Origin of the sequence: Arthrobacter sp. MYb224, from assembly GCF_002975455.1 — a bacterium.
Taxonomy (GTDB): Bacteria; Actinomycetota; Actinomycetes; order Actinomycetales; family Micrococcaceae; genus Glutamicibacter.
The window spans coordinates 459644-516836 of sequence record NZ_PCPU01000003.1; the positions used below are offsets into that span (position 1 = coordinate 459644).

The 57193-nt window shown below is 59.6% G+C and carries 55 protein-coding genes, 1 tRNA gene and 1 riboswitch (2 of these 57 cut by a window edge); of the genes, 21 read left to right on the forward strand and 35 right to left on the reverse strand.

Annotated elements, in window-relative coordinates:
- Positions 1–1228: the 3' portion of an aminodeoxychorismate synthase component I gene (gene pabB / locus CQ017_RS08155; protein WP_258133546.1), read on the forward strand. The gene continues 785 nt to the left of window position 1, outside the view; 1228 of the gene's 2013 nt are visible here — the last part of the coding sequence; its start codon lies beyond the left edge, outside the window; it ends in the stop codon at positions 1226–1228.
- Between the two features lie 10 nt (positions 1229–1238).
- Here the strand turns inward: pabB and cls are convergent, their stop codons facing one another.
- A complete protein-coding gene (gene cls, locus CQ017_RS08160) occupies positions 1239–2735 on the reverse strand; it encodes a cardiolipin synthase (protein ID WP_105553275.1) in 1497 nt (498 codons plus the stop codon).
- A gap of 160 nt (positions 2736–2895) precedes the next feature.
- On the opposite strand from cls, the gene CQ017_RS08165 reads away from it, so the two are divergent.
- The gene (locus CQ017_RS08165) at positions 2896–3771 is read left to right on the forward strand and encodes an aminodeoxychorismate lyase (protein WP_105553276.1); all 876 of its coding nucleotides are present in this window, start codon (positions 2896–2898) and stop codon (positions 3769–3771) included.
- On the opposite strand, the gene CQ017_RS08170 is transcribed toward CQ017_RS08165, so the two are convergent.
- Positions 3768–6104, reverse strand: coding sequence for an ATP-binding cassette domain-containing protein (locus tag CQ017_RS08170; RefSeq protein ID WP_105553365.1), 2337 nt, complete (start codon positions 6102–6104; stop codon positions 3768–3770). The two genes, CQ017_RS08165 and CQ017_RS08170, sit on opposite strands and share 4 nt — an antisense overlap.
- 1 nt (position 6105) lies before the next feature.
- Positions 6106–6723 carry an ECF transporter S component gene (locus tag CQ017_RS08175; protein ID WP_096283298.1) on the reverse strand — a complete coding sequence of 206 codons (618 nt, stop codon included), beginning with the start codon at positions 6721–6723 and terminating at the stop codon, positions 6106–6108.
- Between the two features lie 71 nt (positions 6724–6794).
- Positions 6795–6913: riboswitch (TPP riboswitch) on the reverse strand.
- 74 nt (positions 6914–6987) lie between these two features.
- Between CQ017_RS08175 and CQ017_RS08180 the strand changes: the two genes are divergently transcribed.
- The gene (locus tag CQ017_RS08180) at positions 6988–7239 is read left to right on the forward strand and encodes a DUF4235 domain-containing protein (protein WP_096283297.1); all 252 of its coding nucleotides are present in this window, start codon (positions 6988–6990) and stop codon (positions 7237–7239) included.
- A 63-nt stretch (positions 7240–7302) separates the two neighbouring features.
- Here CQ017_RS08180 and mnhG read toward each other — a convergent pair whose 3' ends face one another.
- Genes mnhG through CQ017_RS08210 form a run of 6 tightly spaced genes read right to left on the reverse strand, consistent with a single transcriptional unit; the run spans position 7303 to position 13652 of the window.
- Complete coding sequence (mnhG, locus tag CQ017_RS08185; RefSeq protein WP_105553277.1) at positions 7303–7716, reverse strand: monovalent cation/H(+) antiporter subunit G; 414 nt, start codon at positions 7714–7716, stop codon at positions 7303–7305.
- Positions 7716–7982 carry a monovalent cation/H+ antiporter complex subunit F gene (locus CQ017_RS08190; protein WP_096283295.1) on the reverse strand — a complete coding sequence of 89 codons (267 nt, stop codon included), beginning with the start codon at positions 7980–7982 and terminating at the stop codon, positions 7716–7718. Before CQ017_RS08190 ends, mnhG begins: the two co-directional genes overlap by 1 nt.
- The gene (locus CQ017_RS08195) at positions 7979–8611 is read right to left on the reverse strand and encodes a Na+/H+ antiporter subunit E (protein ID WP_105553278.1); all 633 of its coding nucleotides are present in this window, start codon (positions 8609–8611) and stop codon (positions 7979–7981) included. The genes CQ017_RS08190 and CQ017_RS08195 overlap by 4 nt, the downstream gene beginning before the upstream one ends.
- A 12-nt stretch (positions 8612–8623) precedes the next feature.
- Positions 8624–10228 carry a Na+/H+ antiporter subunit D gene (locus tag CQ017_RS08200; RefSeq protein WP_096283293.1) on the reverse strand — a complete coding sequence of 535 codons (1605 nt, stop codon included), beginning with the start codon at positions 10226–10228 and terminating at the stop codon, positions 8624–8626.
- Positions 10229–10230: 2 nt separating this feature from the next.
- Positions 10231–10680, reverse strand: a complete 450-nt coding sequence (locus CQ017_RS08205) for a Na(+)/H(+) antiporter subunit C (protein WP_096283292.1) — start codon at positions 10678–10680, stop codon at positions 10231–10233.
- The gene (locus tag CQ017_RS08210) at positions 10677–13652 is read right to left on the reverse strand and encodes a Na+/H+ antiporter subunit A (protein WP_105553279.1); all 2976 of its coding nucleotides are present in this window, start codon (positions 13650–13652) and stop codon (positions 10677–10679) included. The genes CQ017_RS08205 and CQ017_RS08210 overlap by 4 nt, the downstream gene beginning before the upstream one ends.
- 210 nt (positions 13653–13862) lie before the next feature.
- Here CQ017_RS08210 and CQ017_RS08215 point away from each other — a divergent pair, with 210 nt between their 5' ends.
- Complete coding sequence (locus tag CQ017_RS08215) at positions 13863–15191, forward strand: MFS transporter (RefSeq protein ID WP_096283536.1); 1329 nt, start codon at positions 13863–13865, stop codon at positions 15189–15191.
- Between the two features lie 66 nt (positions 15192–15257).
- A complete protein-coding gene (locus tag CQ017_RS08220; RefSeq protein ID WP_105553280.1) occupies positions 15258–15983 on the forward strand; it encodes a VIT family protein in 726 nt (241 codons plus the stop codon).
- A gap of 100 nt (positions 15984–16083) precedes the next feature.
- Here the strand turns inward: CQ017_RS08220 and dcd are convergent, their stop codons facing one another.
- A complete protein-coding gene (gene dcd, locus CQ017_RS08225) occupies positions 16084–16665 on the reverse strand; it encodes a dCTP deaminase (protein ID WP_096283289.1) in 582 nt (193 codons plus the stop codon).
- Between the two features lie 101 nt (positions 16666–16766).
- Entirely contained in the window at positions 16767–17261 is a 495-nt protein-coding gene (locus CQ017_RS08230; protein WP_096283288.1) for a hypothetical protein, read from the reverse strand.
- 242 nt (positions 17262–17503) lie between these two features.
- On the opposite strand from CQ017_RS08230, the gene CQ017_RS08235 reads away from it, so the two are divergent.
- Positions 17504–18367 carry a D-alanyl-D-alanine carboxypeptidase family protein gene (locus CQ017_RS08235; protein WP_096283287.1) on the forward strand — a complete coding sequence of 288 codons (864 nt, stop codon included), beginning with the start codon at positions 17504–17506 and terminating at the stop codon, positions 18365–18367.
- 75 nt (positions 18368–18442) lie between these two features.
- On the opposite strand, the gene CQ017_RS08240 is transcribed toward CQ017_RS08235, so the two are convergent.
- On the reverse strand, positions 18443–20149 hold the full coding sequence (locus tag CQ017_RS08240) for a fumarate hydratase (protein WP_105553281.1): 1707 nt from the start codon (positions 20147–20149) through the stop codon (positions 18443–18445).
- A 111-nt stretch (positions 20150–20260) separates the two neighbouring features.
- Between CQ017_RS08240 and CQ017_RS08245 the strand changes: the two genes are divergently transcribed.
- The 8 genes from CQ017_RS08245 to CQ017_RS08280 all read left to right on the forward strand — a co-directional run bounded on the left by CQ017_RS08245 (position 20261) and on the right by CQ017_RS08280 (position 27221).
- Positions 20261–20746 (forward strand): SseB family protein, encoded by a 486-nt coding sequence (locus tag CQ017_RS08245; RefSeq protein WP_181148207.1) that lies wholly within the window; start codon positions 20261–20263, stop codon positions 20744–20746.
- A gap of 104 nt (positions 20747–20850) precedes the next feature.
- Positions 20851–20921: transfer RNA gene (locus CQ017_RS08250), tRNA-Gly, on the forward strand.
- An 84-nt stretch (positions 20922–21005) separates the two neighbouring features.
- Positions 21006–21935: an AEC family transporter gene (locus CQ017_RS08255; RefSeq protein WP_105553283.1), complete on the forward strand. Its 930-nt coding sequence runs from the start codon at positions 21006–21008 to the stop codon at positions 21933–21935.
- 158 nt (positions 21936–22093) lie between these two features.
- Positions 22094–22900, forward strand: a complete 807-nt coding sequence (locus CQ017_RS08260) for an amino acid ABC transporter substrate-binding protein (RefSeq protein ID WP_105553284.1) — start codon at positions 22094–22096, stop codon at positions 22898–22900.
- Between the two features lie 89 nt (positions 22901–22989).
- The gene (locus CQ017_RS08265) at positions 22990–23652 is read left to right on the forward strand and encodes an amino acid ABC transporter permease (RefSeq protein WP_105553285.1); all 663 of its coding nucleotides are present in this window, start codon (positions 22990–22992) and stop codon (positions 23650–23652) included.
- Entirely contained in the window at positions 23642–24412 is a 771-nt protein-coding gene (locus tag CQ017_RS08270) for an amino acid ABC transporter ATP-binding protein (RefSeq protein ID WP_105553286.1), read from the forward strand. The genes CQ017_RS08265 and CQ017_RS08270 overlap by 11 nt, the downstream gene beginning before the upstream one ends.
- A 63-nt stretch (positions 24413–24475) precedes the next feature.
- Positions 24476–26179: a helicase HerA-like domain-containing protein gene (locus tag CQ017_RS08275; protein WP_105553287.1), complete on the forward strand. Its 1704-nt coding sequence runs from the start codon at positions 24476–24478 to the stop codon at positions 26177–26179.
- A gap of 40 nt (positions 26180–26219) precedes the next feature.
- Positions 26220–27221, forward strand: a complete 1002-nt coding sequence (locus CQ017_RS08280) for a hypothetical protein (protein WP_105650086.1) — start codon at positions 26220–26222, stop codon at positions 27219–27221.
- Positions 27222–27228: 7 nt separating this feature from the next.
- Here CQ017_RS08280 and CQ017_RS08285 read toward each other — a convergent pair whose 3' ends face one another.
- From CQ017_RS08285 to CQ017_RS08335, 11 genes are all read right to left on the reverse strand, one after another.
- Positions 27229–28494, reverse strand: coding sequence for an MFS transporter (locus CQ017_RS08285; RefSeq protein ID WP_374954987.1), 1266 nt, complete (start codon positions 28492–28494; stop codon positions 27229–27231).
- Positions 28495–28656: 162 nt separating this feature from the next.
- Positions 28657–30573, reverse strand: a complete 1917-nt coding sequence (locus tag CQ017_RS08290) for an NHL domain-containing thioredoxin family protein (RefSeq protein ID WP_105553290.1) — start codon at positions 30571–30573, stop codon at positions 28657–28659.
- A gap of 105 nt (positions 30574–30678) precedes the next feature.
- Entirely contained in the window at positions 30679–31446 is a 768-nt protein-coding gene (locus tag CQ017_RS08295; RefSeq protein ID WP_105553291.1) for a hypothetical protein, read from the reverse strand.
- Positions 31436–33550 carry a cytochrome c oxidase assembly protein gene (locus CQ017_RS08300; RefSeq protein ID WP_105553292.1) on the reverse strand — a complete coding sequence of 705 codons (2115 nt, stop codon included), beginning with the start codon at positions 33548–33550 and terminating at the stop codon, positions 31436–31438. Before CQ017_RS08300 ends, CQ017_RS08295 begins: the two co-directional genes overlap by 11 nt.
- Before the next feature lie 105 nt (positions 33551–33655).
- Complete coding sequence (locus tag CQ017_RS08305; RefSeq protein ID WP_105553293.1) at positions 33656–34879, reverse strand: Dyp-type peroxidase; 1224 nt, start codon at positions 34877–34879, stop codon at positions 33656–33658.
- Positions 34880–35428 carry a copper chaperone PCu(A)C gene (locus tag CQ017_RS08310; protein ID WP_105553294.1) on the reverse strand — a complete coding sequence of 183 codons (549 nt, stop codon included), beginning with the start codon at positions 35426–35428 and terminating at the stop codon, positions 34880–34882.
- 158 nt (positions 35429–35586) lie between these two features.
- Positions 35587–36189 carry a copper resistance protein CopC gene (locus tag CQ017_RS08315; protein ID WP_181148206.1) on the reverse strand — a complete coding sequence of 201 codons (603 nt, stop codon included), beginning with the start codon at positions 36187–36189 and terminating at the stop codon, positions 35587–35589.
- Positions 36190–36247: 58 nt separating this feature from the next.
- Positions 36248–36838 carry a hypothetical protein gene (locus tag CQ017_RS08320; protein ID WP_105719003.1) on the reverse strand — a complete coding sequence of 197 codons (591 nt, stop codon included), beginning with the start codon at positions 36836–36838 and terminating at the stop codon, positions 36248–36250.
- Positions 36839–37023: 185 nt separating this feature from the next.
- Entirely contained in the window at positions 37024–37308 is a 285-nt protein-coding gene (locus CQ017_RS08325; RefSeq protein WP_096255549.1) for an HU family DNA-binding protein, read from the reverse strand.
- Between the two features lie 286 nt (positions 37309–37594).
- Complete coding sequence (locus CQ017_RS08330; protein WP_096255549.1) at positions 37595–37879, reverse strand: HU family DNA-binding protein; 285 nt, start codon at positions 37877–37879, stop codon at positions 37595–37597.
- A 172-nt stretch (positions 37880–38051) separates the two neighbouring features.
- Positions 38052–39047 carry an SDR family NAD(P)-dependent oxidoreductase gene (locus CQ017_RS08335; RefSeq protein ID WP_105553297.1) on the reverse strand — a complete coding sequence of 332 codons (996 nt, stop codon included), beginning with the start codon at positions 39045–39047 and terminating at the stop codon, positions 38052–38054.
- Positions 39048–39147: 100 nt separating this feature from the next.
- Here CQ017_RS08335 and CQ017_RS08340 point away from each other — a divergent pair, with 100 nt between their 5' ends.
- Entirely contained in the window at positions 39148–39759 is a 612-nt protein-coding gene (locus CQ017_RS08340; protein ID WP_105553298.1) for a DUF1992 domain-containing protein, read from the forward strand.
- A 91-nt stretch (positions 39760–39850) separates the two neighbouring features.
- On the opposite strand, the gene rpsN is transcribed toward CQ017_RS08340, so the two are convergent.
- The 9 genes from rpsN to CQ017_RS08385 form a co-directional block, all read right to left on the reverse strand.
- Positions 39851–40156 (reverse strand): 30S ribosomal protein S14, encoded by a 306-nt coding sequence (rpsN, locus tag CQ017_RS08345; protein WP_060702423.1) that lies wholly within the window; start codon positions 40154–40156, stop codon positions 39851–39853.
- Positions 40157–40159: 3 nt separating this feature from the next.
- Entirely contained in the window at positions 40160–40330 is a 171-nt protein-coding gene (rpmG, locus tag CQ017_RS08350; RefSeq protein ID WP_022874359.1) for a 50S ribosomal protein L33, read from the reverse strand.
- Between the two features lies 1 nt (position 40331).
- Entirely contained in the window at positions 40332–40568 is a 237-nt protein-coding gene (gene rpmB, locus CQ017_RS08355; RefSeq protein WP_096283268.1) for a 50S ribosomal protein L28, read from the reverse strand.
- 332 nt (positions 40569–40900) lie between these two features.
- Positions 40901–41401: a MarR family winged helix-turn-helix transcriptional regulator gene (locus CQ017_RS08360; protein WP_105553299.1), complete on the reverse strand. Its 501-nt coding sequence runs from the start codon at positions 41399–41401 to the stop codon at positions 40901–40903.
- A gap of 409 nt (positions 41402–41810) precedes the next feature.
- On the reverse strand, positions 41811–42608 hold the full coding sequence (locus CQ017_RS08365; RefSeq protein ID WP_105553366.1) for an ABC transporter permease: 798 nt from the start codon (positions 42606–42608) through the stop codon (positions 41811–41813).
- A 9-nt stretch (positions 42609–42617) separates the two neighbouring features.
- Positions 42618–43550 (reverse strand): ABC transporter permease, encoded by a 933-nt coding sequence (locus CQ017_RS08370; protein ID WP_105553300.1) that lies wholly within the window; start codon positions 43548–43550, stop codon positions 42618–42620.
- Positions 43547–44707 carry an ABC transporter ATP-binding protein gene (locus CQ017_RS08375; protein ID WP_105553301.1) on the reverse strand — a complete coding sequence of 387 codons (1161 nt, stop codon included), beginning with the start codon at positions 44705–44707 and terminating at the stop codon, positions 43547–43549. The genes CQ017_RS08370 and CQ017_RS08375 overlap by 4 nt, the downstream gene beginning before the upstream one ends.
- Positions 44708–44713: 6 nt before the next feature.
- Positions 44714–45937, reverse strand: a complete 1224-nt coding sequence (locus tag CQ017_RS08380) for a PotD/PotF family extracellular solute-binding protein (RefSeq protein ID WP_105553302.1) — start codon at positions 45935–45937, stop codon at positions 44714–44716.
- A 10-nt stretch (positions 45938–45947) separates the two neighbouring features.
- Entirely contained in the window at positions 45948–47180 is a 1233-nt protein-coding gene (locus CQ017_RS08385) for a PotD/PotF family extracellular solute-binding protein (protein WP_105553303.1), read from the reverse strand.
- 270 nt (positions 47181–47450) lie between these two features.
- On the opposite strand from CQ017_RS08385, the gene CQ017_RS08390 reads away from it, so the two are divergent.
- Together CQ017_RS08390 and CQ017_RS08395 are read left to right on the forward strand one after the other, a co-directional pair.
- On the forward strand, positions 47451–47924 hold the full coding sequence (locus CQ017_RS08390) for an Lrp/AsnC family transcriptional regulator (RefSeq protein WP_105553304.1): 474 nt from the start codon (positions 47451–47453) through the stop codon (positions 47922–47924).
- Entirely contained in the window at positions 47921–49303 is a 1383-nt protein-coding gene (locus CQ017_RS08395; RefSeq protein WP_105553305.1) for an aspartate aminotransferase family protein, read from the forward strand. The genes CQ017_RS08390 and CQ017_RS08395 overlap by 4 nt, the downstream gene beginning before the upstream one ends.
- A gap of 86 nt (positions 49304–49389) precedes the next feature.
- Here the strand turns inward: CQ017_RS08395 and CQ017_RS08400 are convergent, their stop codons facing one another.
- Complete coding sequence (locus CQ017_RS08400; RefSeq protein WP_105553306.1) at positions 49390–49806, reverse strand: hypothetical protein; 417 nt, start codon at positions 49804–49806, stop codon at positions 49390–49392.
- A gap of 93 nt (positions 49807–49899) precedes the next feature.
- On the opposite strand from CQ017_RS08400, the gene CQ017_RS08405 reads away from it, so the two are divergent.
- Together CQ017_RS08405 and CQ017_RS08410 are read left to right on the forward strand one after the other, a co-directional pair.
- Positions 49900–50565 (forward strand): metalloregulator ArsR/SmtB family transcription factor, encoded by a 666-nt coding sequence (locus CQ017_RS08405; protein WP_105553307.1) that lies wholly within the window; start codon positions 49900–49902, stop codon positions 50563–50565.
- A gap of 234 nt (positions 50566–50799) precedes the next feature.
- On the forward strand, positions 50800–52776 hold the full coding sequence (locus tag CQ017_RS08410; protein ID WP_105553308.1) for an acyl-CoA dehydrogenase family protein: 1977 nt from the start codon (positions 50800–50802) through the stop codon (positions 52774–52776).
- On the opposite strand, the gene CQ017_RS08415 is transcribed toward CQ017_RS08410, so the two are convergent.
- Positions 52773–53585 carry a shikimate 5-dehydrogenase gene (locus CQ017_RS08415; RefSeq protein WP_105553309.1) on the reverse strand — a complete coding sequence of 271 codons (813 nt, stop codon included), beginning with the start codon at positions 53583–53585 and terminating at the stop codon, positions 52773–52775. The genes CQ017_RS08410 and CQ017_RS08415 overlap by 4 nt on opposite strands.
- Before the next feature lie 52 nt (positions 53586–53637).
- Positions 53638–55260 (reverse strand): PucR family transcriptional regulator, encoded by a 1623-nt coding sequence (locus tag CQ017_RS08420; protein ID WP_105553310.1) that lies wholly within the window; start codon positions 55258–55260, stop codon positions 53638–53640.
- 124 nt (positions 55261–55384) lie between these two features.
- On the opposite strand from CQ017_RS08420, the gene CQ017_RS08425 reads away from it, so the two are divergent.
- Together CQ017_RS08425 and CQ017_RS08430 are read left to right on the forward strand one after the other, a co-directional pair.
- The gene (locus CQ017_RS08425) at positions 55385–56893 is read left to right on the forward strand and encodes a CoA-acylating methylmalonate-semialdehyde dehydrogenase (RefSeq protein ID WP_105553311.1); all 1509 of its coding nucleotides are present in this window, start codon (positions 55385–55387) and stop codon (positions 56891–56893) included.
- 45 nt (positions 56894–56938) lie between these two features.
- A protein-coding gene (locus CQ017_RS08430) for an aspartate aminotransferase family protein (RefSeq protein ID WP_105553312.1) crosses the window boundary here: on the forward strand, positions 56939–57193 show its beginning. It continues 1116 nt past the right edge of the window; only the first 255 of its 1371 coding nucleotides appear in the window; its start codon is at positions 56939–56941; the stop codon falls past the right edge of the window.

The window sequence follows — 57193 nt, forward strand, 5'->3', positions numbered from 1 at the left end:
AGCGAATCGAACCGTAGTCCATGCCGGCTCGGCCACCGTGCAGCAAGGCGGGGAGTTCTTCACCGCCCTGCACCGTTTGTGGCCCCCGCACTCGGCGCTGGCCCAGGAGTATCCGCTGCCGCAATGGGTGGGCTATCTGGGCTATGAATTGAGCCGCGAGCTCGGCGCACAAGATCGCAGCGTCCTGTTGGCCGATGGCAGCACTCGGCCCGACGCGCAGTTCTTCTGCCCCGATGCCCTCTTGGTCGTCGACCACCGGCTGGATCGCCTGATGCTCCACTGCGCCGCCGACCGCGTAGCCGCGCTTAGCGAGATCATCGCGGCGGCCGCCGTGGCCGGTACGCGCCAGGGCGCCCCATTGCCGGCCCTGGACTTCGAATGCGCAGATTCCGCCAACGGATATCGGCAGAAGGTCCGGACGGTTCAACAACAGATTTTTGAGGGAAACACCTACGAGGCCTGCCTCACCACTGTGCTGAAAGCCCAGGTCGAAGATTTCTCGCCCTTCGAAGCCTATTGCCGGATGCGCGAATCCAGCCCCGCACCTTTTGCGCACTACCTTCGCATAGCGGATCTCGAGGTCGCCAGCATCTCCCCGGAAAGATTCCTGAGCTTGGACGCCCACGGCAAACTTCGTGCCGAACCGATCAAGGGAACCCGCCCGCGCGGTAAAAGCGAGCCCGAAGATCTGGCGCTGGCCCACGATCTGGCCACGCACCCGAAAGACCGCGCCGAAAACATCATGATCGTGGATCTGCTGCGCAACGATCTGTCGCACTATGCGCTCCCCGGCACGGTAGCCGTCAAGCGCCTGTGCGCGGTGGAGACCTATGCGACGGTTCATCAAATGGTTTCCACCATTGATGCCCGGTTGCGAAGCCGCCAAGACGCGGCCCTGGCCCTGCGCGAAGCTTTTCCTCCGGGGTCGATGACCGGAGCGCCGAAGCTCTCGAGCATGGAGATCCTCGACGAATTGGAAGAGCAACGGCCCCGCGGGCTTTACTCGGGCGCCGTAGGCTACCTTGGCCACGATGGATCGGCGGATTTTTCGGTAGTCATCCGTACTCTTGTCTGCGATCGGCTGTCCACCGATGGCTGGGAATTGAGCCTCGGGCTTGGCGGTGCCATCACCGCCGATTCCGACCCGCAGGAGGAATGGGAAGAAGTGCTCACCAAATCCGTGGGTGTGCTTTCGGCGCTCGGCACAGAATTCCCGGTGCGGGACTGAGCCCCGTGGATTACTGCAGCGTAGCGGTCAGCCGGCAGACGTTGTCGATCCAGCGCTGCAAGCGTGGACGGCGGCGCCACTCGCTCAAGGTCAGCTCCGAAGATATTTCGCGGTAGTGATCTTGCACCTTGTTCACCGCGTCGACAATCTCCGGGCCGAGCATCATCACCGAAATCTCCATATTCAAGCTGAACGACCGCATATCCATATTCGAAGAGCCGACCACGGCAACATCGTTATCGGCGGTGAAACACTTCGTGTGCAGGACCTTCGGGGCCGGGTAGCGGTAGATTCTCACGCCAGCTTGCAGCAGCTGCTGATAATAGGACTGTTGCGCGTGATGCACCAGGAACTGGTCTCCTTTTTCGCAGACGAAAAGCTCGACCTCCACGCCGCGTTGCGCGGCGGTGGTGATGGCATAGAGCAGCGAATCATCGGGGACGAAATACGGGCTGGTGATTTTCAGCCGTTCGGTGGCCGAGTACATCAGGGTATTGAATAGCCGCAAGTTATTTTCGGATTCGTAGCCCGGTCCACTCGGCAATACCTGGGCGAGTGTTGCTCCGGGTTGATCTGCCTGCGACAGCGGGTGCGAGGCTTCGGTCAAATCCGACAAGACATCGGTAGTGTCATCTTCCTGCCACCAATCGGTCGCAAAGGTGACGTCCAGGCTACGCACCAATGGACCCTCGACGCGCAGCATCATCTCGACCCATTCGCGGCCTAGGGCATGGGCTGACTCGCGCTTGTAGCCCGGTTCGATCAGGTTCTGGCTGCCGGTGAACGCTACCGCACCGTCCACGACGAGGATCTTGCGGTGGTTGCGCAGATCCGGGCGTCGCCAGCGCCGGCCAATCGGGTCGATGGGCAGCATCGCGCGCCATTCGATGTCCGATTTGCGCAGCCGCTTCTTCAAATCCCGGTAGCCGGTCACGCGCAAGGTGCCTAGGTGGTCGAAGAGCAGGCGGACGTTCACCCCGCGGCGTGCGGCGGCCTCCAATGCGTCGAGGACCGGGCCAACATATTCTTCATCATCGCCCATGATGTAGAACTGGATGTGCACGTAGCGTTGCGCCTGCTCGATGGCCTGGCGCATGGATTCCAGGGATGCCTTGTAATTGGAAAGCACCTCAATTTTGTTTCCTCCGTCAAGCGGGAACGCCCCAAGCTTGCGATTGAGGACGACCGCAGACTCCACCCATTCTTCGGTGGAGTGGAATTCTTCGGGAAGCTGCATGTGGGAGGTGGCGTTCGTGATGCTTTCATTGGCGCGGCGTTGCTTCTCCAAACGACGCCGCGAAAGCCTCGGATTCGCAAAAAGCAGGTAGGCGGCCAGGCCTGCCACGGGAATGAAATAGATCGCCAATAGCCAGGCCATGGCGGTGGTTGGACGGCGGTTTCCGGGGACGATGCCAATCATCACGAAGCGCACAATGATGTCAATTGCTACGGCAATTGGCCACAGGACGGCACCAATCTGAAGCAACAGTTCGCCGCTAGGCAACATCTAAACACGCTCCGCTCTCTTTTTCATTTACGAATTTAGCGTCTTTGACGCAGTCAGCGCGCCAAACTCCTTGACTTAGACTATCCAATCCGTGGCGACTTGTGCGTGCTTGAAGCCCTCATTGGTGCGTAGTGCGGCAAAGTTTCGATAATCTTTAACTATGAGCTCACTCGTATTCCTTGATCCGGCGTATCCTGCCGGGCGCTTGGCAGACATTAACGCACCACAACTTCCAGTAACCGCCCAAGGCGTGACTCGAGGCGATGGCGTGTTCGAGTCGATGCTGTACACCAACCAGGCCGTACGCAAAATGGAAGCGCATCTGGCCCGTCTGGCTATTTCCGCCGAGGCCTGCGATCTTGTCATCCCCGACGAGCACCGTTGGCGCGCGGCCATCGATACCGCCGTGGCTGACTTTGACGCCGATGGCGGCGCCGAAGAAGCAGTGGTCAAACTCGTGGTTTCGCGCGCTGATTCCGACGCCGAGCAGGCGCTGTGCTGGGTAACCGTGGCCCCCGCCCCGCAGTTGGGCAAAGACCAGCGCGAGACCGGAATCGACGTTCTGCTACTGGACCGCGGCTACGATTCGAAGCTTGCCGAGCGGGCCCCCTGGCTTCTGATGGGCGCCAAAACCTTGTCCTATGCGGTGAATATGGCGGCCTTGCGTTTCGCGCACAAGCACGGAGCCCAGGACGTCATCTTCACCTCCTCGGACGGTGTGGTCTTGGAGGGCCCAACTTCCACCGTGCTCATTGCCCAACGCGATGGAGACACCAAACGGCTGATCACCCCGATGCTTGAAACTGGCATCCTGCCCGGCACTACCCAAAGCGCGATCTTCGACGCGGCGGAACAGTACGGTTGGGAGCTGGGCTACGGTCCGCTCCGACCGGAGGACCTCTATCAGGCCGATGGGGTCTGGCTGGTTTCTTCGGTACGGCTGCTCACTGCGGTCCACACCCTTGATGCGAAACCGCTACGCCTAGACGCCGAGCTCCATGCGGAGCTCAGCGAGCTCAGCGCTTCGGTCCGCTAACTCCAGACCAGGTTGAAGGTGCCCGCCCACAAGGCGGCACCGATGGCCACGGTACCCAATAGCACACCCGTTGCCAACACCGCGCCGTCACGCCAGGTGAAGGACACCGAGCGCACCCAGGTACGTGTTCCCGTGCCAAAGCCCTTGGCTTCCATGGTCACCGCAAGCCTTCCGGCACGGCGCAATGCCTGCACCAACAGCGCGAGCACCTGCCCGAGCTTCGCCTTCACCCGTTGGGTCGGTGAGCGAAGGTCGCCGACTCCTCGCGCGCGGCGGGCCAGCGTCAGGGTGGTGAATTCCTCCACCAGCAAGCCCAGCAACCGCATCCCGGCCAGGGCTCCCAAGACGAAGCGGTGCGGAACCTTGAGCTGTTGCGCCAAGGCGCCGCCGAGGTCGCTGGGGTTCGTTGAACTGAGCAAGAGCACCGTGGGCACCGCGAGCGCGAGGGTACGCAATCCGGTAGCTACTCCGGCGCTCACCGATCCTTCGGTAATGCTGAGTATCCCCAGGCTTAGCAGCGTTTCGCCGGAGTCTTCACCTACCAAGGCAATTCCCCAGGCGGCGAGGGCCCCGGCAACAATAAGCGGCCAGCCGCGGCGCATAAACGTGCCCAAACGCAAGCCCGCCAGCGGCAAGGCAAAGAGCGTAGCAAGGATGACCACGCAGGCAGAGACCCAGTCGATGGTCGAGATCAACGGCAAGGTTGCCGCAGCGATCGCACCCAGCTTGGCCAACGGATTGATTTTTGCCAGCCAGCTATCCCCCAAGGGCGCGTCGAGCATCGGGCCTTGGCGTACCGCTGCCGGCTTGGCATCCGGCTCCTCGCGAGTCATTACGATCTGCGCCGCGTTGAGCGCGTGAGCGAAATCTTCATCGTGGGTCACCGCGACCACGGTTATCCCCGATTCGAGCGCCTCGATCAGGATGTTTGCCAGTTCCAGCCACGTATTGGCATCTTGCCCGAAGGTCGGTTCGTCCAAGATCAATACATCTGGTGAGGCGGCCAGCACCGTCGCTACCGAAAGTCGGCGTTTCTCGCCACCGGAGAGCGTGAACGGGTTGGCCTCGCCCAGATGGGCAAGCCCCAAGCGGTCCAGCAGTTCCTCCACCCGCAGAGCAATCTGCGCTGGAGCGTACTTCTCGTTCTCCACCCCGGCCTGGCGTGCTCGGGTAGGTGCGAATGCCAATTCTTCGCGGACGCTTTGCGTGACGAATTGATGTTCCGGTTCCTGGAATACCGACCCGATCCGTGCAACCAATGCCCCTGCCCGCCAGCTGAAGGGTTGCGGACTCAACCCATCGGCCAGGTCGCTGCTTGCTTCGACACTGCCCGTAGCCGGCTCGAGCAATCCGCCTAAGGTCAGCGCCAAGGTGGATTTCCCTGCACCATTTTCCCCGCGAATTACCAACGCTTGGCCGGCGCGCAGCCGCAAGTTGATTTCGGCCGTGCGCACCGCCTGCGGATGGCGCGCCGCGCGCAGGTTCACCGCCGCGAGCAGTTCCGCTCCCTCGCGTGAGTGAAGAGGTTCGGTGTGCGGAACGTAGCCGGGAATCCAAATGCCCGCCCTGGCTAATTCACGGCGAATCTTTTCATTCTCAAAGAGCGCCCGCGGCTCGAGGTCATGGGCGATCCCTCCGCCAGGGGCAAGGACGAGTACGCGGTCTACGTGTTCTGCCCAGGCCTGCAAGCGATGTTCCACCACAAGCAGTGTCGCACCGGTGGCATTGGCGGCGGCAATCACCGCATCACGCAGCGGCGCGATCCCCGACGGGTCAATGTTTGCGGTGGGTTCGTCCAGGAGCATCAGACCGGGGCCCATAGCAAGAATCCCGGCCAAGGCCAGCCGCTGCTTCTGGCCACCGGAGAGTTCCTGGGTGCGGTGCGACAAATCCAGATTCCCAAGTCCTACCGCGCGAAGCACCTCGGGGATTCGCGCGCGGATCAGTTCCGGAGCCATTCCAAGATTCTCCGCACCGAAGGCGACATCGTCGCCGACCCGGCTCTGCACGATCTGTGTTTCGGGGTCTTGCTGCATCAACCCGACCGGGAAGCTGCGGGCAAAGGCATCCCGTCGCTGAATCTGCAGTTTGCCAGTGGCCTGCTGCCGTTCGTCGATCTCCAGAACTCCAGCCAAGGCGTGCAAGAGCGTTGATTTACCGGCGCCAGATGGGCCTAGCAGCAGGACCTTCTGCCCGGCGGGAATATGCAGGTCCAGTCCGCTAAGCGCCGGCAATGGACGTTCGGCATGGTGCCAGCCAAAGTTGTCGGCCGTGATCTCAAAGCCGCCACCGCCGAGGTGCCCGGGGGTGGCTTCGGTAGTCGAAGAACTCAATTCAGGCACTGCGCAGCGAACCTTCAAGGTGTGCCGAACGGCTAGCCAATGCTCCCAGGGCACCGGTCTTCGCCAGAGCACGGGTTGCCAACCACGAGAGAAGTCCGGCAATAACTAGGCCGGAAATGCCCATGGCAACTACGTGGAACAGCTTCATCGCCTCGGTGTACTCAGCGAAGTAACCCAGCAGGTAGGCTTCGCCGATTCCGCCGAAAATTCCCGACATGAATCCCGCAAGCAGTGCCACCGGCAGGTTCCACCGGCGGTACCTCACTGCGGCAAAGACCACCTCGGCTCCGAGCCCCTGGATCAGGCCGGAGAACAGCACCGCTAATCCCCATTGGGAACCTAGCAAGGCTGAGATGACGGCGGCGAGGATCTCGCAATACAGCGCGGCACCGGGTTTCCGGATAATCAACGCACCGAGCACCGCGGGAAAAAGCCACATGCCAGATACGAAGGCGCTTGCCGGTGGGAAAGCCACGAAAGCAAGGCTGACCAATCCGTATCCGGCGTTCCAAGCCCAAAAGATAACGCCCGAGGCGACCGCGATTACCGAGGCCACAACGATGTCGACCACGCGCCAGCTGGCACGGTTAGTTGCTGGTGCAACGTTCATAAGGTTTGTCCTCCTATGTAAGGAGGGGAGATGCACGGACCGGTGGGCGTTTAATCGCGCGCCATGATCCGCATCCGAGATGCTCGACTTCCTTCGCCGGTACTAGCCGGGGCAGGTTCGAGGGTCTGCGATCTATCGCACTCTCAGCGTCTTGCACCGCGAACGGCATGACGCTCCCCTGTCGGAATGATTACTGCTCAACCACCATACCGCAGGTATGCTGGGCTACAGAACGAAACCTTACGACGCGAATGCGAGGTCCTCATGAACTCAGTGCAGAAGCTTGTTACCCTTGGAATTTCCATGGGAGCGGGAATGCTTGGAAGCCGACTGGTCGACAAGGTCTGGAAAGGCTTCACCGGAAACGACGCGCCACGTCACGGCAAGGAAGCAGCCGCGGAAGCGAGTATGCGCCAGGCTTTGGGGTTCGCCATTTTCTCCGCCGTGGTCGCATCGATTATCCAGGTGCTGGCTGATCGCGGCACCAACAAGGCCATGAAGAAGTTCAGCAAGTAACATTGCCGAATTCCTTTGGTGGGGCAGGCCATTTGGCCTGCCCCACCAAAGTTTAACCAGCAGCTAGGTGCTCTCGGGCTCGTCGTTCTGTGCAGGTTTCGCTGGCGGCACCGCTGCGGTGGTTCCGGTCGTCTGCGAATGATTGCTAATGACCTGTTTTAGTTCATCAACATGCAAGGTTTCTTTCGCCACGTGCTTCGTGCGATATCCGGCGCGGCCAATCATGTGCGCCGATACCGGGGCAGTCAGCAGCTGCAATCCCCAGGCCAATACAAAGACCGGGATCAGTCCCCAGCTGCGCAAGTGGATGATGAGTCCGGCGAAGAGCAGCAGGAAGCCCAATACTTGTGGTTTCGTGGCCGCGTGCATGCGTGAAAGCAGATCCGGGAAGGTAATTAAACCGATTCCGGCGATCAGCGACATCAGGGAACCAAGTACCAGCAAGAGCGCAGCGAGTGCTTCTAAGAACGTGTCCATTAGGCGTTCCTCTGATCCGATACGAACCGCGAGACGGTAACCGAGCCGATGAATCCCAAGGTGCATGCAACCACCGTGAACAGCAGGTAATCGGTGTGCCGGTTCAGCGCCATGTCTAGGCACAGCGCACTGGAAATGATCAACAGCATGACGTCGAGAGCGAGCACCCGGTCAAGAATCGAGGGGCCCTTGAAAACCCGCCACAGGCAAGCGATAGAGGCCAGCGCCAACATCACTCCGCCAATCCATACAGCTATTTCAATCATTTCTTGGGCTTCCTGCTGGAGAAATCCGGACCGCATTCATTCTTGATCGCCTCGTATTCATCGGGGCTTCCGATGGCCATGATCAACCGGCGTTCAATGTCGTGGATATTCGCTCGCGCCTTTTCCACATCCGCATCGCTATTCACATCGAGATAGTGCAGGTACAAGGTGGAACTGCTGCGGTCCACGTCCACCACGAAGGAACCTGGGATCAGGGTCAGCACATGGCCCACGGTCATCACTACCAAGTCAGATTCGGTGCGCAGCGGCACTGCGATCACCGCGCTGCGTGCCTTCTTACGGCGTACTATCGCAACTCGCGCCACATGGCCGCTGGCGACGAATACCTGACCGAGGAACCACGCGAAGAGCTTCAGGCAATACCAAAGGTTTATTCGTCCGGGAAGCACCACCGGCGGCAGCGGGAATAGATTCACGATGACGATCGAAATAATCGCGCCAAACAATAGATTCCCGGCCGAGAAGTCCTGCCACAGTGCACCCCATACGAAGATGAGCAGCAGGAGCAACGGCCACTCCTGCTTGAAGGTGGCACGGTGACGGACACCGGAGGTATCCAGCGCATCATCGATGCGCTGGTCACGATGTTTGAGGTTCTTGTCCTTCATGCGCCTTTCCTCCTAACTCAACGGTAGTACTGCGTTGATGAATGGTTCACGTGCAATCAATTCGGCCGCCACGCGTTCACAGAAGGCGAAGATCGGCCCGGCGAAAATGGTCAGCGCGATACCTGCGGCAACGAGCGAACCGGTCGCGTAGCGCATCCCCCAAGGCAGGGACTCGGATTCCAACTCGCGGGCAAGCTTCCTGCCCAGATGCGGGGACTCGGCGCCGCCTGCCGCGGCATGTTCCAGAACCCGCGTGGATTCTGCGATCAATTGCGCGTTCGGCACCTCGGCATCCGCCGCACGGCGCCAGAACATACGCGCCCACACACGAATAATCGCAAGCAGGGTCAGCAAACTGGTCAGCAGCCCGGCGCCGATGACCACCCAAGTCAAGGCGTCTGCCTCGGACGACGCCGCATGCAACAGCCCGAACTTCCCGAGGAATCCGGAGAAGGGCGGGATGCCGCCGAGGTTGATGGCCGGAATGAAGAAGAGCACGGCAAGCATCGGAGACAGCTTGGCCAGCGAGCCGAGTTTGGTCACGTTCGCGCTGCCTGCTCGGCGTTCGATGAGCCCGGCAACCATGAATAGCGAGGTCTGCACGATGATGTGGTGGCCCACGTAGTAGATGGTGGCGGCGATGGCCAGCGGTCCGCCGACGGCAACACCGAAGATCAGGTAGCCGATGTGGCTGGTTAGCGTGAACGAAAGCATACGTTTGAGGTCCGTCTGGGCCAGCGCACCGAGAATACCGATGACCATGGTCAATGCCGCAACCACCAGCAGCGCGGCGTTAACCGTCCCGCCGGGGAACAACAGCGTTTCGGTACGGATGATCGCGTACACCCCGACCTTGGTCAGCAGCCCGGCGAATACCGCGGTGACCGGGGCCGGAGCCGTTGGATAGGAGTCCGGAAGCCAGAGCGAGAGCGGGAAAACGGCGGCCTTGATGCCGAAGGCAATAAGCAGCAGCACGTGCAGGATCAGGTGCGGGCCTTGGTCCAGTTCGGGCAGCTTCACCGCCAGGTCTGCCATGTTCACGGTACCTGTGGCGGCATAGATCATTGCGATCGCCATCAGGAAGATCACCGAGGACACCACCGAAACCACCACATAGGTGGTTCCGGCGCGGATGCGTTCGGCGGTACCGCCGAGGGTCAGCAGCACGTAGCTGGCGGTCAGCAGGATTTCGAAGCCGACATACAGGTTGAATAGATCCGCGGCGAGGAAGGCGTTGGACACGCCGGCGAGCAGAATCAGGTAGGCCGGGTGGAAGACCGATACCGGCCCCGGTTCGTCCCCATCGGCCAGGCCCTGGCTGGTCGCGTAGAACAGCACCGCGAGGGACACCACGGTCGAAATCAGCAGCATGAAGGAGCTGAAGCCGTCGACCATCAGCGCAATGCCGAACGGCGAGTCCCAGCCGCCAATGTGGATGGCATAGCTTTCGCCGCCCCACACCGCTGCCACCATGCCGGCTTCGAGGACCAGCGTCAGGCAGAGGATGCCGATCGTGATCAGCCGCTGGACACGGAGGCGGCGGCGCGCCAGGAACGCTGCGCCGGCACCGAATATCGGCAGCAGCACAGCCAGCGGGGAGAGTTCGAGAAATTCCATGGTTACTCTTCCCCTTCTCTAATCGGTCGGCCTTCTTCATCGACGAATTCTGTCGTGTCCTCGGCTACCGGCGAATCTTCTTCTTCGTCATATGCGGTGGACTGCGAAACCTTAATATCCTCGGTATCGTCGGCAACCACATCGGCGCTGGTCAGCGCCCAGGAACGATAGATCATCGCGAGCAGGAACGCGGTCACCGCGAAGGTGATCACGATGGCGGTGAGGATCAAGGCCTGCGGCAACGGATCGGAGTACTCCTCCGGGGCAATGCTCGAATCAAACAGCGGCGCCACCCCGCGGCGTCCGCCGCTGGTCAGAATCAGCAGGTTCACCCCGTTGCCCAAGAGCATGATGCCAAGCAGCACGCGGGTCAGGGTACGTTCCAGTACCAGATAGAATCCGGCGGCCAGCAGCACGCCGGTAATCACCAGGAAGGTAATATTCACGCTCATCGTCCTACCCCCGAAGCCGTGGCGTGGGTGACATCGTGTTGTTCGATCGGTGAGCGCCCCTCGGAGAGCTCATCGATTTCGCTACCCAGGGAGCGCAGGACGTCCTGTACGAGGCCAAGGACCACCAGATACACTCCAATATCGAAAATCGTTGAGGTGACGAACTTATGTTCGCCAAAGACCGGCAGCCAGAATTCCCATACGTAGGTGGTGAAGATCGGGTCGCCGAAAAGCACCGGAATCACTCCGGCAATTCCGGCCAGGGCCAAGCCGCCACCGATCAGCATGCCAGGTGCGACACGCATCGATTCGGAGAGCTCCACGCGTCCGCCGGCAAGGTAGCGGATGGTCAAGGCCAGCCCCGCGATCAGCCCGCCGGCGAATCCCCCGCCGGGAGCGTTGTGCCCGGCGATCAGCGCATAGACGCTGAGCAGCAACACCGTGTGGAATACCAGCCGGGTGACAATCTCGAAAATGATCGAACGCCGTTCGGCCACCAGCGTGTTGCCGGCCATCAGCCAGTCCTGGTTGCTGGAGCTGGCGAAACGCCGGGCCACGCGCAGCCCAACTTCCTTGCTCCGCTGGTCGCCCATGGCTTCGGAGCCGCGGTCGATGCTTCCCGGTGCTACATGATGGGCGCGCACGCGCTGCCCGAAGCTCCGGCCGGCGAAGATCAGCGAGGCCACGCCCGTGGCCGCAGCCGCCAGCACGGTGATCTCGCCGAAGGTATCCCAGACGCGGATGTCCACCAGCGTCACGTTCACGATGTTCTCGCCGAAGCCCTCGTAGTAAGCCAGATCCGGGTAGGCCAGCGAGATCGGGGCTTCGGTGCGTGCGGCCATCATCGCGATAGCGATATACACCACCATGATCGCCAGCGCGATGGCGAGCACCGCGCGGCCCCAATTGATCTCGGTCAGGCCAACCCAGAGGCGTTTGGGCAGGGCGCGCAGCGCCAGCACGAAGGAGACCAGCACGATGGTTTCCACCAAAAGCTGGGTGAGCGCCAGATCCGGGGCGCCCTGCAGCGCGAAGATGGCAACCATCCCGTAGCCGGTCACCGAGACCATCAGCACCGCCATGAAACGCTTCGGCGCCACGATCGCGATCACGCAACCGGTGATGATGATCGCGCCGATGACCAGCTGAGCCGGATGATCGGCAATGACCCAGTTGGTGGGCCACGGAGTTTCGACGGTCAGCGCGATGGACAGCGGCAAGATGAGCACGACCATGAGGATCACGCCCAGGTAGAAGGACAGCGAACCACGCTGGGTACGACCGGTGGTCCAAATGGCGACACGGTCCAGCACGTTGATGCTCCCGCGGTAGACTTCCTCGGCGGAAATCACGCTGCGCCGCAACGGCGCTCCGGTATCGGTGCGCTTGCGCAGCCAGAAGAACAAAATACCGATGGCCACCGACATGGCGCTCAGTCCCAAGGCCGGGTTGAACCCGGCGAAAAGCATTAGATGCATCTGCCCCGGTCCGCCCTGCAGGAGCGACCAGTGGGCGATCAGCGGTTCGATGAATTTCGGGTAGAGGCCCAGCGCCAGGGTGCACAAGGTCAACACCAGCAGGGGGCTCAGGAAGATCAGCGAGGGACGCTTATACGTGGTCTCGCCGGCGATCTTCGGTTTCACGCCGAAGGCCCCGATGAGGAAGCGCAAGGAATAGGCCATGGTCAGCGCGGCGCCCAGAACCAGCCCGATCAGCGCGAACGTCCCCCAGCCGGTGTCCAGGTGCAAGGCGGCCTCGTAGACCGCCTCCTTGGCGACGAATCCGAACAATGGCGGGATCCCCGCCATCGACGCGACGGCGATAGCGGCGATCAGCGCCAGGATCGGCATGCTGCGCCGCAGTCCGGAGAGCTTGCGGATATCACGGGTACCGGTGTTGTGGTCGATGATGCCCACGGTGAGGAACAAGGTGGCCTTGAACAAGCCATGTGCCAGCGTCAATGCCAGCGCGGCGAAGGCGGCTTCGGCGGTGCCGAAGCCGAAGATCGCAATGATGAAGCCAAGCTGCGAGACGGTGCCGAAGGCAAGGATCAGTTTCAGGTCATACTGTTTCAGCGCGCGGTAACCGCCGATCAGCATGGTCAGCACGCCAATGCCTACGGTGAGCGGCACCCAAAAAGCAGTTTCGGAAAAGCCCGGGGCCAGTCGGGCGATGAGGTATACCCCGGCCTTGACCATGGCCGCGGCGTGAAGATAGGCGGAAACCGGGGTCGGTGCGGCCATCGCTCCGGGCAGCCAGAAGTGGAAGGGAACCAGCGCGGATTTGGAGATGGCTCCGAGCAGGATCAAGGCGATGGCCACGTCAACGAACATTCCGGTGGAGACCAGCTGTTCGGACTGCGCGATCCACTCGGAGAGCCGGTAGCTGCCGGTTTGAGCGCCAATCATCAGCAGCCCGGCGAGCATGGCCAATCCACCGAAGGTGGTTACGATCAGCGCGTTCATTGCCGAGCGTCGCGCGGTGATCAGGTGCTGGCTGAAGCCGATGAGCAGGTAGGAAAGCACCGAGGTGATTTCCCAGAAGATGAACATGATGATGACGTCGTCGGCGGTCACCAGGCCGGTCATGGCGCCGGCGAAGGCGACCATCTTGGCGGCGAAGCCACCGATTTGCGGGTCATCGTTCTTGAAATAGCGTCCGCAGTAGATCAGCACGAGTGCGCCAACGCCGAGGATCAACAGCAGCAGGCTTGCGGCTAGCGCATCCATGCGGAAGTTCAGCCCGATATTCAGGCCCGGGATCCAGTCGATGCTCAAAGAAGGTGGCGCGTTCGGGGCCCCGGATGACAAGGTCGGGTCTGCTGCCAGGACGGCCGGCATGCGTGTGATGAGCCAAATAAAACCCACTGCAGGAACAATTGCCACTACATAGAAGGCGTTTCTTTTGAGCGCCCGGAACAGCATTGGGGACAACGCCGCCGTTGCAAAGAGTGCAATGAGAATTATTAACACATGTCTCCTCTGTCGACTGAACAAGGGGCCAGAGTCCGACGAACAGAAAATGTCCGCTACGCAATTTTATCAGTCCAGAGGGGATTTTATGCACTGTTGAGCGCTTCGGGGAGCAATTGCGCCACCGGAGAACAACATGATGAATTCCGACACTGGCATATGCATGTGCTAATTCATTTTCTGATCACCGCAAACCTGTACGATGCCCACATGGGATCGAATATTGAACCGGTGGTAGACCAACACGGTGGCAAGTGGCTCAATAAGTACACCTGGGCTTGGGCAAGTTGGGATTGGGGCCAGGCGGCGATCAACGCAGTGATGATCACCTTCGTGTTCACCGTGTATCTGACCAGTGAACTTTTCGGTGATACCGACCATTCATCGCTGGTCCTCTCGCAAGCCCTATCCATCGCAGGCTTGTTGATCGCCTTGCTTGTTCCGGTGACCGGGCTCCGGGCGGACGCCGCCGGGCGGCGCAAACTCTGGATCATCGTTAATACCTTGCTGCTTGTGCTGGTCTGCGCCGCCGGCTTCTTCGTTTACCCCGATCCGAACTACCTGCTCTTTGGTGTCGGGATCATTGCGGCCTTGTCGCTGTTCTCTGAATTCGCCGGGGTGAACTACAACGCGGTCCTGAACCAGATTTCCACGCGCGCCACCGTTGGCAAGGTCTCCGGCTTCGGCTGGGGCATGGGGTATGTCGGCGGAATTCTGGCGCTGGCCCTGGTGCTCTTCGGATTCGTCCAGCCAATCGTCGACTGGCCCGGAGCGAACACGGCCGACTCGCTGAACTTGCGGTGGGTCGCGGTGTTCAGCGCACTGTGGTGCCTGATCTTTGCGCTGCCGCTATTCTTCGTCATTCCCGAAAGCACCTCGACGGTGTCGACGAAGATTCCGTTGTCGCAGTCCTACAAGGTGTTGTGGGGCCGCATCGTGGGTCTGTGGCATGAAGACCGCAATCTGCTCTTCTTCCTAGGCTCCTCGGCCGTTTTCCGCGATGGGCTCAGCGCGATCTTTACCTTCGGCGGCGTGATTGCCGCCGGAACCTTCGGTTTTACGCTCACCGAGGTCATCATCTTCGCAATTGTGGGCAATATGGTCGCCGCGCTCGGCGCGGTAATAGGCGGTCGCCTCGATGACGTGATTGGACCGAAGGCGGTAATCACCGGTTCGCTCATTGGCTTGCTGATTGCCGGGGCCGGGGTGTTCTTCTCCCCCGGTGCCTCAGGATTCTGGATCTTCGGACTGCTGCTCACCCTATTCGTGGGACCGGCCCAGTCGGCCTCGCGCTCCTACCTGTCCCGGATGATCCCCGAAGGGCGCGAGGGCGAACTTTTCGGCCTCTATGCGACCACCGGACGTGCTGTCTCCTTCCTCGCTCCGACGCTTTTTGGACTGTCCATTGCCCTTGCCACCCCCTTGGTGGAGAGCGGTCAGGCACAACGTTATGGAATCCTGGGAATTTTAGTGGTGCTTCTGCTCGGCCTGTTGTTGCTGCTGCCGATCCGCTCGCCTCACAAAACACCGGGCAGCTAGAAACGCGAATGCCGTAAATCTTCTCCTGCTGGCTAAGCCCGGTGCACTAGTGATTGACTGTCGCTCATGAACGCAGAAAATACCGAGCACGGTGTCGAGCCGCATGATTCGGGGGTGGCCGAACGGCTCAATTGGTTACGCGCGGGAGTCCTCGGGGCAAATGATGGAATCGTTTCGGTTGCCGCCGTGGTCGTCGGTGTTGCCGGTGCCACGACCGCCAACGCTCCGATCCTCACCGCCGGCGCCGCAGCCGTGATTGGTGGAGCCATTTCCATGGCTCTCGGTGAATATGTGTCGGTCGCCAGCGCCGCAGATTCTCAGCGGGCGCTGATCGAGAAGGAGCAGGCCGAACTGCGCGACACGCCCCAAGCCGAGCTCGAAGAGCTGACCCAGCTCTACCGGGACAAGGGGCTGAGCGCCCGCACCGCGGAACAGGTTGCCGTTGAGCTGACCGAGCACGATGTGCTCAGAGCCCATTTGGATGCCGAATTGAATCTTGATCCGGATGAGGTGCTCAGTCCGTGGCACGCGGCCATCGCCTCGGCTATTGCTTTCCTCAGCGGTGCGGTCCTGCCTTTTGCCACCGCCGTCCTGCTGCCTGGGCCACTGAAGATTCCGGTGACCTTTGCCGCGGTGTTGCTCGCGCTGGCGGTCACCGGCATCTTAGGTGCCAAGCTCGGTGGCGCACCGGTGCTACGCCCAACGCTGCGCGTGCTGATCGGTGGGGCCACGGCATTGGTCGTCACCTTCGCCATCGGCTCTTGGCTCGGCGGAAGCGCCATGATGCTTTAAATGGCGATGGTGTGGTTGCTCCTTAGCGCTAAGGAGCAACCACACCTCGAAGGCCTATCCGGGCAGCCTGCCCTAGAACAGCGCGCGGGGAACTCGGGACTTATTCTTCGATAGTGGTGCGGTGGAAATTCAGGTGGCTACGTGAAGCGGTCGGCCCGCGCTGCCCCTGGTAGCGATTACCGTATGGACCCGAGCCGTAGGGGTGTTCGGTATCCGAAGTCAGCTTGAAGAAGCACAGCTGCCCGATCTTCGATCCCGGCCAAAGCTTGATCGGCAGTGTTGCCATATTCGACAGCTCCAGGGTTACGTGACCGGAGAAACCCGGATCGATAAATCCCGCGGTTGAGTGCGTCAGCAGACCCAGGCGGCCCAAGGAGCTCTTGCCTTCGAGCCGCGCAGCAACTCCATGGCCAAGAGTCACCGCCTCATAGGTGGATCCCAGCACGAATTCTCCCGGGTGCAAGATGAAGGGTTCGTCCGGGGCGACCTCAACAAGCCGGGTCAGCTCATTCTGATCCTGTTCCGGATCGATATGAGCGTACTTGTGATTATCAAAGAGCCTAAAGAATCTGTCCAAGCGCACATCAACCGATGCGGGCTGCACCATCTCAGGGTCAAACGGCTCTAAGCCAATTTCACCGGATACAATTTCTCGACGAATATCACGATCTGAATACAACACGTAACTAAATTTATCCTGTTCATCGCTGTAAGTCGCAGTAGGAAACCCAAAAAGTAGCGTTTTTAGGGCAAACTATTCCCGAATCTGCTGAATCGCTCACCCTAGGCGCGCGTTTGAACGATATTCGCGTAGGGTAGCTGGCCATAGTGCGCAAGGAACTTCGCTTGATAGTTGGCCAGAGCCTGGTTCAGGTCTTCGGCTGGTAGTTCCTTCCAGGCAATGATGAGCTTCCCGGAGCCCGCAAGTTGCCAGAGCAAACGGCTGTCCCAGTGCCCCGGGGGTTTGCCCGCCCCAAAATCGATGATCTCTTTCAGTTGTATGCGGAGGCCGCGATTTCCTTGGCTGCCCGGGCTGGCCTTTCCGATATACAAGATGTCCGCCTCCTGGACCCAGCGGGCTTTCAAGTCTTCAATCGGCAGCGAAGGGTTTTTCTTCTTGAATATTCCGGCGCCGCTGCGCGCCAGGAAACGCGGTTCGAAATCCGCGGGGCGCAAGACCGCAAAGATGCCCTGACGCTGTGGCACACGGTTCGTCTCCAGCGCCTTAAAGGGCCGAAAACCGGTGAACCCATCGGCCTTGAGTTCGTTCTTATTCAACTAGATCGAGTTCCTTGCATGATTGGGGCTAGGTGCGGATCTTATGCGCGAAGCAAGACTCTTGATTCGTCTCCTTGATGCTACCGGTCATTCTCGCGGACACTGTGCTGTGCACCGGGTGAACCCGGTGACATCGAAACATGTGGTTCTGCTCAAATTCCCATAGTTTATAGAGGATTTGAGGCTATCGTGGTCTAGGGACTTGTGTCCCATTCGCCGATCCACAACAGAAGGTACGTTTCATGCGCTTGGCTTCAGCAGTCACTAGTGCCGTTTTGGCGGGCGTTGTTGTGCTCTCTGGCAGCGTGGCAGCTCATGCGGCTCCCGAAGCGCTGCCAGTAGTCGAGGCTGGAGAATTTACCGATGCCGCAAGCTTCCTCGCGTTGATCAATCCCGACACCCAGCTCTCCCCTGCCGATTACACGCCAAAGAAGCTGGTGGATGTCGCGGGAACTTCCCATAAGCTGCGCCCCGAAGCGGCCGAGGCCGTTGAGGCTTTGATTGCCGGGGCACGCAAGTCCGGTCACCCCATCAAGCTTTTGAGCGCCTACCGATCCTATGGACGCCAAGCGGTGCTCTTCAACCAGTACCAGGCCAAATACGGTACGGCCTATGCCGAACGCATTTCTGCACGCCCAGGAACCAGCGAGCACCAGCTTGGCTTGGCCGCAGATGTTGGAAGCATCGGCGGCAGCACCGATCTCAAAGAATCTTTCGGCCTAACGAACGCCGGCATGTGGGTTGCCGAGCATGCGGTGGACTACGGATTGATCATTCGCTATCCGGAAGGCATGGAAGAGATCACCGGCTATAAGTACGAGCCATGGCATGTGCGTTATATCGGCAAGGAGCACGCCGCGGCCATGAAGGAATCGAAGGCCGAAACCTTCGAGGAGTATCACGAATTCCTGCACGACGCGAAAGCAGCGGCAAGCGAAGAGGCTGGCGAGAAAACCGTGGAAAACGCGGCAACCGTCGAAGAAGATTCCGCTCCGCCGGCTTCCAAGAAGAAGGACGAATCAGGTCCGGTCAAGGACGACGACCTGCTGGTGCTTCGTTTCCTTCCCCCGTATCGCGACTGGGGTTTCGGTTTCACCGAAAAGTAGTTCAATATCCATATGTTAAATGCTTGGGGGCTCACCATTCGGTGAGCCCCCAAGCATTTAAGCCACGTTCGCGTACTACTTGGCGCGAACCGGAATGCCAGTGAAGGTCGGCTTCATGGTCGCTTCAAAGAAGTCATTGCCCTTGTCATCGACAACGATGAACGCCGGGAAATCTTCGACGTCGATCTTCCAGATAGCTTCCATGCCGAGCTCCTCATATTCGACGACCTCGACCTTCTTGATGCAGTCCTGCGCCAAGCGGGCGGCCGGGCCGCCGATTGAACCGAGGTAGAACCCGCCGTGGGTGTTGCAGGCCTCGGTGACCTGGCCGGAGCGGTTGCCCTTGGCCAGCATGACCATCGAGCCGCCGGCTGCCTGGAACTGATCCACGTAGGAGTCCATGCGACCGGCGGTCGTTGGGCCGAAGGAACCCGAGGGCATGCCCTCGGGAGTCTTCGCCGGACCCGCGTAGTAGACCGGGTGGTCCTTCAGGTACTGCGGCATCTCTTCGCCGGCGTCCAGCCGTTCCTTGATCTTGGCGTGCGCGATATCGCGAGCCACGACCAGCGGACCGTTCAGCGACAGTCGGGTCTTGACCGGGTATTTGGACAGTTCGGCCAGGATCTCATCCATGGGCTTGTTCAGGTCGATTTTGACCACGGAGGATCCGCCGGTGCCGGAGACCCCAGTGGTTTCGTCGTCGTGCGCGGCGATCGCCGGGTGGTTCTCATCTGGCATGAAGCGCGCCGGATCGGTTTCCAGCTGCTCGACGAACAGTCCGTCGGCGGTGACCTTCGCCATCATCTGGCGGTCGGCGGAGCAGGATACCGCGATAGCTACCGGCAGCGAGGCACCGTGGCGTGGCAGGCGCACCACTCGCACGTCGTGGCAGAAGTACTTGCCGCCGAACTGGGCGCCGATGCCGAAGTGGCGGGTCAGCTCCAGCACCTTGTCTTCAAGCTCCGTATCGCGGAATCCGCGTCCGGTCATGGCACCCTCGGTGGGCAGCGAATCAAGGTATTTGGCCGACCCGTATTTGGCGGTCTTCAAGGCCATCTCGGCGCTGGTTCCACCGATGACGATGGACAGGTGGTACGGCGGGCAAGCGGCCGTTCCCAGGGAACGCAACTTCTCATCCAAGAACCGCAGCATCGCATTCTCGTTGAGGATCGCCTTGGTCTCCTGGTACAGGAAGGACTTGTTGGCGGAGCCGCCGCCCTTGGCCATGAACAGGAACTTGTAGTCGGTGTCGTGGCCGGCCTTGGTGTCTGCGTACAGGTCAATCTGCGCGGGCAGGTTGTTGCCGGTGGCCTTCTCTTCCCAGGTGGTGATCGGGGCGAGCTGCGAGTAGCGCAGGTTCAGCCGGGTGTACGCGTTGTAGATGCCGCGCGATAGCGAAATCTCGTCCTGCTCTTCGGTCAGCACACGCTGGCCGCGCTTACCCATGACGATTGCCGTTCCGGTGTCCTGGCACATGGGCAGGATGCCGCCGGCGGCGATATTTGCGTTCTTCAGCAGATCCAGTGCCACGAACTTGTCGTTCGGGCTGGCATCGTCATCGTCGAGGATGTTGCGCAGCTGCTGCAGGTGGGCCGGACGCAGGTAGTGCGAGATATCGTGCAGTGCGGTTTCGGCCAGCTGTTCCAGTGCCTCGGGGGCTACCTGCAGGAAGTTCTTGCCATCCGGTCCGGCGACAACTTTGACGCCCTCGGAGGAAATCTTGCGGTATGGGGTCTGATCCTCGCCAATTGGCAGAAGATCTTCATAGCGAAATTCAGGCATGCTCAGTCCTTGGAAATGATGATGATTGCTCTTCAACTATTTTAGGCCTTTGCGCCGATTTTCCTCATTCGGCGTTTGCACCTGCGGGTTTGGCGCGACATGCTTGAGTACATGAGCTCCGATAACAGCAACGCCCCGCGGGACGGACGCAATCCCGACGACCAGCCGAATATGGCCGTCGAAACGCCAATGGACAAGGAACGTGAACGTCCCAAAACGCACTTCGAGATGATGTTGCAGGCCGGACTTAACAAACCCGAACTTTCCGGATCCGTGATCAGCGCTTTCATGACCGCCGAGGTTTACTTCCTCTCACGCGAGGAGGTGACCGAGGAGAACAAGAACGCTCAGCCGATGCTGCTCACCAACCCGGCTGGGGCCGCAATGGTCGCGCTGTTTACCGGTTTGGATCGTATCCCTGGCTCCTACATCGACATGGCCCCCTATGGAGTTAAGGTTCAGGGTGCCACGATTGTGCGCGCGCTGGAAGGAACCGGTTTCGTGGTGAATCCGGGAGATGAGCTGAGCTTTGAAGTTCCAGCGGATGGAGTGGCCATCCTGAAGGAGGAACTGCTCAAGGAAAAACGGGCCGAGTAAGTTCGGGTCAAAATTCGGACATCTTGGTTCGCAGATTTCTGACCTGCGTTTTCGTAGGATAAGCTGGACTTCGCCCGGGCCGCCAATAGGCCGCCCGGAGCATTGCGGGCGTAGCTCAATGGTAGAGCGCTAGCTTCCCAAGCTCGATACGCGGGTTCGATTCCCGTCGCCCGCTCGCATTAGGCCGAACGTCGGGACACCTCAGGTGTCTCGACGTTTTGCGTTGGCATCCCGCGCCTTATCGAACCGAGGAGTTTCCATGACCGGTGTGCTGTCGGGATTCTCAATCATCTGGATAGTGATCTTGGTGGGTTACCTGGTGGGTCGCACCGGAGTGCTGGGCGAACAGGGACGCCATGTGCTGAGCCGGCTGACGTTTTTCGTCGCCAGTCCGGCACTGTTGTTTGTCACCTTGGCCGAGTCAGAACCGGTGGCCGTACTGGGGCCGCTGATGTGGGTTGCCGCGATCTCTGCCGGTTTGACGGCTCTGGCTTACCATCTGGTGACCTATAAGTGGCTCAAACGCGAGCCGGCCGAACGAATCGTGGCGGCCATGTCGGCCTCCACGGTGAACTCCGCGAATCTTGGCCTGCCCATCGCCTTGTACGTGCTTGGCGACGTGTCTCATGCGGCGCCCATCATCCTGTTTCAGTTGGCCCTCTACCAGCCGATCAATCTGGCCATGCTAGATGCTACGACCAGCACACATCGCACTACCCCGATAGCCTTGGTGGTTGCCACCGCGAAGAACCCGATGATTATCGGTTCGATGCTGGGACTGGTGGTGGCGCTGACTGGATTCGAGGTTCCCGAATTGGTATTGGCACCTATCGAACTAATTTCTGGTGCGTCGATTCCGGCCATGCTGATGGCATTCGGCATCTCCCTGGTCGGCTCCAAACCCTTGGAAAAGAAGTCCGGACGCCGGGCAGATGTATTGCTGGGTTCGGTTGCGAAGCTATTCTTGCAGCCGCTGCTCGCGTGGCTGGCCGCCGCCTACCTCTTTGGCCTTTCCGGTGGGATGCTGGTCGCGGCGGTCATTATGGCCGGGCTACCCACCGCACAGAATATTTTCGTCACCGCGCAACGCTACGAGCGTGGTGTGACGGTCGCCAAGGATACGGTGTTAATCACCACTATCTGCGCCGTCCCCATGATGATGATTCTGGCATTGCTCCTCGGGCTTTAGCGGAAGATTAGGCGACGGATGATCGATTTCCAGAAGAAGTTATATGACATGTCAGTTGCTTCATAGGTTTATTCACGGAAATCTTACGGAATACCCGGTAAGTCAGCACCGTTGATCTGGGTAGAGAACACCTCGTCACCTCGAAATGTTAGGTCATCATGAAGCGCACAGCTCCCCTTCTGGCAATTACGGCAGTACTCGCACTGGCACTGAGTGCATGCGGTGCCTCAAGTACAGACTCCGCCAGCTCCCCCGCCGCGGATGAAAACCTGCTGCAGCATGTGAAAGACAGCGGCGTGCTGACCGTGGGCACCGAAGGCACCTACCGTCCCTTCTCCTTCCACGAAGGCGATCAGCTGACCGGTTTTGATGTCGAAGTTATTGAGGCAGTCGGCGATCAGCTCGGCGTAGAGGTCGAGTTCCAAGAAACCCAATGGGATGGCATTTTCGCCGGCCTGGAAGCCGGACGATTTGACGTCATCGCCAACCAGGTCAACGTAACCCCGGAACGGGTTGAGAAATACCTGCTTTCCGAGCCATACAACTTCTCCAGCGGTGTCATCGTCACCAAAAGCGAGAACACCGACATCACTTCCTTCGATTCGCTGGACGGTAAAACCACTGCGCAGTCGCTGACCAGTAGCTTCCACGATGATGCCAAGGATGCGGGCGCCAAGATCCAGGCGGTCGAGGGCTGGGCCCAGGCCGTCACGCTGCTCAAGCAGGGCCGCGTTGATGCCACGGTCAACGACAAACTCACCTTCCTGGATTCGCAGACGACCAACCCGGATGACAGCATCAAGATCGCTGCCGAGTCCGAAGAGAAGTCCGAGACCGTCGTCGCCTTGAAGAAGGACCAGACCGAACTTCGCGATGCCATCAACACCGCATTGGAGGAATTGTCGGCTGACGGGACCCTCACCAAGATCTCCGAAAAGTACTTCGGCGAAGACATCACCAAGTAACTAGCCTCGATCGTCGCACCTCGACACGTAAGCTGGCCCAAGGACCCACTTTGGGCCAGTGTCCGCTGTCTAGGACGGGAAGATAACAAATGGATTCACTCTGGCAGCTAGCCTTGGATTCGCTGTGGCCGATGGTCAGCGGCGCATTAATGGCCACCATTCCCCTGACCTTGATCAGTTTCAGCCTGGGCCTGGCGTTGGCGTTGATGGTCGCGCTGATGCGGATCAGCTCGAACAAGCTGGTCTCCGGAATTGCCCGTGGTTATATTTCGATCATCCGCGGCACCCCGTTATTGGTCCAATTGTTCGTGATCTTCTATGGCTTGCCCTCCTTGGGAGTCACCATTGATCCTTGGCCTTCGGCTATTTTGGCGTTCACCCTCAACGTCGGAGGCTATGCCGCGGAAATCATCCGCGCCGCAATCCTGTCGGTGCCTGGTGGGCAGTGGGAGGCCGGTTACACCATTGGGATGTCCCGCACGCGCACCCTGTATCGGCTCATCTTGCCGCAGGCGACGCGTGTGGCAGTACCGCCGCTGTCGAACACCTTCATTTCGCTGGTTAAAGACACGTCGTTGGCATCGATGATTCTGGTGACCGAGATGTTCCGGCGTGCCCAGGAAATCGCCGCTACCACCTATGAATTCATGCTGCTATACCTCGAAGCGGCAGCCATCTATTGGGTCATTTGCCTGATCCTTTCGGCAATCCAGGACCGCATGGAAAGCAGGCTTGAAAAGTATGTCGCCTAGGAACCCCACCCCCTTGCTCAACGTCACCGGGCTGCACAAGGCATTTGGCAGCAATCAGGTTTTGCGCGGCATAGATTTTACCGTGCATTCCGGTGAAGTTGTAGCACTCATTGGACCGTCTGGTTCGGGTAAAACTACCGCACTGCGTTGCTTAAACGGCTTGGAAAATCCGGATCAAGGAGTCGTAGCTTTTGCCGGTGGCCCCGAGGTGCGCTTTGCCTCTGGGCTTTCACCTAAGAAGGCCCGGGTGCTCCGCGATCGCTCAGCGATGGTTTTTCAAGGTCACCATTTGTTCCCCCATCTCACGGTGCTGCAAAATGTGACCATTGGCCCCTTGCAGGTGCAGCGCCGGCCCCGCGAAGAGGTGATGGCTAAAGCCAATGAATTGCTGGAGCGGGTCGGCCTTTCGCAGAAGGCCGCGGCTTATCCTTCTTCGCTCTCCGGCGGTCAGCAGCAACGTGTGGGCATCGTGCGGGCGCTGATGCTGCAGCCGGATCTGTTGCTTTTTGACGAGCCAACCAGTGCCCTGGATCCGGAACTTGTCGGCGAGGTGCTGACCGTGATCAAGGAGTTGGCGCAGGAGGGATGGTCAATGGTGCTAGTCACCCACGAGCTGGCTTTTGCCCGTGACGTGGCCGATACCGTGGTGTTCATGGATGGTGGAGTTGTGGTCGAGCACGGGTCCGCCGCCCAGGTTCTCGGTAATCCATCGCATCATCGCACCAAGGCTTTTATGCAGCGGCTTTTGCATCCCTTCTAAGTCTTCTACGAATTTTTACGTGCCGTTCTCCCGATAGCGCCACGCGATGCGTAGGCTATGTGCATGGTTGAAAGTACCTCGCAGGAGATCATCGCGCAGCTTCGGGCTGGTTACGCCTTTGACGGCACATGCCTGGAGCTTGGCGCGGCAATTGTCGCTGGAACGCCGGAGCCTGAGGCTCAAGTTCGTGTTCCCTTAAGAATGCTCAACCGACATGGCATCATTGCCGGTGCCACGGGCACCGGCAAGACCGTCACCTTGCAGGTGATGGCAGAGCAGCTCAGCGCTCAGGGCGTGCCGGTCTTCTTGGCGGATATCAAGGGCGACCTGGGCGGCCTGGCCCAGCAGGGAGAGCCCAGCGACAAACTCACCGCACGCCTCTCGGGTATCGGCCACGAGTTCACCGCACGAGCGAACCCGGTGGAATTCTTGACCCTCGGCGAGGGCACCGACGGGCTTTCGGTACGTGCCACCATTGATTCTTTCGGCCCGATCTTGCTTGCACGCGTTTTGGAACTCAACGAGACGCAGGAGGAATGCCTCCAGCTGGTTTTCCACTACGCCGACCAGCGTGAGCTGCCCATGGATGATCTCAAGGATCTCAAAGCGGTCTTTAATTTCTTGCTCTCCGATGAAGGCAAGCAGGATCTCGAAGGTCTCGGCGGAGTTCCTGCCGCAACGGCCGCAGTCATCTTGCGCGGACTGACCATCATGCAGTCACAAGGCCTAGATAAATTCTTCGGCCAGCCCGAATTTGATACCGACGACTTTTTACGTTTCGACGAGGCCGGGAACGGCATCATCAGCTGCCTGGAACTGCCCTCACTGAATCGCCAACCGTTGCTGTTCTCCACATTTATGATGTGGTTGCTTGCCGACCTCTTTGATGACTTGCCAGAAGCCGGCGATCTGGACAAGCCAAAGCTCGTCTTCTTCCTCGACGAGGCGCACCTGCTGTTCAAAGACGCTTCCAAGGCATTCGTCGATGCGATCATTTCGACCGTTCGCCTCATTCGCTCCAAGGGTGTTGGGCTGTTCTTCGTCACGCAATCGCCCGCGGACCTGCCCGACGAGGTGCTCGGCCAGCTCGGCAACCGGATACAGCATGCGGTACGCGTCTTCACGCCTAAGGACGGCGAAGCACTCAAGGCAATTATCAAGACCTTCCCTGCTGGTCCTCTGGACCTGCGCCAGGCTCTCACCCAAGCCGGGGTTGGCGAAGCGGTCATTACCGTGCTCAATGAGCGCGGTGCGCCGACGCCGGTGGCTTGGACCAAGCTCACCTCGCCGGGCTCACACATTGGTCCACCGTCCCCGGAAACTCAGGCTTCGCTGATCGAGACTTCTGAGCTGGCAGCAAAATACGCCACGGCGGTCGATAGGCATTCGGCCATGGAGATGCTCAATGGCCAACCGGCGGCCACAGAGCCGGCAACACCGGCTGCGGCGCCGGGCTCCGGTACTTCGGATGCGCAAGATGTCGATGCCGAAGCACGCCGGATCGCGGATTCAATTCTTGGCAAGCCCACTTCGGTACCGCCCAGTTCGCAGAGCCCGGCCGAACAGCCACCGGTTGAATCCACGCCGCCGTCTTCGTCACGTACAAAATCACCGTCGTCATCCTCCGCGCCCCCACAACGCTCCAACGATTCTTCAAACAATCAAGTCAACCCACTGATGGACTTCGCGATGGACGCGGCGAAGATGGTGGGGCGCGAAATGCTCCGCGGCATGTTCGGCACAAAACGCCGACGACGCCGACGTTGAGTTACAACCTCTGAACGGAAACCCGCTAGCCTGATTAATAATGAAATCTCGTATCTCCGTGCCGCGCCTTGCCCTGCGCTGGGCAACTGCGGCCATCATCATCGTTGCACTGGCGGTAACTAGCGCCCTTGTTGCCAACCGCACGCTGTTCTCAGCAGAGCATGCGGTCGAGTCGTTGCACAAGCATCTGCTTGCCGGTGAAGGCGCCGAGGCGCTTGGCCTGATGGGTGCCCAAGTCCCCCAGGGCGACGCCGTAGCACTCGACGGCGAGGTGCTCAAACGCACCCAAGCGGGGATTACGGAATTCGACGCGCAGAAGGCCGATTCTTCCGAGAACGACCCGGATTTGCATACGGTCACCGCCACGTACAAGGCCGACGGTGTCGAACAAGAATCCACCTATACGCTGCGCCGCACCGGCAAGTCCTGGCTGTTCTTCGACCAGTGGTCCTTTGAACCGGTGATGCTCCCTACCGTTCGGGTCAAGGCCAATACCGTCAACGAGGTTGCCGTCAATGATCAAAAGATCCCTCTGGTCAAGGGGGTGAGCACCCTGCCGGTGTTCTACCCCTCGATTACCGACGCGAGCTTCAGCACCAAGAACTTCGAAGCCGACACCCGTGGAGTAGTAGTGACCGGTCCGGCCAAGGAACCGGTGGAAATTTCCTTGAAGACGCAGCCGACCAAGGAGTTTATTGCGCAGGTCAATTCCAAGGTACGAACCTACCTCAATGAATGCGCCGCGCAGCAGGTACTGATGCCTTCGGGCTGCCCCTTCGCCTATCACACCCCCTCACGGGTGAACCCCGAGACCATCGAATGGTCCATCGCGAAATACCCGACCATTGAAGTCAATTACTACAATGGCGCGTGGGTGCTCAGCCCGTTGAAAGTGACGGCAAAACTGTCGTTAACCGAGCAGGACCTGCGTACCGGTACGCTGGAAAAGAAGACCGTGAATGAGCAGTTCTCCTTCACCGCGCAGCTGACCACCAGCACCTCCGAAGTCAGCGTGGTTCCGGTAGCAGGCACCGAGGAATAAGCCCGGCTTAGCCTCGTCGTTTGCGAACCGGTACGAGTTCTCTGAACTGGGTACGCAATGGCACCGCATCGGGACGAAAGCGCTGCCAAACCAGCAGGGCCACTACGCTGACCAGCAGCGAAAGCACCGCGCCGAATGCCACCGCTGCGCGCACCCCCAGCAGCTCGGCGAGCCAGCCCACCAGCGGCGCGCCCAAGGGTGTTCCGCCTTGCACCACCATCAGATAAAGCGCCAGAACTCTGGCCCGGTACTGTGGCGAGACAGAGGTCTGCACCATGGTGTTGCAGCTGTTGAGGAAGGTCAGCGCGCTCAGCCCGACGAGGACCAGGCTCGCCGCGAAGAGCAGATAGTGCGGCATGAACGCCGAGAGCAATGCGGTCGCACCGAAGGCGATGCCGCCACCGATCACGAATCGCCAGCGTGGCCTCGAGCGACGTGCCGCCAGCAAGGCGCCGGCAAAGGTGCCGACCGCCATGATGCTGCCCAGGATTCCGTATTCTGCGGCGCCCACCCCAAACACTTCGGCGGCCATCATCGCGTTGGTCATCTGGAAGTTCAGCCCGAAGGTGCCAATGACAAATGCCATGGCAAAGATCAGCAGCAGGTCCTTGCGGTTTTTAACGTAGCTGAATCCCTCACGCACCTGCCCCTTGGCGCGCGCCACAGGTTTGGACTGGCTCAGTTCGGAGACTTTCATGGTGCTCAGCGAGAACAACACCGCCAGGAAGGACAAACCGTTGAGCAGGAAGGCCGGGCCGGTCCCGACCAAGGCGATCACCGCACCGGCAATTCCAGGTCCCGCGAGCCTGGCAAGGTTGAAGTTGGCGCTGTTCAACGCCACCGCGTTTGTCAGATGAGTGCCGGGCACAATCTCGGAGACGAATGCCTGACGGGCGGGGGCGTCAAAGGCCGATCCGATGCCTAGCAGGGTGGCAAGGACATAGACATGCCACAGCTGAACCGTTCCGGTGATGACCAAGGTGCCCAGCACCAGCGCGCAGAGGCCCATAAAGGTCTGGGTTGCGAGCAGGACCTTGCGTTTGTCATACCGATCGGCAACCAGGCCGGCGTAGGGGCCGAGGAGCAAGATGGGCAGGAACTGCAGGCCGGTGGTGATGCCGGTGGCCACCCCGTCATGATCTGTCAGCTCGGTGAGCACCAGCCAGTCTTGGGCCACGCGTTGCATCCAGGTTCCGATATTTGAAACGAGCGCACCGATAACCCATAAACGATAGTTCGGCACTTCCAGTGCCCGGAACATCCTATTTGCCACGAATTAATTAGCCGAACACCAGATGTTTCGGCTCCTCCCGTCGGCATCCAGTCTAGCGACCGGGCAACGCAAAATTGGTGAGGTTTCCTCAATTTCCTGTCACTTAAATACTCGGAACGCACCAAGTCGTACTTGGTGCGCCCCGAGCTGAGTGCGGGACTGCTAGTTCACGCCACGCAGATCAAGCAATAATTCGTTGTCGCCGCCGGCATCGAGTTCTACCGGGATGCCCCAATCCTGCTGGTACAGGTGGCACGCGGCATGATCTGGGATCTCGCCGCCTGGCTCGCCATCGCAGGCCGCCGCGCGTGCGGTGATATGCAGGACGCCGTCGGTGATTTCAGGGTTCAGCACCAAGGTACGCGTCAGCCCCACCGAAGTACCGGAACCTTCGAGGATCAGTTCCTCGGGGCTGGCCGAGATCTTCAGCTGTGTCGGGTCGCCCCAACGGTCATCGAGCTTCTGGCCCTTCGGTGCGGCGAAACGCACCAGGATCTCGTGGTTGCCGGACTGCACCTTGGTCTTCGGACGCTGGGTCTGGCTCGCACCCTCGTCCACCACTAGTGCCTCGGCAGGAACCGGGATACGGATCAGCTGGTGGGTGTTGGTCTCCACAACCAGCAGCACCGGGGCCCCATCGACCGAATCGTCCAGCAACACGTCTGCAGGTTCCTTCAGCCCCTTGGCCAAGGTCGAAACCATACCGGTCACCGGGTCGAACCGGCGCACCGCACCATTGTAGGAGTCGGCCACCGCAATTGAGCCATCTGGCAATGCGGTCACGCCCAGCGGGTGCTGCAGGCGAGCCTGCTCGGCTTCGCCATCGCGGAAACCGAAGTCGAAGAGTCCCGCGCCAATCGCGGTGTGCACCGCGACCGCATTGCCCTGCGCGTCGATTTCCAACCGGCGCAGGGCGCTGGTCTCCGAGTCGGCGATCCACACATCGTCATTGGTGTCCAGGCTCAAACCCGAGGACTGGGCAAACCACGCTTCGAGCGGCTTGCCGTCGGCCAGGCCTTCCAGGCCGCTGCCGGCAAAGACATTAACCGCGCTGGTGACCGGGTCGAAGGAGAAGATCTGGTGCGTGCCGGCCATTGCGATGATGACCTTGCCCGAAGGGTGGTAGAGCACGTCCCAGGGCGAGGACAGCGAGATGTTCAACGCGTCGGTGCCAAGCTCGGTTGGCTGCTGTTCTTGGCGGGCGTTCTCCGCGTCCAGGAGGCGCTGCACTCCATTGCCTGCCACGGTTCCGACCGCCCCGGTGCTCAACTTCACTGAGCGCAGCCGGTGGTTGACGGTATCGGCGACGATCACGTCGTAGCCGACCTTCGCGGCAAGTTCCGTCGGCAGTATGGCCAGGCCCTGCAGCTCGTTGAACTGTGCGGTATCCGCGTCGCCATCGGCATAGCCCTTGACCCCTGCACCGATGGTGCGCACCACGGTGCTCAGGTCATTGCCCAGCTCCACGAGGCGGTGGTGGCCGGAATCGCCGACCAGGAAGTTCCCGTTCTCCAAGGCGATTGCCTTGCCCGGGAAGCGCAGATCCCCTTCGCGGGCCTCGGGCGCCACGTAGGGTCCGTCGCCGCGGTGCAGGGTTCCCTTGGCCTCATGCTCTGCCACGAGTTCGTCGACCAGGGAGCCCAGCCCCTGGGCATGGCCCTCGCCGGAAAGGTGCGCCACGATGTAGCCTTCGGGATCGAGCACCACCAGCGTCGGCCAGGCGCGAGCGCCGTAGGCCTGCCAGGTGACAAGCTCTGGATCGTCAAGCACCGGGTGGTGGATTTCGTAGCGTTCCACGGCGGCGGCGAGCGCCTCCGGGTCTGCCTCGTGCTCGAATTTTGGCGAGTGCACGCCTACGGTGACTAAGACATCGGAGTACTCCGCTTCCAACGGACGCAGTTCATCCAGCACATGCAGGCAGTTGATGCAGCAGAAGGTCCAAAAATCCAGAAGGACAATCTTACCGCGCAGGGCCTCGAGATTCAGTTGTTCACCGCCGGTATTCAGCCAGTTGCGGCCCACCAGTTCGCTGGCCCTGACCTTGTAGTTTGCGCGTACCGAGTCGGAAGTTGCACTCATGATTGTCCTTTCAAGGCGACTTCACTATCTAGATGCGACAGTGAGATTTCAATTATCTGCCACTAGCCCTGCACCGCAGAACAGTATGAAGCGATGCTAAGCCGTTTAGAGCTGAGCGATTGCGGTGTCCATGATGGTCTTGGCTACGTCGTTGAACTCTTGCTCGGCCAGCGAAGCGGTGGACATGAATGAAACCATCACCACATAGTCTCCCTTGCTCTGCAATAACACCAGCGATTCGCGGGCGTTCGCGGAATCTCCGGTGCGTGTGTAGTACAACTGAGACTCGACCTCGGATATTCCGGGGCTGGAGAACTTCAGCGTCTCGGTGTATTCCGGTCCGTTGAGCTTCACGCTCTTGCATTCGGTGCGGATCTCCAACACGGTGCGGTAGTGATCCTCGAGCTTTTCGCGGTTTTTCACCTCGGCGACTTCGATGGAACCGGCAATGTTCTGCGCCTCATTGGTGAAGTCGGTGCGCGCAACCTCGGTACCCAGCTGCGCCGGGGACCAATTCAGTTCTTCGACCGGTTCCGAGCACTGCGCGGGCAGCACGACCACACCCTTCAGCGTGTCGGTCGGGGCAACCGCGAGGCCTTCGAGCTCCTCCGCGGTAATCTGACGTGAGTTGGGGAAACCCAGGGTCGCTGCCATCACCGCACCGGTGGAGGCAACCACCTGCGCCTTAGTCAGTTCGGCTTCCGCGGAGCCTGATGGCGCTGGATCCTTGGCCGATTCGCTCGGTGGCTCGGTGGCCTTTTGGTGCGTGAGGTCATCAGGCATTTCAGTGCCAGCTTCTTGGGCCGAGCAGGAGGAAAACAGCAGTGCCCCGGCCAGCATTCCGGCGGTCAGCTTCCATACCTTAGCGGCCACGATATTCTCCCTTTGTATCTTGCTGCTTCATCTTCGCAAACATCTCGTTGTAGGCTGCCAGCTCGGCATCTCCATCACGGTCAGCCTGGCGGTCATATCGCTTGGTGTCCTTCTTATCTTGGCGCAGCCAGGAAACCACCACGAGCATGGCCAAAACCAAGGTTGGCACCTCTCCAATGGCCCACATCGCCCCGGCGCCCACCACTTGATCCTCCATCGCGGTGCCGCCCCAGGTGCGCCCCATATTGCCGTACCAGTCCGGAGCCAACAGGTTTTCGTTGCCCATCAGCGCCACCCCGAAGAAGGCGTGGAAGGCGACGGTGGCTAGGAGCACGATCAGTCGCATCGGGTACGGGTAGCGTTTAGGGATCGGGTCCGCATCGACCAGCGACAGCGCGAAGATATAGCCGGTGAGCAGGAAATGCACGTTCATCAGTTCGTGCCCCGCGTGGTACTTCATCGCGATTTCCAGGATCGGGGTGAAATAGAAAACGACAATCGATCCGGCGAACATCACCGCGGCGAAGATCGGATGGGTAACCACAGCCGAATACTTCGAGTGCACCGCCCACAAGATCCATTCGCGTGGTCCACGCGTTCCGTCGGTTCGTGAGCCAAGCACCTGCAGGGCCAGGGTGATCGGGGTTCCGAGCACCAAGAAGATCGGCGCAATCATGGTCAGCGACATGTGGTCGACCATATGGACCGAGAATTGCACCTTGCCATAGACGGCCAGCGCACCACTGGTGATGTAGAACAGCACCACCAAGCCGATGATCCAGCTGAAGAGCCGCGGGAAGCTTGGCTTATCTCCGCGTCGACGCAGGAGGATAAACGCCCAGAGGTAGAAGGCCAGCAGGAAGAAGCACACCGCAACCCACAGCCAATCCAGGCGCCAGACGGTGAACCAGCTGGCAGTGGTCGGCGGCGCCGGAAGTTCATAGCCGGTCAGCAGACGCGCGGGGGTGGCCTCCACCGGGGGCTGGTCATCGGTGGGCGGCGCGGTCCGTGCCAGCACCGTAGCCAGCGACATCGTGGCGCCCATCAGGATGAGTTCGGCCAGCACCACACGCCAAGCTGCATTGAGTGTCGTGAGTTTCCCGGCCAGCAGTTGCGGAATGACGTGGCGGCGGTGCATGAAGCCTAGGAAACCCAGCGCCAGAGTCAGGACCACCTTGGCGATCACCACTAGCCCGTAGCTCGAAAGCCATTGGTCCAGCTCGGTGATGCGGATCGTTGCAGAGGCCAGACCGGATCCCACCATCAAGACAATGGCGACGGTTGCCAAGGCGGAGAAACGCTTGAGCACCAGCCCGGCAAGCACCGGACGGGATTCGAAGCGTCCGGGGGCCGCGGAAGTCAGCGTCGGCGAAAGCAAGGCCAGCACCACGATGCCGCCGAACCAGATGACCACGGCCAACAGGTGCAGGGCAATGGAATTCACCGCGCCGTAGTGGTCATCTCCGCCGGCAGCGTGGCCGATAAATGCCATGGGGACAATGCCGAATAGCGAAAACACCGCGGCCAGTCCCACCCCGGTGTGGGAACGGATGGCCAGGGCCAGAGAACTAGTGATCGCAGCAATGACGATCATCCAAGCCCAGGCCCGGCCGGTGGCCAACTGCAGAATGTAGTCAAGAATTGCCGCGGTATAGCTCGCGTCGAGGTTCATCGGGACACCGGCCAGGTCCCAGAAGGTCAGCAGCAGCACGGTAGCTGCCGCGAGGGTCCACACCACACCGGCGCCGGCGGCAATGTTCATGGCGCGGTTGAAAGCCGGATGGCTCTGGCCCACCTCTACGCGCGCGTCGTCGACGCTGGGGCGCCGGATCTTGGTGCTGCGGGGAAGTATGACCGCGGCAAAGATCAGCGCAGCGATGGTGATTGCCATGGAGCTGTGGTGGATCGCTCGGGAGATGGGCAACGCCCAACGCACGAAAGCCCCGGGGTCTGCGAGCTGGCTGGGAGCGGCGATTCCGGTGAATAGCGCCGCGCCGAGGAAGACCAGCGCCATAACCGGGATTGCCGGTAGCAGATATCGCGATATGGAGGGTTGCTGCGGTGCCGACCTGGTCGCCGGTGGCTTTGGAGTTTGAGTGGCCATAACCTCTCCATCATCTCACTTGCATTTACCCGGCTTTGAATCGGGTAGTGGTTTTAGGCCGGTGAGGCGGTGCATCTCACACCGCCTCACCGCTTGGTAACGCTCCTACTGCTTATTTTGGGAGAATAGTTCTTCCCCCAAATATTTGCCTTCCGCGACCCCTGGGAGGATCGCGTACAACGCCGAGCCCGCGTGTGTGATCCATTCGTTGAGCGCATCCACTTGCGCCAGGCGGCGTTGGACCGGCACAAAACTGCTCCTCGGATCGCGCTGGTACGAAGCGAATAACAACCCCGAGCTCTGGGTCTCGTGGTAGTTATAGCCGCGGCGCCACAGTACCTCATCAGCCGTTTCCGGTTTCGCCCTGGCGACATGGGCATGAGCGGCAATAGCAGGCAGCCCCAGACCGTCGACCGCTTGCAGATCCACCGGATCCGTTGGCTTCGTCCCGGACAGCGGGGAGCCGTCGCTTTGCCGTCGGCCCAAGGCGAAGTCGCGTCCGGCCCGATCCACCTCGTCCCACTTGTCCAGATTCATTTCGATGCGGCGAAGCACCAAGGTGGTGCCGCCAGCGATCCAACTCGGCTCCTGGGCATCGCCAAACACCGCTAATTCGCGCGCCTCCCCGGTGGGATTGTTGATCCCGTCGAGTTGCCCGAACAGGTTTCGGAATCCCGGACCCTGGCGTACGGGGTGAGCCGCGTGCAGGAAACCGCTTTGGGCAAAGGCGGGTTCGGTAATTCCACGTAGATTCTTACGCAGCGCACGTACCGCATGGTGCAGCACGGTCGGATCTTGAGCACAGCATTGAATGATCAAATCGCTCTGGCCATAGCGCGCGTCGAGTTTCTCTCCCGCGAATGCCGGAAGCTTTCCCAAGAACGCGGATTTATACCCGAGAACGTCCAAGATGCCTTGGCCGACTCCCACCGTCACGGTCAAATCGGATGCCGCATGCGACATTTCCGGTTCGGTATCCGCAAGCACTCCCCTACCGGACATCAGCCTCTGGGCATCCGTGGACAGCATTTTGAGGATCGAACGAATCCTTTCGATCCCTTCGGAGCGAGCCAGATCTTCAAAATGCACGTTGAATCCGAGGAATTCCGCATGAGCCTGCGGTTCGGTGAGGATACCCGCTTGATATTTGCCGTGGAAAGGTTGGAATCGCGGGTTGTGCGCAGCCGTGGTTGCCTTTGGCGCGGCACCACCGTTCTCGGCGGCGGTAGCGCGCCCAGCTCCGAAGCCCGCAAAGACGCCGCCAATGGCCGCGGCGGCCGAACCACCGAGTACTACGCGCCTAGTCGGTTGGACATTAGCCGCTGCCATCTAGTGGCCCTCGTAATCAGCATGCTCTTCGGGCGACCCGTGGTAGCTTTCGTTGGCGCCGCTGAAGTTGCGTATCGGGAACTGCACTTCAGCGCTGGAACCGTCGCTAAAGTTCAGTTGCAGCGTCGAGGTTTGCGAAGCCACCAGCTCGGTCTTCAGATCCATGTACATGAAGTGCGTGCCGCCGGGAGTCAAAACAACTTCTTCGGCTGGCTTGATGAGCAATGCACCTTCGTGCTGCGCCATCCGCGCTTCGGCTCCTTGGCCCTGCGTGTCATGGATTTCGATCACCGTGCCGTGAGTTTTATCGGTGACAGATTCAAGTTCCAGCGTTGATGCGCCTTCATTGCGCAATTCGCCGAACGCGGCGCTCATTCCATGCTCGGCGGCTTTAGCCCAGGTCTCGTTCGTGCGCAGATCTTCTGCCTGGGTACCCTGCATCTGGTCGGTGGAGCTTTGTGGTGCTACCGCCGAAGGTTCTTGGGCGCAGCCGGTCAACAGTAGCGTGGTGGCCGCGGCAAGAGCGGCGGTGAGCTTGAAATACTTCATTGGTGTGTCAGCTTTCGCTAGCTCGCAAGGCTGATCCAGCAGGGCCGGCGAATCGGGCGCGCAAATGCGCGCGATAGGTCAGCCTGTATTAATCTGGCTCACGTCGCCTTGCGAAGATCTCATAAGGGAGGATGCTGTTGCGCGTGGGGCGCTACGGCCTACTTATTCTGGCGAGTGAATTTCACCAGTACCGCAATGGCAGCACCGAGGATAACCACGCCAATCACGACCCAAATAATCGGGTTCACCTGTGAGCCAAGTTCCTGGATCGGCTCAGGCTGCTGGTCTGCTGGTTCCGATTCAACCGGCGCGTTGTTCGCTGAGGCGCTAGCGGACTCGCGGGCTTCCGCTGCCACGTCCACGGTGAAGGAGATGCTGTCCTCGATTGGATGACCGTCAGAGGAGGCAACACGGTAGGTCAATGTGTAAGTTCCCGAGCTCAGATTCGCTTCTGGTACCACTGTGACGTTGGTGCCCTTGGTCGTGGCTTCGCTGGCGATCTTTGTCCCGTCCTCGGAGCTCAAGGCCACCACGCTGGTTTCCGCTCCAGCAAGCTGCTGCAGAACTCCGGAGAATTCCAGGACGATCTGTTCCGGTGATTCGGTCACTGTCGAACCGCTGGCTGGATCCGAGGAGATCAATTGGTCGTGGGCCGAAGCGGCGCTAACGCTGCTGAACACCGCGAAGAATGCCACGAGAATGGCGGCCGAAATTCGCGCGAGATGCGTACGGGATGACTGCTGGCTAGTGAGGGTTTTCAAGATTTTTCCTTCCAATGATCGGTGCACCACGGTGCACGATCGAAGCGTATTGATTCGTTTAGGCGAAGAGGGTCAATACGTTGGAAGGTGGCCCGCGCCGGGCCGGAAGTCGGAGCAGGACAGAGATTTGGTTCAGTACCGGTTCGATGAATGTCGCTGGTACCTGCGGGAATTCTGGAACGAGCTTTCGGGCGCGGGCCAGAATATGGCGCACCGTGCTCAACGTCAGCAGGCCGCCAATGATCGCCAAGAGCTGTTCGCCGGTATGCAATACGACAATGCTGGTCACCGCGGCCAAGATGTGGGCGTAAAGCATCGAATCGGATTGCACCGCACCGTACTGGGAAGCAATATTTCCTGCAAGCTCAACACCGTGATGGTGCCCGGCATGTTGTTGAGCCATCGGCAATGCGGCCGGCGCATGGTGCGTCATGACGGACAGTGCTAGGTGATAGAGCCCTTGGCTGAGCAGCACCACGATGCTGGTAGCTAGCAAACTGAATTTCTTGCCAAGCATGGCGATAGCAATGACCGCCGAGACGCAGGTAATCAAAACCATCACCACGAGCGAAGCTCGCGTTGGCGCACTGTGCGCGTGCGCAGCAAATGCCGTCCAGGTGCACAGGCTCGCAGCTAGCCAACCGCGCATTACGCGAGCTGCGCCGAAGTCCTTGAGCACGAAGAGCTACCGTTCAGTTGGAGTGTTTGACCCTGCAGATCGATTCTACGCTAGGTAGAACAATGTCCCAAAGGGGTTGGCGTCATTCACCGTTAAAGAATGCGAGGGCCCGATTCCTTGAAGAGAATCGGGCCCTCGGCAAAAGTCTGGGGGACTTACTTCTTGGAGACAGCAGCCTTCAGCTTCGAACCAGCGGTCAGCTTGACCGAGTGGCCAGCTGGGATCTGGATAGCTTCACCGGTCTGTGGGTTACGTCCGGTGCGAGCTGCACGATCGGTGCGCTCCACTGCCAACCAACCTGGGATCGAAACCTTCTCACCCTGGGAGATCTGGTCAACGAAAACTTCGAACAGCGCATCCAGCACACCGTTGACGGCTACCTGGGAGTTTTCGGTCTTAGCTGCAACAGCGGCAACAAGTTCGCTACGGTTCATAGCCAATGTGTGGTCCTCCTGGACTAGTGGTCCATGACCCGGCGGGCCACGGTGCCGCACGTTCGTGCGGACTTATCAGTGAGAACATATCAAATCTTTGACCCCGAAACCGACGAAAACGTGCGTATTCTGGGGATTTTTTCAACTATTTACGGTTCAAAACGCCAGACGGTCTATTTTTTAGGTTGAGGGGAAGCAAATACCGAGAATCTGGTAGTTAACGACATCGACCCGCCACCGCGAAATAAATTCGGGTAACGGGTCAATGAAATGCACAAAGTGCGCCGTGGCATTACTTCTTGGAGACAGCAGCCTTCAGCTTCGAACCAGCGGTCAGCTTGACCGAGTGGCCAGCTGGGATCTGGATAGCTTCACCGGTCTGTGGGTTACGTCCGGTGCGAGCTGCACGATCGGTGCGCTCCACTGCCAACCAACCTGGGATCGAAACCTTCTCACCCTGGGAGATCTGGTCAACGAAAACTTCGAACAGCGCATCCAGCACACCGTTGACGGCTACCTGGGAGTTTTCGGTCTTAGCTGCAACAGCGGCAACAAGTTCGCTACGGTTCATAGCCAATGTGTGGTCCTCCTGGACTAGTGATCCGCCGCCCCAATCCGGGGGCCGGATGCCGCACGCTCGCACGGGCTTACTTGAGAGAACTTACCAGCAATTACCGACAGAAGGCGCACGGATCCGCGGTTTTTACCGATATTCGGTCAAGTTACATGGTGTGAAAGTTCACTGAAGCTCAGATTTTGAATGGATCCATCCCTTGATTCGCTTCAATAAAGATCTTCCAAACGGGGTCCATAAGTCGCTTCTGTCGAGTGACTTTTGCCGGTCTGGCCAGCGAAGATTCGCCTTTTGAGAGGAATCGCGGGCCAAGATAGGTCCCCCGGGGACTTGCGGATATCCCGGGGTTAAGCGCCGCCTCCACGAGGGACACCGAACCTTCATGTTTGCCCTGCGCGAAACTGGCCTGCATTTGGTCCCGGACCCGCTTGAAATAGGGTGGTTCGTTGATTCCGGGCACCTGGAGGGTCAATCCCGAAATGGAATATCCGGGGTGTACCGCGATGGCGCGCGAAGGCCACGAAAGCTGCTTCAAGCGGTGGTCCATGGCTAGAGTGAATGCTTGAACCGCGGCCTTGGATTGGGCGTAGGCCCGATAGGCGTGGTAGCCGTGATCCAGCGCCAAGTTATTTGGGTCTGTTTTCAGCAACAGCGTGGACACCGATCCGAGGCCGATGAAGCGCATCGGCCGGCTGCGGAAATTTTCGGCGAGCTCCCCTACTAGTCGGGCGTGTCCCAAAAAGTTTGTGCTCATTGTTGACTCGTATCCCAGACTGCCGACCACTCGGGTTGCCGGCGTGCGAATCATCCCGGCATTGGCGATCAAGATATCAAGTTCCCGGTGACGCAAAATGTTCCCAAGCGCCGTTGCAGATTCTAGGGACGAGGCTTCGAAGGGAAGATACTCTAATTTCGCGTGGGGTACACGCCGTTGGATCTCTTTCATGGCCGCTTCGGCCTTCGCCTCATTGCGACAGGCGAGCACCACATGGGCGCCGCTTTCCGCCAGTGCGAGGCTCGTGAAGAATCCAAGGCCGGAATTAGCGCCGGTTACGACGGCGGCTTTCCCCTCGCCGAGGCCTGCCCAACGGGCTCGATTGGCGTATACGTCGTGGTGCGGCGTTCCATAGCCTAAGCGGTCCAGGGTTCCGGCACGGGCTTCAATGCTCATGGCTCAACGCTACTATGCCTTGCTCTGCAGATCGCGATGCCACTAGCCCTCCTTACCGTGCCCTATTGCCGGTCTGTGCTCGGGATGCCACCATTAACAGGTGAGCAACAAACCGGAGAAATCGGCCCAGAACGCAGCGTTGAATGCCGCCCGCTATCAAATGGCCGCCGGCTCCGATGCACCGGTTCCGGTAGACGAGTATGCCGAGAAAACGGGTAAGCCAAGCGTCACCGGACCGGCGCGTACACCCCTGCAATATCATGCCCAAGATGAAGCCTGGGAAGTGGCAAATAGCGCCTTGGATGAGGCTTTCGCCCGAGGAGATTTCGATAACCTGCCCTTGGCTGGCAAGAATATTGACCACATCACGGCCACTACCGATCCAGATTGGTGGTTAAAATCCATGATGCAGCGAGAGCAGCTCTCCGGTCTCGGTCCGCCGGCCTTGACCTTGCGGGTTGAAGACGAGCAGCTACACCAGACCCTAGATCGCCTGCCCACTACCGCCGCGGTACGCGAGCACCTCGCCAATTTTAATCAGCGCATCGTCGACGCTCGCCGCCAGTTACTCGGCGGTCCACCGGTGGTCACCAAACTGCGCGATATCGAGGCCGAGGTGCGGGCCTGGACAGCACGCCGGACCGTCCAGAATGTTGAACCGACGCAGCAAGCGCCTACGCCGAGGCGCCGCTGGTGGTCGCGTCGCAAGTAGCTGGCGGATTAAACGACGAAGGCCGCCTCACACCCTTGCGGGATTGAGGCGGCATTCGTGCTAGAAAGCTAAAGCCGTAAGACTTTGTGGCTTACCAGGAAGACTTGGTGATGCCCGGAAGCTCACCACGGTGTGCCATGTCGCGGAAGCGAACACGGGAGATACCGAACTTCTGGAAGGTACCACGTGGACGGCCGTCGATGGAGTCGCGGTTGCGGACGCGGATCGGCGAAGCATCGCGTGGAAGCTTCTGCAGACCAACGCGTGCAGCCTCGCGGGCTTCATCGGTTGCGTTCGGGTCAACCAAGGTCTTCTTCAGTTCGAGGCGCTTTTCAGCATAACGCTCGACAATGACCTTGCGCTGTTCGTTCTTTGCGATTTTGGACTTCTTGGCCATGTCTTAGCGCTCCTCTCGGAATTCAACGTGCTTACGGACAACTGGGTCGTACTTCTTCAGAACCATGCGGTCTGGATCGTTACGACGGTTCTTGCGGGTCACGTAAGTGAATCCGGTACCGGCGGTCGACTTCAGCTTGATGATAGGACGTACGTCCTTATCCTTCTTTGCCATATTAGAGCTTCACACCCTTCGCAAGCATGTCGGCAACAACAGCGTCGATGCCACGAACGTCAATGAGCTTGATGCCCTTAACCGAAAGGGTCAAGGTCACGTTGCGGCGCAGGGACGGAACCCAGTAGCGCTTCTTCTGGATATTCGGATCGAAACGACGCTTGTTGCGACGGTGCGAGTGGGAGATGCTATGTCCGAAGCCCGGGGTAGTACCGGTTACCTGGCAAACAGCTGCCATGATCACTCCTTAGTTAGTTAGTAGTAAAATTCGGCGGTTCTCGCGCGCAGTGTCTTTACCGAAATAACGACACCACTTAGTGCGTTATGAGCCCCGCCAACCAGTGAAACACCGTTAATACTGCACACTAGGAAGGTAACCAGGCTGGGTGAGAACCAACCGAAGAGCCTTAAAGTATGTAAGTCGGTGAACTTCGCAACCGGTTGAGCAATTTCCCCGTACTCAGATGGTCGCAATATTCGGTATTACGGGCTACGCGTACCCGCTGCTCCACCGAAATGGCGGCACAACGAAACACGCGATTAACGCGCTATAAGAATATCTGGGATTGCTCAGGGAGCCAAATCGGAGGTGGAATCCGCTAAGACCCAGTGATCCGCGTCCAAAACCTTCACGACCTTGCGCGAAATCCTCGCAAGATCCTTAACGTCCTTGTCATCCAAGGTTTCAAGGAGAAGCGCACGGACGGTGGAGACATGATGCGGCGCCATCTTGACCACCGCGTCCCAACCTTCCTTGGTTAATGAGGCGATCTTCACACGTGCGTCTCCGGCAGATTGAGCACGAACTACCCATCCGCGCTTCTCCAGCTTCTTCACCACATGAGACAAGCGCGACAGTGAAGCGCTGGTGCGAGCGGCCAAATCGGTCATGGTCAGTTCACGGTCCGGCGTTTCGGAAAGCATGGCCAGCATATGGTAGTCGAAGAGAGTGATCCCTTCGAGACCTTGAAGGTCTGAATCTAATGCGGCGGGCAGCAAGGACATCATTGTGTTCAGCCCCAGCCAGGCCTTTCGCTCTTCAGCAGAAAGCCAGATGACCTGTTCACCCATGTATTTTCACACCATTCCTCTACCGCACACGCAGTAAGTCGTTACCACATTGTGGGAATATTCTAATCGGTTGAATCCTACCCTGTCGCCTGCCGGATACTGAGGCCAGCTCCGCTCCTGCAGCAATGCAAGTAAGCGACCCCGAGCTGCCGACCCGTAGCTGAAAGGCCACGATGTTCCCGAGGGTTGGGCTCGGCGAACGTCGCAAGATATTCAGGGCCTCAATGCTTCGAACCACAGTTCGACAGCTAATCGGAGAATATCATCGAGTGCCGAAGCGGAACCCGCGACCAGTACCTTCTCCCGGGGTTCTCAAATAACTAGTCCCAAGTATCTGCTCCAACTGGCAGAGCCCGCCGGCTCCTCAGCGCGGAGGAACGGGCGGACCCCGAGCAATGGTTATGCTGCCCTAGACCTGCTCTAGGCGTTTGCGCTTTCGATAGGCCATCACCTGTCCAATGACTACCACCAGCAACGCAGTGATGAACATGGCCGAACCGATGACGTTGGCTTGAGCCGGAATGCCACGTGTCGCCGCAACATAGATGAACTTCGGGAAGGTCTGGAAGGTTCCGGAGTTGAAGTTCGTGATGATGAAATCGTCAAAACTCATCGCGAAGGACAGCAACGCTGCGGCAACGATGCCGGGCACCAACAGCGGGAAGGTGACCTTCAGGAAGGCTGCCCGCGGGGTGGAGTACAGGTCGGCTGCTGCTTCTTCCAGGCGCGGATCCAGCGAAGAGACTCGAGCCCGAACTGTCACGATGACGAAGGACATGCAGAACACCGAATGCGCGATCACAATCGTGGTGTACCCCAATTCCCATCCGAGGTTCAGGAACTGGGCCAGGAGCGAAGCACCGAGAACAACCTCTGGAGTTGCCAGGGGAAGGATGATCAGCACGTCGGTCAGCTTGCGGAAGCGGAACTTGTAGCGGACCAGGCCGATAGCAATACAGGTACCCAGCGCGGTGGACACGATCGTGGCAACCACGCCGACCTGCAAGGAATTGACCAAGGATTCGCAAACAGCCGGCGCACCGCAGGGGTTCTGCCAGTTGTCCAAGGTAAAGCCGCGCCATTCAAGGTTTGTACGTCCTGCATCGTTGAATGAGAAGACGAAGATATACGCGATCGGTACCAGCAGGTAGATGAAAGCCAGTCCAGCAATGGCGGGAATGATCCAGCGCCCTATTTTTTGTTTCATCATGGTCTCCTACATCAATTCCTTGGTTCCGAATCGTCGGATATAGATCGTGACCAGTACCAAGATCGAGAGCATCAACACGAAGCTCAGCGCCGCGGCTCCCGGGTAGTCGATGACCTTGAAGAATCGTGAATCGATGACTTGTCCGATCATCGTGGTGTTGCGGTTGTTGCCCAGCAGCGCAGCGTTCACGTAGTCGCCGGCCGCCGGGATGAAGGTCAAGAGCGTGCCGGCAAAAACACCTGGCGCAGACAACGGCAGCGTCACCCTAAAGAACGAGGTCATTGGCCCGGCATACAGATCTCCGGAGGCCTCTAGCAGTCTCGTATCTAAACGGCCAAGGTTCGCATAGATGGGAAGCACCATGAACGGCAGGAAGTTATAGGTCAAACCGGCCACCACAGCAAATGGGGTGGCGGTCAGGTGCCCATCCGCGGGCAGGATCGCAAGGAATTTCATCGTTTGCGCCACGAATCCTTCATCAGCCAGGATTTGCTTCCACGCCTGGGTGCGCAGAATGAAGCTGGAGAAAAAAGGTGCGATCAGCAGGACCAGCAAGATTCCTTGAAGCAGCCCATGCTGGCGCAAGCGCACGGCGACGAGGTACGCCATCGGATAGCCGATCAGCAGTGCCAGCACCGTAGCGATGAGCGCAAAACCGAAGGAGCGCAATAAGTCGGGCCAGTACGATCCGAGCACCGTCGCATAATTGCGGAATTCAAGTGCCGGGACGAATTCACCGATGCTGGCCCCTTCTGGTCTCGCGTACAGCGACATCGAAAGCAACACCATGACCGGAACTGCGAAGAACAACAAAAGCAGCAGCAGGCCGGGCACCACCAGATATACACCGGTTCGCCCCTTGCGTCGTTCGGCCTTGATCTCGTCGCGGCTGCGCAGATCCGCAATCTTTCCTTTCTTGGTCATCACCGTATTGCTCATGTCTTATCAACTCCGGCATCGACAAGTTCATCGCCGGCTAGTCCGAAGGAGTGTGCGCTATCCCAGCTGAGATATACGGTCTCCCCCACTTCGGCCGATTGTTGTCCACGGTTTTGCGCAAAAGTTCCGATTCGGCCAATGCCAGCGACTTCGATCAGGTATTCGGTTGTGGTTCCGGTGAACGAAACATCGATAACCTCACCGCTGAGCTCGTTGTACCCCGTCGCCTCGGCGGGCGCTTCACGGTTCAAGTGCAGCTTCTCCGGGCGCACTCCAACAACGATCTCGCCTTCGTGTTGCACTGCCCGGTCCACGGCGACGACTATTTTGTGCCCGGAGGCCGCAACTTCCAGCAGTCCGTCGCGTTCCCCGGTAACCGTTCCGCGCATGAGGTTTGATTTACCCAGGAAGTTTGCCACAAAGGCTGTTTTAGGAAGTTCGTATAGGTCGCGCGGCGCGCCCATCTGTTCGATTCGGCCCTCGTTCATCACCGCGACGACATCCGCCATGGTCATGGCTTCTTCCTGGTCGTGCGTCACATGGATGAAGGTCAGGCCGACTTCGGTTTGAATGGATTTCAGTTCCATCTGCATCTGCCGGCGCAGCTTCATATCGAGGGCGCCGAGCGGCTCGTCAAGCAATAACACCTGGGGTCGGTTCACCAGTGCCCGCGCCAGGGCGACGCGCTGTTGCTGTCCGCCAGAGAGCTGTTCGGGGCGGCGGTTTGCCAGGTGCGCCAATTCCACCATTTCGAGCCCGGCCCTGGCCTTTTCCATGGCCTGTTTATCTTTTTTGCGTTTTAGCCCGAAAGCCACGTTTTCCAGCACCGTCATGTGCGGGAAGAGCGCATAGGACTGGAAGACCGTGTTGACTTCGCGTTGATGACTTGGCAGCGCGGTAACGTCCTTGCCGCCAATAGAAATTTGGCCTTCGCTTGGCGCTTCCAATCCGGCGATCATGCGCAAAGTGGTTGATTTGCCGCAGCCCGAAGGCCCGAGCAGAGCGAAAAATGTCCCGGAGGGAACCATGAGGTCCAGGTCTTTGACCGCAATAAATTCCGCGAAGCGTTTGGTGACGCCTTTAAGATTCAGGTCCGCGCCGTCGCTGCGCGGCAGTTCCACCTGCTTGATCGATGGCTCTGCGGTGTTGGTATTCATCACGTTCTATACCCCAATTACTTCTTGGAACTGGTTTTGGAAGTCGTTTTCTTCTTCGACCGACAGTTCTCGTTCCGTGCTTGCTTTGTTCAGGAATTCTTCGGTTGGGAATATCAGCGGATCGTTGACCAGATCCGGGTCGATTTTTTCCATTTCTTCCTGTGCCCCAACCACCGGGCACAGATAGTTGACGTAGGCTGCGACCTCTGCCGCGACATCTGGCTGGTAGTAGAAGTCCATCAGCTTTTCGGCATTTTTCTTATGCGTCGCTCCGATGGGAACCATGAAATTATCTGACCAGATCAATCCACCGCGCTCGGGCATGATGAACTCCCACTTGTTGCCCTCTTCATAGTTCAGCTGCGTGATATCGCCGGAATAAGCGATCCCGGCCAATGCATCGCCTGAGATGAGGTCCTGCTTATAGGAGTTGCCTTTAACTTGGCGGATCTGTCCGTTTTGGATGTTCTTCTCCACAATTTCGATCGCGCCGGAAAATTCGTCTTGACCCCATTGGCCCGTGATATCGATACCTTGGTCAAGGAGCAGAATCGGGATGGTATCGCGCATCTCGTCGAGTAGCGTCACCCGCCCCTTGAGCTCAGGAGCCCAGAGGTCTTCCACGTTGCGTAGCCCCTTAGGGAACGCTTCCTTGTTCCATACCAGACCGGTGTAACCGGACTGCCAGGTCAGTGACTTGGTGCGTCCAGGGTCGAACCGGACATCGTTCAGGCTGGGAAGCAAATTCTTCAGGTTCGGAATATTTGCATGCTCAAGCTCCTGTACGTATCCCAGCCGAATCACGCGTTCGGTCATCCAGTCGGTGAGAACCATCAGGTCTTGGCCGATATCTTGTCCGGATGCCAGCTGCGACTGCACCTTTCCGTAGTAGGAATCATTGGAGTCGATGTCTTCTACGTACCGCACCTCCAAACCACTGGATTTCTTGAACTGTTCCAACGTTGGATAGTGCTTGGCCTTGTCGTCATAGTCCAAGTACAGGGTCCAGTTTGCCCATCGCACGAGTTCTTCGGTATCCGAAATATCTATTCCCGGGGTTAGTGCTTGCGCCGGACCGCTGCTGGCCCCTTTGGTTCCGCAGGCGCCGAGCAGTCCAGCGAGCGCAAGGCCTGCCGCCCCGGCAAGCACTCCGCGTCGGCTCGCTTGTGCCTGCCCGATGGCTTGGGAAAGTCGGCCTCGTTGTTCGTTAATGGCTCGTTGGCGTGACATATTTTTATCCCTAGGCTCCAATCGCGCTTTGGAATTCACTGCCGAGGGTGTTTTCCTCCTCAGCACTCAACGAACGAAAGACGTGTGCGTGGCTCAGGTCTTCGTCTGTCGGGAAGATCAGCGGGTTGTCCACCAAACTAGGATCGATCTTTTCCATTTCTTCCTTGGCGCCGACAACCGGGCAAATGAAGTTCACATAGGCTGCAACTTCCGCGGCAACCTTCGGGTCATAGTAGAAGTTCATGAGCTCTTCGGCATTGCTCTTTCGCGGTGAAGCGATGGGAACCATCAAGTTATCGCTCCACAGGGCTCCGCCAGCCTCCGGGATGATGAATTCCCATTGGTCATCGTTTTCGAAGTTCATCTGCACTATGTCCCCGGACCAGACAACGCCTGCCACCGCGTCGCCGGAGATGAAGTCCTCCTTGTAGGAGTTGCCCTTAACCTGTCGAATCTGGCCGTTGCCGATGTTTTTGCGCAGGTCATCTAGTGCCGCACCGAATTCCGCTTCGCCCCACGAACCGGTGATGTCGACGCCGTTTTCCAACATCAGCAGGCCCATGGTGTCGCGCATTTCATCGAGCACCGTGATGCGACCTTTGAGCGCAGGATCCCAAAGATCCGAGACGTTCTTCAGCCCCTTCGGGAACTTCTTCTTGTTCCAAGCGATTCCGGCGTAGCCGGTCTGCCAGGTCAGCGAATTCTTTCGCCCTGGGTCGAAGTCGACATTTTGGAGGTTCGGAAGCAAATTGGCCATATTTGGGATGTTCGCGTGATCCAGCTCTTGGGTGTATCCCTGGCGGATGATGCGTCCAGCCATCCAGTCGGTGAGCGTAATCAGGTCCTGTCCAATGTCCTGACCGGCATTGAGCTGGCCTTGCACCTTCCCGTAATAGGTGTCGTTGCCGTCGATGTCCTCGACATAATTGACGCTGATTCCGGTCTGCTTCGTGAACTGGTCAAGGGTGGGGTAGGTCTTCTCCTTGTCGTCATAATCCAGATACAAGGTCCAGTTGGCCCAATTGACCGTGGGGTCGGTTTCCGAAATGTCTTTGACGGCGGCCGCTGGCCCGTTGGAGCCACCGCCGGATCCGCCGGTGCCGCAGGCTGCCAGCAAACCGGTTAGCCCCAAGGCGCCGGCTGCCCCCAGCACGCCGCGTCGAGACATCGATCGCTGGCTCATCGCTTGCACGAGAGCTCGGATCTTTGGATCTTCAGGAAGTTGTCCTCGCGAGTGAGACATGGATCTGTCCTAACTTGAATTGTCCAAATTATCGGGTGACTGTGACGTGCCACACAACATATCAATGACGTTCATAATGTCAGTTCCTTGCTGGCGAAACAAGGGGTGGACGCAAGAATCCTTGTTAATTTCGTGTTTCCAATGCTGGAAACAAACAAAATTTCCCCCTTTCGCAACTGGATCAGTAGCTGTAGGGTCGGTGCTATACCCAAACGCTTGATGCTTTTGGGTGGCGAATACGCATCGAAAGACCTGGGAGGTCGATACCGAATGACCATGCCACCGAATGGCCACGCGACGGCGATAATCGATGAGATTTCCAAGGAAATCATCGAACAGCTGCAAGAAGACGGTCGCCGATCCTACGCGGCGATAGGCAAGGCCGTGGGCCTGAGCGAAGCAGCAGTCCGTCAACGCGTGCAGAAATTGGTGGACAGTCGAGCCATGCAAATTGTGGCGGTAACCAACCCATTGGAGCTGGGTTTCACCCGGCAAGCAATGATCGGAATTACCGCTTCAAGCGACATCAACGGGACCGCGGACCGCATCGCAGCAGTTCAAGAAGTGGACTACTGCGTGGTGACCGCAGGAAGCGCCGACATCCTGGCCGAAGTCATTTGTTCCAGCGATGAAGACCTCCTCCGCGTCATCAGCAAGATCCGCGGCACCGAAGGCGTCGTCAGCACGAATACGTACACGTACCTTTCTTTGAAAAAACAGGAATACAACTGGGGAACACGATGAGTACAACTCCACGCGGTACCGATCGCCAGCAGGCAGCTCGCGATCATCTTTGGATGCATATGGCCCGCCACTCAGGCCTTCACAACGGTGGCAATGTGCCAATTATTTCCCGCGGCGACGGGCATAAGATCTATGACGATCAGGGCAAGGAGTATATTGACGGGCTCTCGGGACTGTTCGTGGTCAACGCCGGACACGGGCGCGCCGAGCTTGCGCAAGCGGCCGCCAAACAGGCCGAAAAGTTGGCGTTTATGCCGCTTTGGTCCTACGCGCACGAACCGGCAATCGACCTGGCCGAGCGGCTAGCGCATTATGCACCGGGAGATCTGAACAGGGTCTTCTTCACCACCGGTGGCGGTGAAGCGGTGGAGTCGGCTTTCAAGCTTGCCAAGCAACATTTCAAGATGAAGGGTCTGCCGGGAAAAACCAAGGTCATTTCGCGGGCCTTGGCCTACCACGGCACACCGCAAGGTGCATTGGCGATTACTTCCTTGCCGGATATGAAGACACCCTTCGAACCGCTGGTTCCGGGAACCTTCAGGGTTCCGAATACCAACTTCTACCGAGCACCCGAAATGTTTGCCGACAATGAAAAGGACTTCGGGCTGTGGGCGGCGGAAAGAATCCGCGAGGCTATCGAGTTCGAGGGCCCCGACACCGTCGCGGCGGTTTTCCTGGAACCGGTCCAGAACTCCGGCGGTTGCTTCCCACCGCCTCCGGGGTACTTCGATCGCGTACGCGAAATCTGCGATGAGCACGATGTGCTACTCGTTTCAGACGAAACCATCTGCGCATTCGGCCGCATCGGCTCGATTTTCGCTTGCAATGACTTCGGCTACGTTCCGGACATCATCACCTCGGCGAAGGCGCTCACCAGCGGTTACGCACCCCTGGGCGTCATGGTGGTTTCGGACAAGCTCTTCGAGCCATTCACCAAGGGCGACACCACGTTCTATCACGGTTATACCTTTGGCGGTCACCCGGTGGCGGCAGCCGTTGCTATGGCAAACCTCGACATTTTCGAGCGCGAGGGACTCAACGACAATGTCAAGAACAATGCCGAGAACTTCAAGTCGACGCTGGACAAACTCAAGGACCTGGATATCGTCGGTGACGTTCGCGGTGCCGGGTACTTCTACGGGATCGAACTGGTCAAGGACAAGAGCACCAAGGAGACCTTCAACGATGAGGAATCCGAACGGCTGCTCCGCCAGTATCTCTCCCCTGCGTTGTGGGAGGCCGGGCTGTACTGCCGCGCCGATGACCGAGGAGACCCAGTCATCCAGCTTGCGCCCCCGCTAACCATCGCGCAACCGGAATTCGATGAAATTGAATCGATCTTGCGTGCGGTACTTTCTGAGGCCTCCAACAAGATCTAGTCGACCCCAGGACAATAGGCTCCAAACTGGATATAGCGATCGGTTCCGTCAAGGAGCCGGTCGCTACATTCATCTGGAAGTCAGCTCTATCGGTGCGCCGCCGCTCGTGCCGCAGCCAACCGATTGAGCGCCAGTGCGCCGACTAGCAGTCCGAAGTCGCGCAAGACAACGTCAAAGTACCCGGGCAGGATCAGCAGGTTCACGATGATTCCCAGCAGCCAGAGGCTCACCACGAGAGAACCCAGTTTTGGCCGCAGAGCCACCAAGATGCCGGCGGCAATTTCCACGATACCGACGGCGTACATGAATTGTTGGGCCGACACCGGAATGATGTCGGTGGCCAATGGTGCGAGGTAAACCGTCCAGTCGGTGAGCAAGTTGAAGAACTTGTCCAAGCCGAACAAGATCGGGGCCACCGTAAAGATTGTGCGCAGCAGCACGAACGCCTGATGCTCCAGTGCGCGCGAGCGGACTTCCGCTGCGCTCATAGCCGTCGAAGCCATGTCCACCCCTCCTTTCTAAAATCAGATAATCTTATTTTAGAACCCCGTACTCTCTAAGTCAACAAAAACCAATTTTAGATTTACACTTAACTTATGCAGTTCTTTCCCCGCAAACGTTCGGTCCAGGCGGTCTCCGCATTAGCCGACCCGCTCCGCGCGAGAATCTACGAATTCCTCTCCCGCTCCGCGGAGCCGGCCAGCCGCGATGCGGTGGCGCAAGCGCTGGAACTACCGCGAAATACGGTGTCATTTCAGCTTGAACGGCTGGTCAAGGAGGGCCTGCTGAGCTATGAGTTTCGCAAGCTGCGCGAAAACACCGGCCCCGGCTCGGGACGTCCCGCAAAACTGTATTCACCCGTTGCACGGGAGATCGAGGCGAGCGTCCCGCACCGCGAATACACGCTGGCCGCTCAAATTATGGCTAAAGCCATCGAACGGGCGACACTGGAACAACGGCCGGTCAATGAATTGCTCGCCGAAGTCTCGCGCGAAACCGGACGGGGTATCGCGGCCTCCAAAGACTCCCTGCAACAGACCCTGGCCAATGGCGGCTATCTGCCACAGACGGATACCGCAGGCTCGATTCACCTCACCGATTGTCCCTTCCACCAGCTTTCGGCACAGCACCGGGACACCGTATGCCTGATGAACCGCGAGCTCTTAGCGGCGCTCCTCGAATCCGGCGATGCCCCTTATCGTGCCTGTCCGGTCACACCAGAAACCGGGCATTGCTGTGTACGTTTGGACCCGCTGACCTAGCGAGAGGCAATGCTAGGGCTAGGTCTTGCAGCATTTTCGCTTCATGCTCCGTGGTGCTCGCCGGCCAGCAGCCATCGGTGCTGTTCGACTTCTTCATCGAGTGGCGGTTCCTCTTCTGCACGCCAAGGCACGCCCCCTTTCTTGTCTGCTAGTTCAGGGTTAGGCTTGGGCCAACCAAAGGACAGGCGCAGATGCCACCAGGGCAAAACGCGCCTGGAGTGCAAAGGATCTGCCATGTGCCCGAATCCGGAACCATCAAGCGCAAGCATCGACGCGGCCCAAGCCCGAGAAGTTGCCGAGACATCTCGCGAGCAAGGCTGGGAACGACCTAGTTTCGCCAAGGGCCTCTATATGGGTGAGGTTGATTTCTCGCTGATCACCCCGATGCCAGTTCCGGACCCGAAGGCCGCGGCGCGCGGAGAAAAATTCCTTGCCGAGCTGAAAACCGTGCTGGATGGCTTCAACGTTTCCGGTATTGAAGAAGACGCACGCGTACCGGATGAATACATAGCCGCGCTACGGGATGTGGGCGCGTTCGGCATGAAAATCCCTGAGGAATACGGCGGGATGGAACTGAGCTTGCTGGATTATGGGCGCGCCTTGATGCGCGTCGGTTCGGTGTCCCCCGCACTCGGCGCGCTGCTTTCGGCGCACCAATCCATCGGCGTCCCAGAGCCCGTGAAGCGCTTCGGCACGGATGCCCAGAAACGCGAATACCTGCCACGCTGCGCGGCAGGGGAAATCAGCGCCTTTCTCCTGACCGAGAACGATGTCGGCTCCGATCCGGCGCGCTTGGGCACCCACGCGACGTTGAGCGAGGACGGTACGCATTATCTTCTGGAAGGTTCGAAGCTCTGGACCACCAATGGCGTAGTGGCAGACCTGCTGGTGGTGATGGCAGCGGTGAAGCCCCACGAAGCCTGCGGAACCGAGCCGGCAGGACGAGGCGGGATCACCGCGTTTGTCCTCGAGGCGAACTCTGCGGGCATCACGGTGGAAAACCGCAACGCATTTATGGGGCTACGCGGGATTGAAAACGGTGTCACCCGTTTCTCCGCCGTCAAGGTACCGGTGGAGAATCGGCTGAGCAAAGAGGGCTCGGGGCTGAGAATCGCGTTGAGCACCTTGAACACCGGACGGTTGTCAATTCCCGCGATGTGCGCGGGCGCCGGGAAATGGGCAACAAAAATTGCTCGCGAATGGTCCGCAGCCAGGGTGCAATGGGGCCACCCCGTGGGCAAGCACCAGGCGGTGGTCGCCAAGCTCTCCTATATGGCGGCAAGCACCTACGCGCTGGAGGCGGTCTTTGAACTGAGCGCGAGCCTCGCCGATGCGGGAATGAAAGATGTCCGCATCGAAGCGGCGCTCGCCAAGCTCTACAGTTCCGAAGCCGCCTGCAAGATCGCCGATGAGCTCATTCAGATCCGCGGGGGGCGTGGCTTCGAAACCGCCGCTTCCCAGGCCGCCCGGGGCGAACGGGCGGTCCCGGCCGAGCAGCTGCTGCGCGACCTGCGCATCAACCGCATCTTCGAGGGCTCCACCGAAATCATGCACCTGTTGATCGCCCGCGAGGCGGTTGACGCTCACCTCCAAGCCGCCGGGGCATTGGCGCAGAGCGATGCCACGCTGGAGGAAAAGGCCCGAGCCGCCATGGAGGCCTCCGGCTTCTATGCCCGCTGGCTGCCAAAGCTGATGGTCGGAGCCGGTACCGTGCCGGGGTCCTTTTCGGACCGGGGGCCGCTGGCCAAGCACTTGCGGTATATCGAACGCAGTTCACGCCGCCTGGCACGCCAGACCTTTGCCGGAATGGCGAGGTGGCAGTCCGGCATGGAGAAACAGCAGGTATTCCTGGGACGCATCGTGGACATCGGCGCCGAGCTGTTCGCCATGTCCGCAACGATCACCAAGACCTTGTCGCTCCACGATTCGGGCGCCGCCCAAAGATTCTCTGCCGAAACCCTGGCCCAGGCATTTTGCGAACAGGCGACCAAACGCTGCGAAGAGCACTTCAGCCACCTGTGGAGCAATACCACGCACCGTGACGAACAGGTTGCCGCCAAGCTATTGGATGGTGACTTCCAATGGCTCGAAGAGGGCGTGCGTGACGTCTCGGAAGGCACCGGCCCGTGGATCGCCGAATGGTCCGCGGAACCTCGCGAGGATGTCCGCAGACCCTACGGCGCCGCCGCGCGGCGCCCCAGCGCGGACTAGCTGCGGGAGAACTCCGAAGCGCGTCGCACCTGGTCCTCGCTGAGCCGAATTCCGGTGTACTTCTCAAATTGCGCCGCCGCCTGCAAGGCGATGACCTCGGCACCGGTAATGACCTGTTTCCCCAGCTGTTCTGCGGCGCGGATCAACGGTGTCTGCGCTGGAAAAGCTACCACGTCGAAGACGGTTTCTGCGGCCGCTAGCTGGGGTAATTCGAAGGCCAACTCCTGCTGGTGTGGCCCGTCCATGCCCAGCGGGGTCACATTCACCAAAATATCGTGCCCTGGTTCGGGGTCGCCAACCTGATGGCGGTAGCCATACTTCGTGGCCAGTTCCTTTCCACTAGCTGCGTTGCGGGCCAGCACCGTCAAGTTTTCGAATCCCGCGTCGCGGAATGCTGCGATGACCGCCTTCGCCATGCCTCCGGATCCCCGGACCAGCACCGAGGCGTTCGGGTTTAGCCCGTGGTGGGTTATCAACTTCGCTATGGCTTCGTAGTCGGTATTCGACGCGCGAAGCACACCCTGGTCATTGACGATGGTGTTCACCGATTCTATGGACGCTGCCGAGGGCTCGATGACGTCCACGAGCTCCATCACATCTTCTTTAAACGGCATTGAGACGGCACAACCGCGGATGCCCAAGGCCCGAACCCCGGCGATGGCACCGTCCAGATCCTGGGTAGCAAACGCCTTGTAGATGAAGTTCAGCCCGAGTTCCTCGTAGAGGTAGTTGTGGAATCTCGTGCCGAGATTCGAGGGACGCTCCGAGAGCGAAATGCACAGGGTCATATCTTTGTTCAGTATGGGCATGGGTGCTCCGTTTCTCCGCTGGCCTCGTGGTGGGTGCAACTGCCGGATCCAGTTATCCGTGCATTCGATACCAAAGCAACGCTACCTGCAAGCTGGCTCGGGATTCTGCAGAATCCAGCGATACCCCAAGCTTCTCTTCGAGCTTCGCCAATCGGGCATACAGGGTTGGCCGCGAGAGATAGCCCTGTTTGGCCAACGCGCTTTTGTTGCCAGCATGCTCCAGATATAGCTGAAGCAGCTCCAGGCCGGATTCATCTGGCGGGTTCAGCAGCCCGGATAGTTCGGTCAGCGCGAAGCTGCGCATGCGCGCATCCTGGCCCATGGCCGAGAGCACCCCGCGCAAGCGCAGGTCCGCGAAGCGGTAGTAGGGCCGGGCTCGGGTCGGGAGGTTGGGAACGATCTCCGCGACGAGGGCCGCCTCTTCCAACCGGCGAGCGCTCGCGCTGATGCTCGTTTCTTCGGCCGCCACCCCGACGGCGACCTGGGCGGAGAGCATCTCGGTCAGCTGTCGGGTGAACCGCTGCAGCGAGTTTTCCACCAGCTGCTTCGCCGCGACGGGGAGAATGACCCCGAGGTATCCGGAGCGCAGCGATCCGGCGAGCACTCCCAGACGCATATTCTCGGCCACCTGGTCTACGACTTCCAGCACTTCTCGTTCGCGGAGCTGGATGTCCGTGGGGCTGTGAGCCTCCCCCACGGCCAGCGAGACCACCAGCGGGACATAGTGCGCTCCAGCATCCAGGCCAAGAGACTCGGCGCGTACGGCCACTTCCTTGTCGGTGTAGGAGTGGTGCTGCTGCAGCTCGTGCAGCATCGAGGTGCGGGCCTGGTAGAGAAGTTCGCGCTGGTCGCGGCCGGCTAATCGGGCGATGGTCAAGGTTTGGCCCGCCCGCTCCAAGACCAGGGCGGCGTTGTGCTCGTCCTCGAGCTCGGCCGGAACCACCAGCCTGCCCCATCGGCTGCGGACCGCGCCGACCGGGGTTTGCAGCCAGCTTTCGGCGCCGTGGCCACGCCCGGTCTGTTCGGCGTATCCGACGAATTTCGAGCGGTTGATCCAGTGTTCCAGCACCGATTCGGCCCCGTATCCGGCACCGGCGTGGGCGAGCACATGGTGGCGGACATCTTCCAAGACCACCGGAGCCTGCAAAAGCTCCGCCGTGCGCTCAACGATGCGCTGTTCATCGGCTTCATGCAGCGAAAGCTCGGTATAGATCTCGTGGACGTTTCGGGAAAATTGCACCGCGGCCAGCTGTTCCGCCACGAGACGCTCGTGGATGACCTCGGTAATCTCCACGAAACGCACTTTCTTGCGCAACCGGATCACCGGCAGCGCCAGGGCATTCACCGCTTCGGCCAGGCGTGCGCCGATGCCGGCATCCGCGCCGCCGGGATCCTCCAGCAGTTCCACCACCACCCCGGCCGCTCCGGAATCCTCCAGCTTGGTCATGAACGCACGCAGCCGCTGCACGCTGGGCTCCACATTCCGCAAGGTGGTGAGCACGACTTCGCGGCCGAAGAGCAGATCGACGTTCTCTGCCGACTCGGTGACATGCACCCAGCGCAGGCGCACATCGAGGTTCTTCTCCCCCGAAAGGACCAGCGGTTCGGCGTTCTGCACGACCTTCAGCGCCAGCACGTCGGCCATGGTCAGGGAACCAGTTGTTTCAGCACTCATCCGTCAACCTTTACAAAGCGTAAGACCTTCCGCCTAAATCATGACACATCGCTTGTGTTACTTGTCATATTGGTGGCGCAAGATGGAATCAGATAACCACGAACGCACTTGAAGGGACTTTCTCATGACGACTACGATGACCGAAACTCTGCAGCACTGGGTCAATAACGCACCGTTCTCCGGCGAAGGCGACACCCGCACCGGCAAGGTCTACAACCCTGCCACCGGCGAGATTGCCCGCGAAGTCGCCTTGGCGTCCAAGAACACCACCGAAGCCGCCATCGCCGCAGCCCACACAGCATTCCCCAAGTGGCGCGATACTTCGCTGGCCCGCCGCACCGCGATCATGTTCAACTTCCGCCAGCTGCTCGCCGAGCGCAAGGGCGAGCTGGCAGCCATCATCACCGCGGAGCACGGCAAGGTGCTCGATGACGCACTGGGTGAAGTGGCCCGCGGCATGGAAGTTGTCGAGCTGTGCTGCAACGCCCCCTACCTGCTCAAGGGCGAATACTCGGAGAACGCCTCCACCGGTGTGGACGTGCAGTCCCAGCGCCAGCCGGTCGGGGTTTCCGCCATCATCTCCCCCTTCAACTTCCCGGCCATGGTGCCGCTGTGGTTCTTCCCGGTCGCCATCGCCTCGGGCAACGCGGTAGTGCTCAAGCCTTCGGAGAAGGATCCCTCCGCGGCCCAGTGGATGGCCGAGCTGTTCGCCGAGGCGGGCCTGCCAGAGGGCGTGCTCAATGTGGTGCACGGTGACAAGGAGTCCGTAGACACGCTGCTGAACGATCCGCGCATCGCTTCGGTGTCCTTCGTCGGCTCCACCCCCATTGCCCAGTACGTCTACTCCACCGGCACCGCCAACGGCAAGCGTGTCCAGGCCTTCGGCGGCGCCAAGAACCACATGCTCGTGCTGCCCGACGCCGATCTGGACCTGGCCGCGGACATGGCCATCAACGCCGGCTTCGGCGCGGCCGGCGAGCGCTGCATGGCGATCAGCGTGGTGGTGGCGTTGGAGAACATCGCCGACGAGCTGGTCGCCAAGATCGCCGAGCGCGCCAAGAACCTGCGCGTGGGCGACGGCACCCGCGGCTGCGATATGGGCCCGCTGATCACCGGCGAGCACCGTGACAAGGTCGCCGGCTACATCGAGGCGGGCATCGAGTCCGGCGCCTCGCTGGTGGTCGACGGCCGCACCGGGGCGCTGGACGCGGACGGCAACGGCTTCTTCCTGCACCCCACCTTGTTCGACAACGTCGGCACCGACATGTCCATCTACACCGATGAGATCTTCGGCCCGGTGCTCTCGGTGGTCCGCGTGGATACGTTCAACGAGGGCATCGAGCTGATCAACGCCTCGAAGTACGGCAACGGCACCGCGATCTTCACCAACGACGGCGGCGCCGCGCGCCGCTTCGAAAACGAAATCCAGGTCGGCATGGTGGGCGTGAACGTGCCCATCCCGGTCCCGGTGGGCTACCACTCCTTCGGCGGCTGGAAGGCCTCGCTGTTCGGCGACCAGCATGCCTACGGCCCGGAGGGATTCAAGTTCTTCACCCGCAACAAGGTGATCACCAAGCGCTGGCTGGACCCGAGCCACGGCGGAATCAACCTCGGCTTCCCGCAGAACGACTAATTTTCCCCGCGTGCCCACGTGGTTTGAGTAGAAGGATCTAGATTCATGACCGAACAGCTCACCGCCGACATCTCGGCGGAAGAGATCGAAGCAGGCAAGCGCGCCTACCAGCTGGACCGCGACCACGTCTTCCATTCGTGGCAGGCGCAGGGACCGTTCAACCCGATGACCATTCTGAAGACGCAGGACTCCTACGTCTGGGATGGCGAAGGCCGGAAGCTGATCGACATTTCCAGCCAGCTGGTCAACACGAATATCGGCCATCAGCACCCCAAGGTGATCGCGGCCATCCAGGAGCAG

Bases quoted from the DNA above. Each gene is read 5' to 3' on its own strand.
- mnhG (WP_105553277.1), bottom strand. From the start codon at position 7,716: ATGGACACGTTCTTAGAAGCACTCGCTGCGCTCTTGCTGGTACTTGGT.
- CQ017_RS08270 (WP_105553286.1), top strand. From the start codon at position 23,642: ATGTCGCCTAGGAACCCCACCCCCTTGCTCAACGTCACCGGGCTGCAC.
- CQ017_RS08385 (WP_105553303.1), bottom strand. From the start codon at position 47,180: ATGTCTCACTCGCGAGGACAACTTCCTGAAGATCCAAAGATCCGAGCT.
- CQ017_RS08175 (WP_096283298.1), bottom strand. From the start codon at position 6,723: ATGAACGTTGCACCAGCAACTAACCGTGCCAGCTGGCGCGTGGTCGAC.
- CQ017_RS08205 (WP_096283292.1), bottom strand. From the start codon at position 10,680: ATGAGCGTGAATATTACCTTCCTGGTGATTACCGGCGTGCTGCTGGCC.
- CQ017_RS08415 (WP_105553309.1), bottom strand. From the start codon at position 53,585: ATGCCCATACTGAACAAAGATATGACCCTGTGCATTTCGCTCTCGGAG.
- CQ017_RS08335 (WP_105553297.1), bottom strand. From the start codon at position 39,047: ATGAGCATTGAAGCCCGTGCCGGAACCCTGGACCGCTTAGGCTATGGA.
- CQ017_RS08180 (WP_096283297.1), top strand. From the start codon at position 6,988: ATGAACTCAGTGCAGAAGCTTGTTACCCTTGGAATTTCCATGGGAGCG.
- CQ017_RS08390 (WP_105553304.1), top strand. From the start codon at position 47,451: ATGACCATGCCACCGAATGGCCACGCGACGGCGATAATCGATGAGATT.
- CQ017_RS08235 (WP_096283287.1), top strand. From the start codon at position 17,504: ATGCGCTTGGCTTCAGCAGTCACTAGTGCCGTTTTGGCGGGCGTTGTT.
- CQ017_RS08280 (WP_105650086.1), top strand. From the start codon at position 26,220: ATGAAATCTCGTATCTCCGTGCCGCGCCTTGCCCTGCGCTGGGCAACT.
- CQ017_RS08310 (WP_105553294.1), bottom strand. From the start codon at position 35,428: ATGAAGTATTTCAAGCTCACCGCCGCTCTTGCCGCGGCCACCACGCTA.
- CQ017_RS08405 (WP_105553307.1), top strand. From the start codon at position 49,900: ATGCAGTTCTTTCCCCGCAAACGTTCGGTCCAGGCGGTCTCCGCATTA.
- CQ017_RS08360 (WP_105553299.1), bottom strand. From the start codon at position 41,401: ATGGGTGAACAGGTCATCTGGCTTTCTGCTGAAGAGCGAAAGGCCTGG.
- CQ017_RS08215 (WP_096283536.1), top strand. From the start codon at position 13,863: ATGGGATCGAATATTGAACCGGTGGTAGACCAACACGGTGGCAAGTGG.
- CQ017_RS08365 (WP_105553366.1), bottom strand. From the start codon at position 42,608: ATGAAACAAAAAATAGGGCGCTGGATCATTCCCGCCATTGCTGGACTG.
- CQ017_RS08240 (WP_105553281.1), bottom strand. From the start codon at position 20,149: ATGCCTGAATTTCGCTATGAAGATCTTCTGCCAATTGGCGAGGATCAG.
- CQ017_RS08380 (WP_105553302.1), bottom strand. From the start codon at position 45,937: ATGTCACGCCAACGAGCCATTAACGAACAACGAGGCCGACTTTCCCAA.
- CQ017_RS08290 (WP_105553290.1), bottom strand. From the start codon at position 30,573: ATGAGTGCAACTTCCGACTCGGTACGCGCAAACTACAAGGTCAGGGCC.
- CQ017_RS08255 (WP_105553283.1), top strand. From the start codon at position 21,006: ATGACCGGTGTGCTGTCGGGATTCTCAATCATCTGGATAGTGATCTTG.
- CQ017_RS08265 (WP_105553285.1), top strand. From the start codon at position 22,990: ATGGATTCACTCTGGCAGCTAGCCTTGGATTCGCTGTGGCCGATGGTC.
- CQ017_RS08190 (WP_096283295.1), bottom strand. From the start codon at position 7,982: ATGATTGAAATAGCTGTATGGATTGGCGGAGTGATGTTGGCGCTGGCC.
- CQ017_RS08395 (WP_105553305.1), top strand. From the start codon at position 47,921: ATGAGTACAACTCCACGCGGTACCGATCGCCAGCAGGCAGCTCGCGAT.
- CQ017_RS08410 (WP_105553308.1), top strand. From the start codon at position 50,800: ATGTGCCCGAATCCGGAACCATCAAGCGCAAGCATCGACGCGGCCCAA.
- CQ017_RS08275 (WP_105553287.1), top strand. From the start codon at position 24,476: ATGGTTGAAAGTACCTCGCAGGAGATCATCGCGCAGCTTCGGGCTGGT.
- CQ017_RS08425 (WP_105553311.1), top strand. From the start codon at position 55,385: ATGACGACTACGATGACCGAAACTCTGCAGCACTGGGTCAATAACGCA.
- CQ017_RS08420 (WP_105553310.1), bottom strand. From the start codon at position 55,260: ATGAGTGCTGAAACAACTGGTTCCCTGACCATGGCCGACGTGCTGGCG.
- cls (WP_105553275.1), bottom strand. From the start codon at position 2,735: ATGTTGCCTAGCGGCGAACTGTTGCTTCAGATTGGTGCCGTCCTGTGG.
- CQ017_RS08320 (WP_105719003.1), bottom strand. From the start codon at position 36,838: ATGCGCGGTTGGCTAGCTGCGAGCCTGTGCACCTGGACGGCATTTGCT.
- CQ017_RS08200 (WP_096283293.1), bottom strand. From the start codon at position 10,228: ATGGAATTTCTCGAACTCTCCCCGCTGGCTGTGCTGCTGCCGATATTC.
- CQ017_RS08245 (WP_181148207.1), top strand. From the start codon at position 20,261: ATGAGCTCCGATAACAGCAACGCCCCGCGGGACGGACGCAATCCCGAC.
- CQ017_RS08195 (WP_105553278.1), bottom strand. From the start codon at position 8,611: ATGAAGGACAAGAACCTCAAACATCGTGACCAGCGCATCGATGATGCG.
- CQ017_RS08220 (WP_105553280.1), top strand. From the start codon at position 15,258: ATGAACGCAGAAAATACCGAGCACGGTGTCGAGCCGCATGATTCGGGG.
- rpmB (WP_096283268.1), bottom strand. From the start codon at position 40,568: ATGGCAGCTGTTTGCCAGGTAACCGGTACTACCCCGGGCTTCGGACAT.
- CQ017_RS08375 (WP_105553301.1), bottom strand. From the start codon at position 44,707: ATGAATACCAACACCGCAGAGCCATCGATCAAGCAGGTGGAACTGCCG.
- rpsN (WP_060702423.1), bottom strand. From the start codon at position 40,156: ATGGCCAAGAAGTCCAAAATCGCAAAGAACGAACAGCGCAAGGTCATT.
- CQ017_RS08260 (WP_105553284.1), top strand. From the start codon at position 22,094: ATGAAGCGCACAGCTCCCCTTCTGGCAATTACGGCAGTACTCGCACTG.
- CQ017_RS08300 (WP_105553292.1), bottom strand. From the start codon at position 33,550: ATGGCCACTCAAACTCCAAAGCCACCGGCGACCAGGTCGGCACCGCAG.
- CQ017_RS08305 (WP_105553293.1), bottom strand. From the start codon at position 34,879: ATGGCAGCGGCTAATGTCCAACCGACTAGGCGCGTAGTACTCGGTGGT.
- CQ017_RS08165 (WP_105553276.1), top strand. From the start codon at position 2,896: ATGAGCTCACTCGTATTCCTTGATCCGGCGTATCCTGCCGGGCGCTTG.
- CQ017_RS08400 (WP_105553306.1), bottom strand. From the start codon at position 49,806: ATGGCTTCGACGGCTATGAGCGCAGCGGAAGTCCGCTCGCGCGCACTG.
- CQ017_RS08370 (WP_105553300.1), bottom strand. From the start codon at position 43,550: ATGAGCAATACGGTGATGACCAAGAAAGGAAAGATTGCGGATCTGCGC.
- rpmG (WP_022874359.1), bottom strand. From the start codon at position 40,330: ATGGCAAAGAAGGATAAGGACGTACGTCCTATCATCAAGCTGAAGTCG.